Below are 53,157 nucleotides of genomic sequence, written 5' to 3' on the forward strand. Positions count from 1 at the left end.
CCGCCCGCGACATGCGCATGCGGCTCGAAACCACGAAGGCCCGGCTCGTCGAGACCAGCGAACGGCCCTCGGGCGAGCTGAAGGTGACGACGACGGTCGGTCTCGGCTCCATCTGGCTCGCCCAGCGCATCGCCGAGTTCCTCGATCTCTATCCCGATGTCCGGGTCGAGCTGATCCTGTCCAACGAGGAGCTCGACCTCGCCATGCGCGAGGCGGACGTGGCCATCCGGTTGCGCCGGCCGGCCCAACCCGACCTGATCCAGCGACGGCTCTTCACCGTGCATTTCCACGTCTATGCCTCGGCGGATTACCTGAAGCGGTTCGGCGAGCCCAAGACCCTCGAGGATCTGGACGAACACCGGATCGTCTCCTTCGGGGGCGACCAGCCTTCCTATCTGATGGCCGTCCACTGGCTGTCGACCGCCGGCCGCGAGGGCCGCGAGCCGCGCCAGTACCACTACGTCGTCAACAACATCACGGCGCTCAAACTGGCCGTCGAGACGGGCGCGGGCATCGCGGTGCTGCCGGATTATGCGGTCGTCGGCAATCCGGACCTGATCCAGATTCTGCGGGACGTGGAAATGCCCTCCCTCGACAGCTATCTCGTCTATGCCGAGGAGATGCGCTCGGTCGCCCGCGTCCAGGCCTTCCGGGACTTCCTGATCTCCAAGGCGCAGCGCTGGACGTTCTAAAACATCGGACCCGCTGCGGGTCCACTTTTGGTCCGAGTCTCCGGCCGCCGAATCCCCGGTCAAGCTTGATGGTTTCGGAATCGTGTCCTTCCCGTGACAAAGCCATGCACCTGGCGCAGCCCTTTTATGAGGCATGCTGCATTGCAAATAAGCGCCATGCGCCCGATATCACCAGTGGCTGATTTCAACGCGGCACCGCTTTCTTCCTCCCGGCGCTGCCGTGTCGGCCGTTCCCTCTGGAAGGTTTTGACTTTTGTCGGACCTCTACTTTAGCCGGGCCCTGTGCCCGGCTTTTTTCTTGTCACGCCCGGAGGATCCGCTCAGCGGGCCTGGGATTGCTCCACTTCCTCCTTGAGCGCCCGGCGCAGGACCTTGCCCACATTGGTCTTCGGCAGGGTCTGCCTGAATTCGATGCGGCGAGGCACCTTGTAGCCCGTCAGGTTTTCGCGGCAGAACTGGCGCAGCTCCTCGACGGTGAGCGCCTGATCCCGGCGGACCACATAGGCCACCACGACCTCGCCCGAATGCTCGTCCGGCAGGCCGATGACAGCCGCTTCCATGACGCCTGGATGCTTGACGATCACGTCTTCCACTTCGTTCGGATAGACGTTGAATCCGGACACCAGCACCATGTCCTTCATCCGGTCGACGATCTTGACCTGGCCGTCGGGCAGGATCACCGCCACGTCGCCGGTCCGGAACCAGCCGTCCGGGGTCATGACCTTGGCGGTCTCGTCGGGCCGCTGCCAGTAGCCCGCCATGACTTGCGGGCCCTTCACGCAGAGCTCGCCCCGTTCTCCGGGAGGCATGACCGTCCCGTCGTTCGCGCGCACGGACACGTCGGTCGACGGCAGCGGGTAGCCGATGGTTCCGGTGAACGCCTCGATGTCGAGCCGGTTGGCGCAGACCACGGGCGAGGTCTCGGACAGGCCATAGCCCTCCACGATGGGCTGGCCCGTCACCTCCTTCCACTTTTTCGCCACCGCCTCCTGGGTGGCCATGCCGCCGGAGACCGCGAAGACCATCTGGGAGAAATCGACCTTCTCGATGCCGGGCGCGTTGGCCAGCGCGTTGTAGAGGGTGTTGAGGCCCGACATCAGCGTGATGCGGCTCTTCTGCAGCGTCTTGACGAAGCCCGGGATGTCGCGCGGATTGGCGATGAGAAGCTGGCAGCCGCCGATCCGGGTCATCAGCATGGCGCAGACCGTCAGGGCGAAGATGTGATAGAGCGGCAGGGCCGTGACCATCACGTGATCCTCCCGGTCGCCGAAGAACGGCCGCATCCAGGCCTCGCACTGGAGCACGTTGGCCGCGACGTTGCGGTGGAGCAGGGTCGCGCCCTTGGCGACGCCGGTCGTGCCGCCCGTATATTGCAGGAAGGCGATGTCGTCGGGCGAGACCGCAATGGGCTCGGCCTTCCGCCTGGCGCCCTCGGCCACGACCGATCGGAAGGCCACGGCCCGCGGCAGGCTGAAGGGCTTCACGGCCTTCTTCACATGGCGCGAGACCAGGTTGACGATGGCGCCCTTCAGACCCAGCAGGTCGCCCGGCGTGACGAGCACGACCCGGTCCAGGGCGAGGTCCGGCAGGGCCTCCTCGACGGTGGCGGCGAAGTTCTCGAGAACGAACAGGAACCGGGCGCCGGAATCCTTGATCTGGTACGTCAGCTCCCGCGGGGTGTAGAGCGGGTTGACGTTGACCACCGTGCCGCCGGCGAGCAGCACCCCGAACAGGATCGCCGGGAAGGCCATCACGTTCGGCAGCATGATGGCGACCCGGTCGCCCTTCCTCAGCCCCTGCCCCTGCAGCCAGGACGCGACCGCATCGGCCTGGCGCCCCAGGGCCGCGTAGGTCATGCGCGTGCCGAAGCTCTCGACGGCGGCCCGGTTCGGGTAATCGGCCACAGCCCCGAGAAACATGTCGTTGAGAGTGCCGACACGGGCCTCGTCGATGGTCTTGGGAACCTGCGCGGGATAGGAGGCGAGCCAGGGGCGGGCGGCGGAAGGATCCGAAGCGCCTGCCGTGGCCGGCGCCGGGGTCGTGGCATTCATCATCGTCTCCGCTTCGCGGCAGGTTGGCTTCATGGGAGATGGCGTCTCCGTCAAAGCTTAACTTGGCGCGGGCAAGTCCATTTGTCGACGGGAGTAGTTTAGACCTGAACGATCGTCTAGAGACTCGGACCCAAAAGTGGACACCACTTTTGGGTCCGAGTCTCCCACTGTTGGCCCGGGCCTCGCACGGGAGACGCGGATCCGCACTGCCGGCCCCGTGCGCGCCCGTCTGGTCTCAATGCGCCTTCTGCAGCACCATCTCGGCCGGGCGGCCGCTCAGTTCCGCCATGTGGTCGAACCGGGTCGAGAAGGATCCGACCCCAGCCGTCGCGGAGCGCAGCTCGACGATGAGGTCGCCGATCTCCGATTCCGGAATCGTGGCGCTGAGCACCTGCCAGCCCGACCAGCCGGGCCGCTCGTCGTAGCCCAGGATCTGCCCGCGCCGCCCGGTCACCAGGGCGGTCGCCTTGGACAGGGCCTCGGACGGGATCGTGATCTCGACCGACAGCACCGGCTCCAGCAGCACGGGCTTCGCCTTGGGGAGCGCCTCGGCCAGGGCGAGCCGGGCGGCGGCCTGGAAGGCGGCGTCGGAGGAATCCACCGTGTGGTAGGAGCCGTCGGTGAGGGTCACCGCGAGATCCACCACCGGGAAGCCGAGGGGCCCGGCCCTGAGCGCGTCCCGAACCCCGGTCTCCACGGACGGGATGTACTGGCGCGGCACCACGCCGCCGGTGATCTGGTCCTGGAACGCGAACCCCTCCCCGCGCGGCAGCGGCTTGATTTCGATCATCACGTCGCCGAACTGGCCGTGCCCGCCGGTCTGCTTGCGGTGGCGCCCGCGGGCGGAGGCCGGCAGCTTGATCGTCTCGCAATAGGCGACCCTCGGCTTGGCGGTCTCGACCCCGACCTGGAACCGGGAGGCGAGCTTTTCCACCGCCACGCGCAGGTGCATCTCGCCCTGGCCGTGGAGCCGGATCTCGCCCATCTCGGGCCGGTTCTCGACGGCGAGCGACGGGTCCTCCTCGGTGATCTTGGCGAGCGCGCTCGACAGGCGCACGTCGTCCTTGCGGTCCTTCACCTTGAGGGCCAGCACGTAGACCGGCTCGGGCGGCACCGGCGACACGATGGCCTCCGGGCGCGCCTTGCCGGCCGCGAAGGCGTCCCCGGTGGCGATCCCTTCCAGGCGGCCGAACCCGACCGTCTCGCCGGCGGCGGCCTCGGCTTTGCGGTTCATGGCGGAGCCGACCAGGGTGGCGAGGCTGCCGATCCGCGCCTCCGCGCCCCGGGACCCGACCACAGTGTCGCCCTCGCGGAACGCGCCGCGCATGATCCGGGCGAGGGTGAGCTTCCCGCCCTGGCCCATATGCAGGGTCTTCATGGCCTGGGCGAGCGGCGCTCCCTCGTCGGACAGGCCGAGGCGCGCCCGGGTCTGCGCCAGGCCGGGCGCCTCGTGGCGCAGCGCCTTGAGCAGCCGCGTGATGCCGTTGCCGCGCTCCGCCGAGCCGATCAGGGCCGGCACCACGTGCCGTTCCCTCAGCTCCTTCGACAGGTCGTCGAAGATCTGGTCGCGCGGAGGCTCGATCTCGGAGATCAGCTCCTCCATGAGTTCGTCGTCGTAATCGGCCAGGCGTTCCAGCATGGCGAAGCGCGCTTCCTTCTCGCGCGGCAGCTCGCCCTCGGGCAGGTCGACGATCTCGCTCGGCGCATGCTCGCGGTAGATGAAGGCGCGCTCCAGGGCGAGGTCGATGAAACCGATCGCGATGCCATCCTTCCAAAGCGGGATCTGGCGCAGGAGCAGCGGCGTGCGCGAAGCCTGCTGGAGCAGCGCCAGGGTCTCGCGGATGCGCTGGGTGGCCGTGTCGATCTTGTTGATGAACAGGAAGCGCGGGATGTCCGCCTCCTCCAGCTCCCGAAGGATGATCTCGAGGGCCGGGATCTTGCGTTCGTCCGCCTCGCAGACGACGACCGCCGCGTCGCAGACCGGCGTCACGTTGCGCATCTCGTGCAGGAATTCCGTCGAGCCGGGGCAATCCACGAAAGTCATGCTCTCGCCGAGGAACTCGACCGTGGCCACGTTGGGCTCGATGCTCATGGCGTGGGCGCGGGCTTCCGCGCTCGCATCGCCGACGCTGTCCCCGTTGGACACGCGGCCCGCCCGCGAGATCGCACCGGTGCGCTCCAGGATCGCTTCCAGGAGCGTGGTCTTGCCGCTCTGAAACGGGCCGACGATTGCGATGCATCGCGGGCCCGAACCTAGTCTGCCGTTGGGTGCCATAGGGTTCATCCTCCCTGCCCCCACTTCGGACATTCTCTTCCGACGCTCTCTTCACGGACGCTTTACCGTGAATGCTCTGCCTCGGATGGTGAGTTGGCAAGAGGTCTTTTGAGGGCGCCGGGCGGGCGGAACGGGCCGCTCCGTCACCCTCCCGGCCACTGGACCCATCTCATGGCCGGCCTTGTGCCGGCCATCCCGATCCGGTGAAGCGCGGCGCTCGTCCGGCTGGGATCACCGGCCCCGGGCCGGGAACGACAGGAGAGCCTCCCTACCGGGCCCGGCGCAGCTCGAAATCGGCCACGCCGAGGGCGAGGTTGACGCCGGTCTGGCCGCCGACCGAGAGGGGCTGGAGCGAGATGCTCCGGTTGGAGCCGCCCACCAGCACGTTCGCCTGCGCCCCGGCCCCGACCGTGGCCTCGGCGGCCCCGCCCACATAGCTGCCGGCGAGCGACCCGGGCGCCACGCTGCCCCGGGAGAGCACCGCCCAGGTGAGGATGCCTCCGCGCGTCGCCCCGATGTCGAGCCCGAACCGGCGGATCGACCCCACATAGCGCTCGTTGGGCCCGCGCCGCGGGTTGAAGGTGCACAGGGTGGTCTTTTGCGACGTGACGATGAGCCCGATCCCGCCCGACACACTGCAGGACAGGATTCCGGCCCGCCCGCGGTTCTGGGCCTGAGCCTCCGTGGCCCCGAGGGATGCGAGCACGGCGAGAGCGGCAACGGAGAGAGCGGCGCGACGCATGGACAAATCTCCCAGGCTTGATGAAGCTTAGCGATTAACGGCGCAGGGGCGGCGCCCGTTCCATGGACCGGCCGGCGATCCCGGACGAGGTGACGGGGAACCCGGCCCGTCGCGCCCCTGCCCCCCGCGCTCCTGCCCGTCTCGAGCCTGGATCCGCCCGCGTCGCCCGACCCTCGACGTCATGGCCGGCCTTGTGCCGGCCATCTCGATCGGAAGGGTGCGGCGCCTCTCGCATCGGGATCACCGGGACAAGCCCGGTGATGACGTGGAGAGGTGGTCTGGGCCGGTGATGACGTGGAGGATGGTGTTGGCCGGTAAAGACGTGACGACGTGAGGGAGCGAGTGCCCGTCAGCCGTCCTGATGCTCGCCGCGCCGCACGACGCGCATGGCCGTGATCGTGACGGGACCCGCGCGCAGGAGGTTCATGGCCGACACGATCATCTCGGCGAGGCGCTCGGGCGTGACGCTGTCGCCCGCGATGTCGAGGAGGAAGTCCTTCGCCTCCACATGGCCGCCATTGGTGAAGTCGACGCGGGCATCGAACTTCACCCGGTGCGTGGAGGCGGGATCGGCCTGGTAGGGCTGTGCCGCAGGATCGGGATGGAAGGTCCGTGGCAGGTTCATCGGCGCAGTCCTCGACGGTCGTTCGTCATACGCTCACCTCGTCAACCGCATTGCCGGCCGCTCTTGCGACGTCGCCGGGCTTGTTCCGATGATCTCGATACGAACCATCGCCGCGCTTCACCTTATCGAGATGGCCGGGACGAGCCCGGCCATGACGGGAGAGGGTGTCGTCGACGGCCCGGACCACCCTCGACGTCATCACCGGCCCTGTGCCGGTGATCCCGATCGTTGGGAACGCCCCGCTCCACAGCATCGGGATGACCGGCCGGCCTGACGCCTTGGGGATCGGTGTGCTTCAGCGCAACGATCCGCAGAAGCGCTGGATGCGGTGGCAGGCATCCTCCAGCGCCGCGTTGGACGTGGCGTAGGAGATGCGGAAGTTGGGGCCGAGGCCGAAGGCGGAGCCGTGCACGGCCGCGACGCCTTCGGCTTCCAGCAGCTCGGACACGAAGTCCTCGTCGGTCTCCAGCACCTTGCCCGACGGGGCGGTCTTGCCCATCGCTTCGGCACAGGACGGATAGACGTAGAACGCGCCCTCCGGCATCGGGCACTTCAGGTATTTCGACTGGTTGAGCATGGACACCACGAGGTCGCGGCGCTCCTGGAACGCGCGCTTGAACACCGCGAGGTGATCCTGCGGGCCGTCGAGGGCCTCCACGGCGGCCCATTGTGAGATCGAGGCGGCGCCCGACGTCTGCTGGCCCTGCACGAAGTCCATGGCGTTGATCAGGTGCTGCGGGCCGGCCGCGTAGCCGATGCGCCAGCCGGTCATGGCATAGGCCTTCGACACGCCGTTCATGGTGAGCGTGCGCTCGTAGAGGTTCGGCTCGACCTGGGCGGGCGTGACGAACTCGAAATCGCCGTAGGTCAGGTGCTCGTACATGTCGTCGGTGAGCACCCACACGTGCGGATGGCGCATGAGCACGTCGGTGATCGCCTTCATCTCGGCCCGGGTATAGGCCGCGCCGGTCGGGTTCGACGGGGAGTTGAGGATGATCCACTTGGTCTTCGGCGTGATGGCGCGCTCGAGCGGCTCGGGCTGGAGCTTGAAGCCGTGCTCCATGGTGCAGTCGACGAAGACCGGCTTGCCGCCGCACAGGCCCACCATCTCCGGGTACGACACCCAGTAGGGCGCCGGGATGATGACCTCGTCGCCCGGGTTCAGGGTGGCGAGGAGCGCGTTGTAGATCACCTGCTTGCCGCCCGTGGACACGATGGTCTGCGAGGGCTTGTAGTCGAGGCCGTTCTCGCGCTTGAACTTGCGGGCGATGGCCTCGCGCAGGGGCACGATGCCGGAGACCGGCGTGTACTTGGTCTCGCCCCGGCGGATCGCCGCGATGGCCGCTTCCTTGATGTTGTCCGGCGTGTCGAAATCCGGCTCGCCGACGGAAAGGCTGATCACGTCCCGCCCCTGGGCTTTCAGATCCCGCGCTTTCTGCGTGATGACGATGGTGGCAGACGGCTTGATGCGGGAAAGGGCATCAGACAAAAAGCCCATGGGAATCCTCCGATCGGGGCGTTAGATAAGGACCGTGACGGCGGCGGACCCTAATGCATCGGACCCAAAAGTGGAATCCACTTTTAGGAACCAACCCGATGCATTATTCCTGAATGAGAGCATCGTTGATGCGGAAAAACGGATCCACTTTTCCGCACGATGCTCTAAAGCGGCCAAGCCGCCCAAGCAAGCAAAACAGCAAGCAGGACCGGCCTGTCCCGGGCCGGTTTTCGAGGAGCCGCCTTTTCCGATGTCCAGATCCGTCACCCGCCGCCTCGCGCTCGGCCTCATGGCCGGCGCCGCCCTTGTGGCCAGCGCCGCCGTCTCCGCCCAGGATTTCCCGACCCGCGTCATCAAGATGGTGGTGCCCTACCCGGCCGGTGGGCCGACCGACGTGATCGCCCGCATCGTGGCCGAGGAGATGGGCCGCGATCTCGGCCAGAACGTGATCGTCGAGAACCTCGCCGGCGCCTCGGGGGCGGTCGGCACCCGGGCGGTCGCCAAGGCGGAGCCCGACGGCTACACCATCGTGTTCGGCAACAACCAGACCCACGGCAATAACATGTTCCTGCTGAAGGAGCCGGGCTACGACGCCGTGAAGGACTTCGCGCCGCTCGCGGGCGCCGGCGCGTTCGAGCACGTCTTCGTGGTCCGGAACGACCTGCCGGCGAAGTCCATCCCGGAGCTGATCGCGCTCGCCAAGCAGGATCCCGGCAAGCTGAACTACGGCTCGACGGGCGTGGGCTCCGGCTCGCACCTGGCCACCGAGTTGTTCATGACCCGCACGGGCACCAAGATGACCCACGTGCCGTTCCGGGGCGCCGCCCCGCTGGTGACGGAGATCATGGCGGGCCGCATCGACGTGTCGAACTCGACCCTGCCCAGCGTCCTGTCCCAGTTCCAGGCCGGCCAGATGCGCGCCATCGGCATCGCGAGCCCGCAGCGCAACCCGCAGGCGCCCGACGTTCCGACCCTGCGCGAGCAGGGCATCACCGATGCGGACGCGGAATCCTGGGCCGCCTTCTTCGCCCCGGTGAACACCCCCAAGCCGGTCCTCGACAAGCTGTCGGGCACGATCATCGCGATCCTCAACAAGCCCGACGTCAAGGAGCGCATCACCAAGCTCGGCTTCACCCTGAACGTGCGCGACCCGGAGGCGTTCAGGCCCTATCTCGCCAAGGAGATCCAGACCTGGGCCGAGATCATCAGGGCGGCCGGCATCAAGGCCGAGTGAGGGTCTCCGGCGTCGCCCCCGGCCTGGGATGCCCCCCACCCCGTCATGGCCGGGCCTGTCCCGGCCATCCCGATGCGAAGGGCGCGGGGTTCCACGCAATCGAGATCACCGGGACGAGCCCGGTGATGACATCGAGGGAGGAGCAACACCCATGCAGCGTCACCAGGGCCGCCTGATCGACCACATTCACCTGCGCGTCTCGGACCTCGAGGCGAGCCGGCGCTTCTACCGGGCCGTCCTGCAGGCCGTCGGGCGCGCGTTCACCTCGGAGAGCCCGGAGCATTTCGCCTGCGACGAATTGTGGGTCGACCGGGCGGACGGACCGGTCTCGCGGGTCCATCTCGCGTTCCAGGCCCGGGACCGGGAGGCGGTCCACGCCTTCCATGCGGCGGCCCTGGCGGCGGGCGGCCGCGACAACGGCGGGCCGGGAGAACGCTCCTATCACCCAGGCTATTATGCCGCTTTTGTCCTCGACCCCGACGGCCACAATATCGAGGCGGTGCATCACGGGCCGGCCGAGCGCTCTGCGGAATCCGTGATCGTCACGCCGAAACCGTAAGCTCGCTCTGCCACAATCGTTAATAATTAGTTAACGCCGACACTTAGCCGAGAAACCGGATGCGACACTTTCGGACAGGCCTGGAACTTTCTTGAATCGCACAGGTTTTTCTCCCGCAGCCTCGTTTGGCTGCTGGGGATTGGACCAATGAAAACTTTCCGGTCAAGAAACGCCTATCACGTTTCCTCCCGGGTCCACCGTCTGGACCCGCGTCAGGAGAGCCGCTGCTCGCTCGCTCTGGTCATGCTGCTGGGCCTCGCGACGCTCTCCGTGATGGCCACCACCCAGAGCCTGTCGGCCCAAGACCCGAAGACCGTCCACGTCTATTCTCCGCGATAACGCGTGAGTGAACGGCGTCACGGTTGACGGCCCGTCCCAGGAGTTTAGCTCTCCGGCATCGTGACCGACGGAGAGAATCCCAGATGCTGAGCCCCCGAACCGCCCTGGCCTGCGCCCTCGCGCTCGGCGCCTCCTTCTCCGCCCTCTCCTCTGCGCTCGCCCAGGACACTCAGCGCTTTCGCACCGACAAGGTCGAGGTGATCGTCGAGACGGTCGCGCGCAATCTCGAGAACCCCTGGGGCCTCGCCTTCCTTCCCGACAACCGCATGCTGGTGACGGAACGGTCCGGCCGCCTGCGCATCGTCGATGGAGAAGGCACCCTGTCCGAGCCGATCACGGGCCTTCCCCGACTGTCCGTCCGTGGCCAGGGTGGCCTGCTGGACGTGGCGCTCGATCCCGCCTTCGCCCAGAACCGCCTGGTCTATCTGAGCTTCGCCGAGGATCGCCGCGAGGGCCGCAACGGCACGAGCGTGGCGCGCGGACGCCTCAGCCAGGACGGCACGGCGCTGGAGGGCACCGAGGTGATCTTCCGCCAGGAGCCGTCCTATGCCGGCACCCACCATTTCGGATCGCGCCTGGTCTTCGGCCGGGACGGCAACCTCTTCGTGACGCTCGGCGAGCGCAACGACCTGCGCGATCAGGCCCAGAGCCTCAACAACCACCTGGGCAAGATCGTCCGCATCAAGCCCGCCGGCGGCGCGGCGCCCGACAACCCGTTCCTGGCCCGCGAGGATGCCCGCCCGGAGATCTGGTCGTCAGGCCATCGCAACGTGCAGTCGGCGGCCCTTCACCCGGCGACGGGCGACCTCTGGACCGTCGAGCACGGCGCGCGCGGCGGCGACGAGGTCAACATCCCGCAGAAGGGCCGGAACTACGGCTGGCCGGTGATCTCCTACGGGGTGCATTACTCGGGCCAGAGGATCGGCGAAGGCACGCGCAAGACCGGCCTGGAGCAGCCGGTCTATTATTGGGACCCGTCCATCGCGCCCTCCGGCATGGCCTTCTACACGAGCGACCAGTTCCCGGCCTGGCGCGGCAGCATCCTGGTCGGGGCGCTGGCCGGCAAGCTCGTCTCGCGCCTCGAGACCAACGGCAACCGGGTCACCGGCGAGGAGCGCATGCTGCAGCAGCTCGGCGAGCGCATCCGAGACGTGCGCCAGGGCCCGGACGGCTTCGTCTATCTCCTGACGGATTCCCGCAACGGCCGCATCCTGCGCATGAAGCCCGCGACCTGAGCGGCCGGGCGACGAAGCCCACGAATCCCGCCGCGCCGCGGCCCGAGCACCGAATTCTGTGCCAGAACCCTTCGTTCAGAGAGTAGCCCAAGGGAAGAGTTGCTTGCTAAGCAGGATCGTTCGCGCGCGGCTGGGGGGCTGCGTGTTCTGATCTCCTGGGGCTGTCCATGCTTTTGTCCGTGCTGTCCGTCGTCCGTCCGACGAGCGCCGATATTCTGACGCGGGTGTCGACCGCGGCCGATGGCACGGAGAGGCCGGGCAGCAGCTCCAACGCCCAGTTCAGCCCGGACGGACGCTCGGTGGTCTTCAGGTCCGACGCTGCCCTGGTCGCCGGCGACGACAATCACACGTCCGACATCTACATCAAGGATCTGATCACCGGCGCGATCACGCGCGTCACGGCGGCCGGCGCCACGCAGGCCAACGGATTCAGCAACTATGCCCGGTTCAGCCCGGACGGCCGCTTCGTGATCTTCGAGAGCTTCGCCGACAATCTGGTGGCCAACGACAGGAACGGGCGAACCGACATTTTCAAGAAGGACCTGACCACTGGGGTGATCACGCGCCTCTCGGTTGCGCCGAACGAACTCGAAGCGAACAACGGCAGCTATGACGCGCGGTTCAGCCCGGACGGCCGCTTCGTGATCTTCGAGAGCGACGCGTCCAATCTCGTATCCGGTCCCGACAACCAGGCATCCGACATCTTCCGCCGGGAGCTGAGCACCGGTAAGGTCGAGTGCCTGTCCATGGCCAACGGACATTTCGGAAACTTCGACAGTTACGCCGCGCAGTTCAGTCCGGACGGGCACCCCGTCATCTTCACCAGCGAGGCGAACAATCTGGTGTCCGGCGACGGCAACAATAGGTCCGACATCTTCCTCAGGGACTCGACCGGAGGCATCACCCTCCTGTCCAGAGCGGCGGACGGAACACAGGCGAACAACGGGAGCTCCAATGCCCAGTTCAGCCCGGACGGACACTTCATCGTGTTCGAAAGCTATGCCACCAACCTGACCGCCAATGAGACGGACACCGAAGACGGGTACCTGAATGTCTTCGTCAAGGACATCCAAGATCCGAACGGCGCTGTCAATTGCGTGTCCAAGGCTCAAGACGGAACGAAGGCCAACGGCGACAGCTACAACGCCCGGATCAGCCCGGACGGACACCACGTCGTGTTCACCAGCGAGGCCTCGAACCTGGTCGCCGGCGACACCAACGGCAAACCCGACATCTTTCTCAAGAACCTGGACACCAAGGAAATCACGCGCCTCTCTATCGCGGCCGATGGATCGGGCACCACTCTCGACAGCTACAATGCCCAGTTCAGCCCCGACGGGCGCTTCGTGACCTTCCAGAGCGACGATCCCGACCTTGTCGCCGGCGACCGCAACAATGCCAGCGACATCTTCGTCGTCGACCTGCTCTACAAGGTCAACGCCGCTGCCATTGCCGAGGGCCGCTTCCTTGAGGCCACGCTCGGCGTCGGCGCCGCGTCGCACGTGAGCATCGCCTGGGGCGACGGCACCACCTCCACGGCCACGCCCGTCGCCGGCCAGGTCAGCCTCGCCCATGCCTATGCGACCACCGGCGCCAAGGATGCGGTCGTCACCCTGGTCGAGGGCGCGCTCACCTGGAACGTGGCGCATCATGTGGATGTCGCGGCTGGGGCGATGGTGCGCAACACCGCCGTGTTCGACACGCTCTCCGGCGGCGCCGGCCACGACACTCTCACCGGCGACGCCTTCGCCAACATCCTCAACGGCGGCGCCGGCAACGACCGCCTCGACGGCGGCGCCAGCGCCGACATGCTCAGCGGCGGCGCGGGCGACGACACCTATGTCACCGACGGGCTCGACACCATCGTCGAGGCGGCGGGCGGGGGCACCGACACGGTGATCGCCAGCAGCAGCTTCTCGCTCGCGGCATTCGCCGAGGTCGAGAACCTTTCCGCCGCCGAGGGCACGGCCGGGCTCGCGCTCACCGGCAACGGGCTCGCCAACATGCTCACCGGCAATGCCGGGGCCAACCGGCTCTCCGGCGGGGCGGGCGCGGATGTGCTGAACGGCGGGCTCGGCCAGGACAGCCTGACGGGCGGCGCGGGAAAAGACGTGTTCGCCTTCGACGACCGCGACACGGGCGCGGCGAAGAGCCGGGCCGATGTCGTGACCGACTTCTCGGGCCGGCAGGGCGACCGCCTCGACCTGCGGGCGGTCGACGCCAACACGAAGCGCGCGGGCGACCAGGCCTTCAGCTTCATCGGCACGAAGGCGTTCAGCAAAGCCGGCCAGGTGCGCACCGAGACGGTAAAGGGCGCCACCTACGTGCTTCTCAACACCGACAGCGACAAGGCCGCCGAGGCGGTGATCAAGCTCAAGGGCGCCCTCGACCTGCACAAGGGCTGGTTCGTGCTCTAAGGCCGGCCTCGATCACCCTCCCCCGTCATGGCCCTCTCCGCCCTTCCTGACACCCTCCGCCTGCCACCCTCCCGCGTCATGGCCGGGCTTGTCCCGGCCATCCCGATCGGAAGAGCGCGGCGCTTCACCGTATCGGGATCACCGGGACGAGCCCGGTGATGACGTGGGAGGATGGTGAGAGCGGGTGATGACATGGCGGGTGGCGTGACCCGGTGATGATACCCTCCCCACGTCATGGCCGGCCTTGTGCCGGCCATCCCGATTGTCCGAAGCGTGGCGCTCTTCCGACCGGGATCACCGGCACAAGGCCGGTGATGACGTGGAGAAGGTGGTCAGGGCCGGTGACAACACCCTCCCCCGTCATGGCATTCTCCGCTCTTCCTGCCACCCTCTCCTGTCATGGCCGGCCCTGTGCCGGCCATCCCGATCCGGTGAGGCGCGGCGCTTGTCCATAGCGGGATCACCGGGACAGGCCCGGTGATGACGGCGGGGACGGAGACGGGCTCCGTCAGCGTCCCTGGAAGATGAAGAAGGCCCCCGAGGCGATGAGGGCGAAGCCGATGAGGTGGTTCCAGCCGAGCGGCTCCTTCAGGTAGAGCACCGAGAAGACCGCGAAGACCGCCAGGGTGATGACCTCCTGCATGGTCTTGAGCTCAGCCGCCGAATAGACCGCCGAGCCGATCCGGTTGGCTGGAACGGCGAACCAGTACTCGACGAAGGCGATGGCCCAGCTGGCCATGACGGCGATCCAGAGGGGCGACGTCTTGAACTTCAAATGTCCGTACCAGGCGAAAGTCATGAAGACGTTCGATGCGATCAGCATCAGGACGGGCGTCGTATGGGGGCTCATGGGAGTTCCGGATTAGCGATCGGGCTTGGGCGCACTGCCCTAAAGCATCGGACCCAAAAGTGGACTTGCACTTTTGGGATCGATCCGATGCTTTCTTCTTGAATGAGAGCATCGGTCAGGACGGAAAACCGGGGCCACTTTTCCGTCCGATGCTCTAGTCGTCTCAGCGGGGCTGTCAAGCCGTGCAAAGCCGATGGCGCCGCCCGGAATCGCCGGCGATCGGAAGGCTCAGCGCCGCATCGTCAGCAGGCCGCGATTCGTCCGACCTGCTGCAACGGAGTGTCCCTGCAGGCTTCCTTGAGCCGGCCCAGCACCTGCTCGCCTCCGGCGATCTGGGGGTTGGACGGGGTGAAGCCTTCGCGCCGCTCGCGCTCGGTCACGAGGGAGCGGGCCCGGTCGAAGGCGACGTCCAGGCGGCGCTCGCCGCGCAGGGCGCGGTTGAAGAAGGCATCGCCGAAATAGGTCCAGGTTGCCCCATCGCGGCAGCCGAAGGACGGCCGGTCGGCGGCGGCGGCCGTGATCACGAGGGTGCGGGGATCGGCCAGCTCCCGGGCGAAGATGCCCGAATAGCAGGCCGAGACGATCAGCACCCGGTTCTGCGCCCGGGTCCGGTCGAGGAGCTGCCGCACGTCGCCCGGCGTGACGAGGCGGGCGTCGCGCCCGGTCACCAGCCCGATGCCGTCCGGGCCGCCATGGGAGGTGATCACGAGCACCACGACGTCCTCGGCCGGATCGAGCACCTGCCCGGCGGCGGCTGCGGCCGCCATGAGGGTTTGCGGCGTCGCCCCGGCCCGGCGCTTCGTGTTGGACCGGACGACGGAGCGTCCCTTGGCGTCGAACAGCGCCTCGAGGATGCGCGCCGCGCCCCGGGCCTCGCTGTCGAACACGCTCTGCGGACCCCACAGCCCGAAGGACAGGACATAGACGTCCGTCCGGCCCGGACGCTGCGGCGCGAGGCCGGCCGTCTGCCCGAGGGACGGCATGGCCCCGCCAAGGGCGACGAGAAGCCCGAGCATGCAGGAAGCGATCAACCGACGCATGAAACCACCCCAGATCTCCCACAGCTTAGGCGCAACATCCTTTCAGCGCCAGAGCATCGGACCCTAAGTGGACCCACTTTCGGGATCGGATCCGATGCTCAACCCCTTGAGGGGCGCACCGTTCGACGCGAAGAACCGGGTCCACTTCTCGCACGGTGCGCTCGAGCATCGGACCCAAAAGTGGAATCCACTTTTGGGATCAATCCGATGCTCAACCTCTTGAGCGGCGCACCGTTCGACGCGAAAAACCGGGTCCACTGTTCGCACGGTGCGCCAGAGGGGCCGATCCGGCTGAACCGAATGCCCTCTTCCGGGTTTCCCTGTCAGTTCCGTCAAGATTCGTCCCCGGATTCATCACAACGAGGGTTTTATGGATATCGCGCTCGACAAGGTTTGCGAACTCATTCTCCGGGTCAGGGCCATCGACGTGAAGGAAGGCATCACGGATCCGGCGTCGGGTTCGAACCCGATCGACGACGGCAGCATCGATTCCCTCACCTCCTCGCCGGACGACGCCACCGAGGACGAGCTGCGCGACGTGATCGCGGGCCTCAACGACGACGAGCGCGCCGACCTCATCGCCCTCGTGTATATCGGCCGCGGCGACATGGAGCCCGAGGAATGGGGCGCCGCCGTCCGGCTCGCCCGGGAGCGCGAGGAAGCGAGCTCGCTTTCCACGGCCGACTGGCTCATCGGCATCCCGAACCTCGCCGACCTTCTGGACGAGGGCCTCAACGCCATGGGGCGCAGCTGCGCCTGAAGGGGCCCCGCATCACCTTTCCGCGAGGCCGTCCGGCCAGGCCCCCGGACGGGACATTTCCCTGTGGATCGGCATCGCCCGAACAGCGACGACGCCCTAATTGTGACATGGATCGGGCTAATACTTCGGCCTAATCCCAAAGGAGGATCGCATGACTCCGCGCCTGCCCCCGGAGAACCCGGACGACGATGAGCAGAGCGAACTGCTCCAGGCCGTGCACAGGGCCCTGAACGATCTCGCGCCGATCACCGACCCGGTGGAGAACCTGCCCCTCGCCGAGGCGAAGCCCGACGAGCCTGCGGTCCCGTCGCCGGACGAGACCGAGGTCGAGATCGACCGCATCGAAGCCTATCTGAGGGGTCCGACGGCGTTCACCGCCTGACCCTGCCCCGCCTGCCCTGCGTCCAGCCCTCACGCAGGGCGATGGCCCTGGAGGCAACCCCTTCCGCCTCCTGTCCAAAGAGCCCCTTTCCCCAAGCCCGACTGTCCCATCGTCTGCCGCATCGGCATGATGCGCGACGTCGTCCCTACGGCAGGATAGACCCGACTGCGCAGCGGCCCAGGCGTGAGGTCCGGCCGTCCTGCGGGACGGCCCCATGGCGCCTGGAATAGCGTCTTACCTTAGGATATTGTTCTAAAATACAATTGCGCCAGAAGTCTTCCCGCGATGGTTGTGCTACGTTATCAAGAAACGTAGACGATGCGATCTCCCGCGATACCTTCCGACGCCGTCGATGCCTTCATCACCCGATGGACCGCCTCGGACGGCGGTGCCGAACGGGCCAATTACCAGATGTTCCTGTCGGAACTCTGCGACATCATCGGCGTCCCGCGCCCCGAGCCGTCCGGCCAAGCGCGAGAGCGGAACGACTACGTGTTCGAGCGCGCCGTCCGCCCCCGCGACAGCGACGCAGCGACGGCGCCCAAGCGCATCGATCTCTACAGGAAGAACGCCTTCATCCTCGAGGCCAAGCAGTCGCGGCTGCCCGATGGACGAAAGGTCGAACGAGGCGAACTCGCCCCCGTGTCGGACGCTCTGCCCGACATGGGCCGGCGCAGCATCAGCCGCGGCTGGGACGTCATGATGAAGAACGCGCGCCGGCAGGCGGAATCCTATGTGCTCCTGCTCGACGCGGATCACCCCGCCCCGCCCTTCATCATCGTCTGCGACGTGGGCCATTGCCTGGAGCTCTACGCGGATTTCACCGGCACCGGCCGGGCCTACAGCCACTTCCCGGACCGAAACAGCTTTCGCATCTATCTCCACGACCTGCGTGAGGAGAAGACGCGCGCTCTTCTCGCGCGCGTGTGGCAGGAGCCGCGTGCGCTCGATCCGTCGAAGGAGGCGGCCCGCGTCACCCGCGACATCGCCAGGCGCCTTGCAGGGGTGAGCAGGGCGCTGGAGGAGCGCGGATGCGACGCGCAGGACGTGGCGCATTTCCTCATGCGCTGCCTCTTCACCATGTTCGCCGAGGACGTGTCGCTCCTCCCGCCCGACAGCTTCAAGGCGCTGCTGCAGAAGAGCGTCGACGATCCGGCGCATTTCCCGCACCGGCTCAAGGCGCTCTGGCAGCAGATGGACAAGGGCGACGAGTTCAGCCACGTGGTCGAGACCCGCGTGCGCCATTTCAACGGCGGCCTGTTCAGGGACATCACGGTGTTCCCGCTCGGCCGCGAAGAGATCGGCGAGTTGCTGTCCGCCGCGAACTATTCCTGGACCGAAGTCGATCCGGCGATCTTCGGCACGCTGCTGGAACAGGCTCTCGACAAGCGGGAGCGCAAAAAGCTCGGCGCCCATTACACGCCGCGCGCCTATGTGCAGCGCCTCGTGGATGCGACCGTCATGGAGCCCCTGCGCGAGGACTGGCAGAACGCCCTGCGCAAGGCCGAGCATGCCAAGGAGACGGGCGACGAGACGGCGGCGATCGCCATCGTGCGTGCGTTTCACCGCCAGCTCTGCGCCACGCGCGTGCTCGATCCCGCCTGCGGCACGGGCAATTTCCTCTACGTGTCGCTGGAGCTGATGAAGATGCTCGAAGGCGAGGTCCTGGAGACCCTGGCGCAGCTCGGCGAGCCCGAGAGCATGGGCCTCGACCGCGAGACCGTCGACCCGCATCAGTTCCTCGGCCTGGAACTCAACCCGCGCGCCGCCGCCATCGCCGAGCTCGTCGTGTGGATCGGCTATCTGCAGCAGCATTACCGCAACCGCACCGGCCACCCGTCCGAGCCGATCCTGCGCGCCTTCGAGAACATCAATTTTGGCCGGCGCCAGGGCTACGACGCCGTGCTCACCTGGGACGGCTATCCCGTACCGCAGGTGGCGGAGAAGGACGGTAAACGCGTCGAGACCTATCCCAACGCGCGCCGGCCCGCATGGCCGGACGCGGAGTTCATCGTGGGCAATCCGCCGTTCATCGGCGGCAAGGATCTGCGCGCCCGTCTGGGTGACGCCTACACGGAAGCGCTTTGGTCCGCGCACGGGCACATGAACGGCTCGGCCGATTTCGTCATGTCCTGGTGGGACCGCGCGGCGGACTTCCTCACCGCGAAGAACTCACCCCTTCGCCGCTTCGGCTTCGTCACCACCAACTCGATCACGCAGGAATTCTCCCGCCGCGTGATGAAGAAGCGCATGGAGGGCAGGATTCCGGTGTCGCTCGTCATGGCGATCCCGGATCATCCCTGGACGAAGGCGGCGGCGGATGCGGCAGCGGTGCGCATCGCCATGACGGTGGCGGAGAAGGGCGAGCGGGATGGTGTGTTGTGCGAGGTTGTCAGCGAGCATGGGCTCGATACGGATGAGCCTGTGGTTGAACTCACGAGGCGCATAGGACGGATCAATTCGGATTTGACGGTGGGGGTGGATATCGGCTCGGTTGCACCGCTTCTCGCCAATGGAGTTCTCTGTTCACGTGGAGTCGCACTTCACGGAGCAGGATTTATTTTGACGGAACTAGAAGCCGAGCACCTTGGACTCGGCAAACGTTCAGGCCTTGACAAACATATTCGACCCTATCGAAATGGACGTGACCTCATGGCGGTGTCACGTGGTGTTCTTGTCATTGATCTTGATGGATTAAGTGCACAAGAAGTTCGCATGCGGCATCCAGAAGTCTATCAGCATCTTCTTGCGAGAGTGAAGCCTGAGAGAGATCAAAACAATGAGGAATATCGAAGAACTCACTGGTGGCTTTTCGGCCGCCGCAACACCGATTTGCGGTCTGGACTCATAGTCCTAGTTCGCTACATTGCGACTGTTGAAACAGCCAAGCATCGCGTACTTCAATTCCTCGACAACACCATTCTTCCTGACAACAAGCTTGTTGCAATTGCAATTGAAGACGCATTCGCACTAGGCGTTTTGAGTTCAAGTCCGCACATCTTATGGTCTCTCCACGCTGGCGGTTGGCTTGGCGTTGGCAATGACTCCGTTTATGTCAAGTCCAAAGTCTTCGACCCCTTCCCTTTCCCCGATCCACCCCAGTCCCTCAAGGCAGACATCCGCGCTGCCGCGGAGGAACTCGACGCGTTCCGGAAAAGCCGTCAGGCCGAGCATCCGAAGCTCACGCTGACGCAGATGTACAACGTGCTGGACAAGCTGAAGGCGATGGAGGCGGCGTCACCCTCTCCGTCATGGCCGGGCTCGTCCCGGCCATCCCGATCGGAGGAGCGCGGCGCCTCGAGCCATCGGGATCCCCGGCACGGGGCCGGGGATGACGGCGGGAGGGTCGTGCTCACGCCCGATGAGGAGCGGATCAAAGACGAGGGGCTGATCCTCGTCCTGAAGGAGCTGCACGAGCGCCTCGACCGGTTGGTGTTCCAGGCATATGGCTGGCCTGACGATCTCTCCGACGAGGAGATCCTGGAACGGCTCGTCGCGCTCAACGCCGAGCGGGCCAGGGAGGAGGCGTCGGGCCTCGTGCGCTGGCTCAGGCCCGATTACCAGATCCCGCGCTTCGCCAAGGGCGCGGCTGCCGCGAAGACCGGCGAACTCGACCTCGGGACGAACGTGGTGGCCATCGACCGCTCCTTGCCCGATTTCCCCAAGGACCGGCACGAGGATTCGCTCGCCGTCGAGCACGCGCTTCTCGCCGCCGGGTGCCCCATGGATGCGGCCGCGCTGGCGCGCGGCTTCAGGCGCGGCGGCAAGCGCATCGAGCCGCGGATCGAACAGGCGCTCACCACCCTGGTCCGCTACGGACGCATCACGATGACGGACGACGGCCGCTACCTCGCCCGCAGGGCGGCGTGACACCCTCGACCTGAAGGCAAAAAGGGCCGCCCGGGGGCGGCCCTTGTCCTCGATCCTGTCGTTCGCGCAGGCTCACAGCTTCCCGAGCTTGAGGAACTGCGTCTCGCCGGAGGAATTGTCGACGCCGTCGTTGTCGGTGACGATGTAGGCGTTGCCCGCGGCGTCGACCGCGAAGCCCTCGACCTTGTCGAGCACGTAGCCCCGGGCGGCCTTCAGGTCGGGCTGGAGATCGCGCACCAGCGTCTTCTGGACGAGCGGCAGCTCGCCGCCGAGCGCCGCGGGCTTCATGTCCGCGAGGGACACCGCGTAGAGCTTCTTCACCGCCGCCTTCTCGGCGATCTGGTTGTCGCGCTCGATGACGATGACGCGCTCGCCCGCGGCCGTGATCTCGGACAGGCCGATCCAGCCGGCCTGCGTGGCGTCGAGCGGATAGCGCACGGCCTTCCAGCTCCTGTCGGACGGCCTGTAGGCCAGGAGCTTCACGGCGTTCCTGCCGTCGTCCGCCCATTCGCGCTGCACCGCGAGCCACACGGTCTCGTCCGCGCCCGACCCCGTCACCGTGACGCCCTCGAAGCCGTAGTTCTTCGCGCCCTTCTCGAGTTCCGCCGGAACGGTGATCTCCTCCTGGATCGCCCCCTTGGCGTCGACCCGGACGAGGAGGTTCTTCACGCCCTTCTCCAGGTTGCCCTCGGAGGCGAGCCAGAAGCCGTCGCGGGCCAGCGCGATGCCCTCGAGGTCGAGCTTCTCGGCGGCGGCTCCGCCGCGGGTCACGAGGGTCTCGGCGGTGATGAGCGCGGGCTTCTTTGTGGCGTCGATGGTGAGGATGCGCGGAGCCGCGCCATAGACGCTGTCGGTGACCGCATAGAGCCTGCCGGCCTGCGACTTGTCCGCCGCAAGGCCCGAGAGCGCGCCCCAGCCGATGGGCAGGCCGCCGGGGTTCTTCGCGGAGCGGATCGTCGGATAGGCGGGCGCCGCGCGCTCGGCGCGCTGGTAGATCATCACGTGCGGGGCGGCCCCGCCGTCCCCGTGCAGGTCGGTCTCGCTGGTGGCCACGAACAGGTTGCGCGACGGGATGGCGAGCAGCCCCTCCGGCCCGATGCCGGTCGGCAGAACCTGCACGAGCTCCGGCGCGGCGCCCGTATCGCGATAGACGCCGACGACCGAGGCGCGCTCGGAGCCCACGAAGATCAGCATGTCGTTGCCGAAGCGGCCGGTCTCGACGCCTTCGATCTCGACGCCCTTCTTGTTGCGCTTGTCCGGGTAATGGCTGAGCGAGACGATCTCGTGCTCCAGGCTCGCGCCGGATTCGTAAGCCACGCTGCCGTCGCGGTTGAAGATGGTGAAGCTGCGCGATCCGCCCTTCCAATCGCCCTCGTTCGCCGTCACGAATCGGTTGGCGTCGATCCAGTGCACCGCGTCGGGCTCGCGCTCGACCTTCTCCATGGAGCCGGTGAGCTCGATCCTGCCGTCCTTCCTGGTGTCGATGGCCTTGAGGTCCACGGTGCCGGCGGAGACATGCGCCTCGACCGTGCCGGTCTTCCCGTCCACCACCGCGATGTGGTTGTTCTCCTGCAGGGTCACGACGACCTTGCCCTGGTCGGACACATCCACGTATTCCGGCTCCGGATCCTCGCCGGCAACAGCCGCGAGGCCGGTCAGGCTCACGGTCCTCAGGGCCGCGCAATCGACCTGATCGCCGTTGAGCGAAGCGACCACCAGCGAACCGGCGGGCAACTGCGGCAGCGCACCCTCGTTGACCTCCTCGTTGCGCTCGTTCTCGATCGCGACGGCGAGCACGCCCGCATTGGCGGCGACCGAGTCGGGCTGGCCCGGGAGCGGGCATTCGGCCGCGATCGTCCGGTCGGCGAGGCTGACGGCGACCAGCTTGCCGCTCGGGCTGGTGAAGCTCTCGGAGGTGTTGACGGCCACGTAGGCCCGCCCGCCCACGACCTTCACCGAGGTCGGCTCGCCGCCCAGCGCCAGGGTGCCGCCGGCCTTCGGGTTCGCCGGATCGGCGATGTCGATGAAGCCGAGCTCCTTGCGCGGGCTGTCCGTATAGACCAGCAGGCGGCCGTCCTCGCTCGCCGAAATGATCTCGGCGACCGTGTCGCCTTTCTGGTCCTGGTCCTTCGCCAGGTTCGCCGTGATGGGGAAGCTGGCGATGCGGTCGAAATACTCCGCCGCGGAGGCGCTGAGCGCCGTGCCGGAGAGGAGAGCGGCCGCCAGCGAGGCGGCGACGAAGGAACGGTGCATGGGATCTCCCGCGAGACGGTCAAGGTTAGCCGGATCCTCATGCGCCCGGCCCATGACAGGCGGATGACAGGCGGATGACAGGCGGAACGGCGGGACAACCTGAGCCGTTGTGCACCGAATCCTCGCGTCGGACGTTGTCGAGACCGGAACCGCGCGATAGCTGTGCCTCGACGGGCCGCGGTCACGCTCGCCCCATTTTCGACAGGAGCCCTCATGAGCATCGGGCTGATCGCCCTGCTGGACGACGTTGCGGCCTTGGCCAAGGTCGCGGCCGCCTCCCTCGACGACGTGGCCGCCCAGGCGGCCAAGGCCGGCGCCAAGGCGGCCGGCGTGGTGATCGACGACGCCGCCGTGACGCCCCGCTACGTGACGGGCTTTTCCGCCGCGCGGGAGCTGCCCATCGTCGGCAAGATCGCCCTGGGGTCCCTCAAGAACAAGCTCATCTACCTGCTTCCGGCCGCCCTCCTCCTCAGCCTGTTCGCCCCCTGGGCGATCACGCCGCTGCTCATGATCGGCGGCGCCTATCTCTGCTACGAGGGCTCGGAGAAGGTGTTCGAGGCGCTGTCGCCGCACGGCGCCCACGAGCACGAGGCCGCGGTTGGCGCCGCCACCCATGCGGCCCGCAATCTCGAGGACGAGAAGGTCAGCAGCGCGATCAAGACCGACTTCATCCTCTCGGCCGAGATCATGGCGATCACGCTTGCGAGCCTGCCGGCCGGATCGACCTGGATGCAGGCGGTCGTGCTCGCCGTGGTGGGCATCGGCATCACGGCCCTGGTCTATGGCGGCGTCGCCCTGATCGTGAAGGCGGACGATGCCGGCGTGGCGCTCGCCCGCACCGACCGCCCGGTCTCGCGCCTCCTGCGGCGCGGACCCGAGGGCACGCCGCTTCATACCGACCGCCTGCTCGCTCCCGTGACGACCACGTTCGGACGCGGCCTGGTGAAGGGCATGCCGGTCCTGCTGAAGGGTCTTGCCATCATCGGCACCGCCGCCATGATCTGGGTCGGCGGCGGGATCATCGTCCACGGCCTCGAAGGCTACGGCTTCGCCGGCCTCGGCCACGCCATCCACGCACTGGCAGTGGCGGCCGGCCATGCGGTCCCGGCACTCGGGGGCCTGGTGGAGTGGCTCGTCTCGGCCGCGGCCTCCGGCCTGTTCGGCCTGGTGCTCGGCGCCGTGCTGATCCCGCTGGTCCACTTCGTCGCCGTGCCGCTCGCGAGGGCCGTGAGGGGCGGCAGCCGGAAGGCCGAGAAGCCTACGGTGTAACCGCCTCTCCTCTTCCAGTCCTCGGCCCTTGCCGCGGCGTCCGATGCGCTCGGCGCTTCAGACGATCGGGATCACCGGCACAAGGCCGGTGATGACGTGGTGTGTGTGTGACCCGGTGCGAACACCCTCCCCACGTCATGGCCGGGCTTGTCCCGGCCATCTCGATCGGAAAAGCGCGGCGCCTCGAACGATCGGGATCACCGGGACAGGCCCGGTGATGACGATGCCGTGCGGTTCTGGCTGAGCGTCCATGAAGCGGTGACGAAGATGGAACGAACCGATTCGTAACAGCATGGGTCACGCATGCCGCTCTTCCATTCCCCGGCCGTTCGTACCATATTCGTTCTATGGCCAAATCACCCAAGAAGCCCAAGCTTTCCACCGGGAAGGCGTCCAAGCCTGAGCTCAAGCCGCTGGATCCCTATCTGGCCGATCTCCTCAATCCGGCGGTCAACCGGGAGCGGGAGGCGGCCGAGGGGTTCGCCGAGCGGGCCCAGGAGACCTTCATCCACGGCGACATCGCGGATGTCGACCCGGCGCTCGCCAAGAAGCTCGGCCTGAAGGGGCCCGACGACGGGCCGGACGTGGCCGAGGAGCTGGGCGAGCTATCCCCGGGCTCCGGCGTATCGGCCACGGTCGACGCCCTGTCGAAGCTCCTGACCGAGGGCGATCCGCGCTTCAAGAACGGCAAGGCCTGGGTGCCGCACCGCCCGCCCCGCCCCGAGAAATCGGAAGGCGGCATCCCGTTCAAGATCAAGTCCGACTTCACCCCCTCGGGCGACCAGCCGACCGCGATCGCCGAGCTGGTGGACGGCGTGCGCCGGGCCGAGCGCGACCAGGTGCTGCTCGGCGTCACGGGCTCGGGCAAGACCTTCACCATGGCCAAGGTGATCGAGGAGACGCAGCGCCCCGCCCTCATCCTGGCGCCGAACAAGACGCTGGCCGCGCAGCTCTACGGGGAGTTCAAGTCGTTTTTCCCGGACAACGCGGTCGAGTATTTCGTCTCGTATTACGACTATTACCAGCCCGAGGCCTATGTGCCGCGCTCGGACACCTTCATCGAGAAGGAAAGCTCCATCAACGAGCAGATCGACCGGATGCGCCACTCGGCGACCCGCGCGCTGCTCGAGCGTGACGACGTGATCATCGTGGCGTCCGTGTCGTGCATCTACGGCATCGGGTCGGTCGAGACCTATACGGCCATGACCTTCTCCGTGAAGGTGGGCGAGCGCATCGAGCAGCGCCAGCTCATCGCGGATCTCGTGGCCTTGCAGTACAAGCGCATCCAGAGCGACTTCGCCCGCGGCACCTTCCGGGTGCGCGGCGACGTGATCGAGCTCTTCCCCGCCCACTTGGAAGACCGGGCCTGGCGCATCGGCCTCTTCGGCGACGAGATCGAGTCGATCGTCGAGTTCGATCCGCTCACCGGCAAGAAGACCAACGACCTGCAATTCGTGAAGGTCTACGCCAACTCGCACTACGTGACCCCGCGCCCGACCCTGCAGCAGGCCGTGAAGGGCATCCAGGACGAGCTGCAGCACCGCCTGCAGGAACTCGCCCGCATGGGCCGCCTGCTCGAGGCGCAGCGGCTCGAGCAGCGCACCCAGTTCGACCTCGAGATGATCGAGGCCACGGGCGTGTGCAACGGCATCGAGAACTATTCGCGCTATCTCACCGGCCGCAAGCCCGGCGAGCCGCCCCCGACCCTGTTCGAGTACCTGCCCGACAACGCCCTCGTGTTCACCGACGAGAGCCACGTGACCGTGCCGCAGATCGGCGGCATGTATCGCGGCGACTTCCGCCGCAAGGCGACGCTGGCCGAATACGGCTTCCGCCTGCCGTCCTGCCTCGACAACCGTCCGCTGCGCTTCGAGGAATGGGACGCCATGCGGCCGCAATCGATCCACGTATCGGCGACGCCCGCCAAGTGGGAGATGGAGCAGACCGGCGGCATCTTCGTCGAGCAGGTCATCCGCCCGACGGGCCTCGTCGACCCGGTGGTGGAGATCCGGCCCGCGCGAAGCCAGGTCGACGACCTGGTGCACGAGGTGAAGGAGCTCTCCGCTCAAGGATACCGCACCCTCGTGACCACGCTCACCAAGCGCATGGCCGAGGACCTCACCGAGTACATGCACGAGAACGGCATCCGCGTGCGCTACATGCACTCGGACATCGACACGCTGGAGCGCATCGAGATCATCCGCGACCTGCGTCTCGGCGCCTTCGACGTGCTCATCGGCATCAACCTCCTGCGCGAGGGCCTCGACATTCCCGAATGCGCGCTCGTCGCCATTCTCGACGCCGACAAGGAAGGCTTCCTGCGCTCCGAGACCTCGCTGGTGCAGACCATCGGCCGCGCCGCCCGCAACGTGGAGGGCAAGGCGATCCTCTACGCGGACAAGATCACCGGCTCCATGGAGCGCGCCATCGCGGAGACCAACCGCCGCCGCGAGAAGCAGCTCGCCTACAACGCCGAGCACGGCATCACGCCGCAATCGGTGAAGAAGAACATCGCGGACATCCTGGAGAGCGTCTACGAGCGCGACCACGTGTCGGTCGACACGGGCCTCGCCGACAAGACGGTCGGCCACAACCTCAAGGCCGTCATCGCCGACATGGAGAAACGCATGCGCGAGGCTGCGGCGAACCTGGAGTTCGAGGAGGCGGCTCGCCTGCGCGACGAGCTCAAGCGCCTGCAGGCGACCGAGCTCGCCATCAGCGACGACCCGATGGCGCGCCAGAGCGATGTGGAGCGGGAAGCCGGTCGGTACGGCGGCTCGCGCAAATACGGCCGCAGCGCCAACCTGCCGCCGAAGGGCCTGCCGCCCTCGCCCGAGGGCGCCACGGCGGGCGACGAGGAGACCGACGCCTACGGGCCGACCGGCAAGGGGCGGTCCGACGAGGGCACCCGGGTCCGCAAGCCCGGCCTCGACGAGATGGGCCCGGGTACGGACCGGGAGGTCCCGCTCAACTACCGGGAACGCCCGGCCGCTCGCTCGACGCAAGGGTTCGCGGGGCAGAAGCCGAAATACAAGGGACGCAAGGGGCGGTAAGGCGACGCGCCTTGCGCATCGTGCGGACGAAAGCGGGCCGCACGATGCGTCACGTCAAGGAATGTGCATTGGACCCAGAAGTGGGTCCGCTTTTCACGTCCGATGCTCTATCCCGGCATGGCGTCCAGGATGCCGGTCACCACGGACCCGATGCTGGCGGCCAGGATGGCCGCCGTGGCGGCCACCTTCGGCACCAGAAGGCCAGCCCGGCGCGCATCCGCGTACCAGCCGCCCGCGATCGTGCGCCACTGCCAGTAGGGCGAGAGGGTCCAGGCCGGCGGATAGGGCCGCCGCTCGCGGCGGCACACGTCCCAGACGATCCGGTCGTTGACCCGGTAGAACGCCACCGACGCGGCCCCGAACAGCACGAACCAGACCAGACCCCTGACCATCACCCGAGGCTCCGCGCCCATCCGTCCCGGGACAACGCCGCCATGCCGGCGTTCGTGGCGGCGCCCGGACGACAGGGCCCGCCCCTCACCGCCACGCCACCTCGTAGGCGGCGACCGGCTGCGCGAAACCCTTCAGGCTCCGGCTCCCGAGATCCACGAGGCGCAGGCGGGTGGGAAGCGACCCGGTGACCGCCCCGGACACCACGATGGTGTCGGGCTCGGCGCTCTGGCACAGACGGGCCGCCATCTGGACGGTCGCGCCGAACAGGTCGTTGTGGTCGGCCACCGGCTCGCCCGCATCGAGGCCGATGCGCACCCGGAGCTTCTCCCGGCTCGCCAGGTTGAAGGCCTCGAAGGCCCGCTGGATGGCGCGCGCCGCATCCACGGCGGCGGTGGCGTCCGCGAAGGCCGCCATGATCCCGTCGCCCGTGTGCTTGACCTCGCGCCCGCCGTTGTCGTGCAGGGCCCGGCGGACCATGGCGTCGTGCGCCCGCACCATCTCGACCGCGCGGGTGTCGCCCAGGCGCTCGGTCATGGCTGTGGACTCGACGATGTCGGTGAACATGATGGTGCGCAGGGCCGGATCGATCTCCGCCCTGGAGGCTCCTGCCGGCTGCGGATCGGAGATGCGGCCGAGAAACGCCTCGACGGCCGAGAGATCGACCTCGATCACGTCGCGGGCGATGTTGCCATGGGCCTCGTCGTGCACCCGCGCGGCCGTCTCGATGTCGGGCGCGTCGATGAGGCAGAACGCGGTGCCGCGGGTCTCGTCGAACCAGTAGGTCAGGAACCGCACCCCGTAGCGCCCCTGGACGTCCAGGTCCTTGCGATGGGCTTCGGCGATGTCGACGGCGGTCAGGCCCTTCAGGTCGTGCCGGTCCAGGAATATGGGCATCGGGTCCTCTCTGACTCCTCCCGCTTCCGTTCGTGTCCCTTTTGCTTCCGTAACGTAATGTACAGGGTTTGGCACGAGGCCGGAATGCTCCTCTGCCGGGGCCGGCGCGACGCTGCACCCCGCATGCCAGGCGCAGACGCCATTCGCACCCTCCCCCGTCACGGCCGGTCTCGTCCGGCCATCCCGCTCCCACATCCTCTCCCGTCATGGCAGGCCTTGTGCCGGCCATGACGGTCCGGTGAGGCGCGGCGTCCTGAAAATCGAGATCACCGGGACAAGCCCGGTGGTGACGTGAGAATCGCACACCCGATCGTGCGCCCCTCCCCCTCATGGCCGGACCCGCGAGGACGAGGCAAGTCATTCAACCAAACGGTTGACTATCCTGATCGACACAGCTATATTCAACCACATGGTTGAATTACAGACATCTCAGCTCGACACCGTCTTCCACGCCCTGGGCGACGCGACCCGGCGTCGGATGCTGCGGGACCTCGCCGGGAGCGAGCGCACGGTGAGTCAGCTCGCCGAGCCGTTCTCGATCTCCCTCGCGGCCGCCTCGAAGCACATCAAGGTGCTGGAGCATGCCGGCCTCCTGCGGCGCGAGATCCGCGGCCGCACCCATGTCTGCCGCCTCGACCCCGGGCCGCTGGCCAGCGCCCACGCGTGGCTCGGCATCTACGAACGCTTCTGGACCGACCGTCTGGACGTGCTGGAACGGCTCCTCCGCGAGGAGGATGCCCGGACATCCGAAACCCCCGAAGGAGACGACATATGAGCGACCTTGCGACCACGGATCTTGCGGAACGCAGCCCCTACGGGGTGCTGACCGACCCGGCCACCCTGACGATCCAGCGCCTGCTGCCCGGGCCCATCGAGCGGGTCTGGGATTACCTCACCCAGAGCGACCTGCGCCGGCAATGGCTCGCGGCGGGCGAGATGGAGCTGAAGGTCGGCGCCCCGGTCGAGTTCGTCTGGCGCAACCACGAGCTCACCGACCCGCCCGGCGAGCGCCCGCCGGGCTTTGCCGAGGAGCACCGGATGGAGAGCCGGATCACCGAGCTCGACCCGCCCCACCGGCTCGCCATCACCTGGGGGTCCACCGGCGGCGTCTCCTTCGAGCTCGAGCGCAGGGGCTCCGAGGTGCTGCTCACCCTGGTCCACCGCCGGGTGTCCGACCGGGCGACCCTGCTCAACGTCAGCTCCGGCTGGCACGCCCATCTCGACATCCTGGCCGCGCGCATGGCCGGCCGGGAGCCGGAGCCCTTCTGGCAGAACTGGAGCCGGCTGAAGGAGGACTACGCCCGGCGGCTCCCCGCATAAAGGGCCCGCCCCTCGCGTCATCACGGGCTCGTCCCACCTCTCCCCGTCATCACCGGCCTTGTGCCAGTGATCCCGATCGGAAAGGCACGGAGCATCACGGGGTCGGGATGGCCGGCACAAGGCCGGCCATGACGTGAAGGGGCGGCGCCAAGAGCGCTCCCCTACCCGCCCAGCACCCGCGAGAGCGTGAAGGCCGCGAGAAACCCCGCCACGGTGATCAGCCCGGCATATTCGTGGGCGGTCTCGAAGGCTTCCGGCACCATGGTGTCGGCCAGCATGGCCAGGATCGCCCCGGCCGCCACGGCGGTGACGAACGCGATGGTGGCCGGCCCCGTCTCGGCGAAGACCGCGTAGCCGAGGAGCGCCGCGATCCCCGAGGCGAGCGCGATGCCGCCCCAGATGCCGAAGATGTAGGCCCTGGAGCGCCCGGCCCGGCGCATGCCGGCGGCGCTCGACAGCCCCTCGGGCAGGTTCGACAGGAAAACCGCCGCCACGGCCACGAGGCTCACCCCCTGGCCGGCGAGCAGGCTCACGCCGATCACGATGGATTCCGGGATGCCGTCGAGGAGCGCGCCGAGCGCGATGGCGAGCCCGCTGCCCTCCTGGTCGTGCGAGGGCTGGCGCGCATCCGGGGCGGTGCCGGAGCGCTTGCGGTGCTTGGCGCCGCGCCGCGTCACGACGATGTTCGCCCCCGTATAGACGGCTGCGCCGGCGAGAAATCCCAGCGACGTCGACGCGATGCCGCCCGTGCGGTACGCCTCGTCCATGAGGTCGAAGGACAGCGCCGAGATCAGCACCCCGGCCCCGAACGCCATCACGGCCGCGATGACCCGCTGCGGCAGCTTGACGAAGGTCCCGATCAGCGCCCCGAGCACGAGAGCGGACCCGCTGAGCAGACCCCACAGACCGGCCTGGATGACCATAGGCATGAAACGTTCTCCGGTGGATGGGGAGAACGTGATGGGGGGCGGTAGGGTTCGGGGCTGCGTCGGGCGAGGCTTGCATGGAACGAGGCATGGAAGAAACGATGGAACCGGTCGGCGGGCGCGTCGCCCGCCCGTGCGCTTCCATGCATCACGGCAGCTGGTCGGTGAGGACCCGCTCGACCCAGGCGCCCGCCTCCTCCTGCGTGGCGAACAGGGGCGCGCCGCCGATGTCGCATTTGCCGAAGCCGGCCTCCAGGTGCCAGAGGCCCTTGTGCTCGGGTTCGTGGGCGTCGCCGTCGAGGCGCACGATCACGGCGGCGAGCTGGCCGCCGGCCAGGACGAGCCGGCCCTCGCTGTCATGGCCGTCGATCAGGACGTCGATGGGTTGATACGAGATGTCGAGGGGCATGGCGCTCCCCCTGGTTGCCGGCGGGGGCCCGAATCTCCCTCAGCCGCCGGCGCCCGGACGTCCTTGCCGGCGATGGGCCATTGTAGGCCCTTCGGGAGCGGCCCGCCAGAGCGTTTCCGCCCGGCCGCCGGACCGTCCGCCCCGCGGCCCTCACAAAAAATTCGAAGAATGTCTCGGGTGTGAAGCGCTTCACAGCGACGTTCCGCAACGTCAGGCAAAGTCCCATCATCGCCAACGGAGAGAGCATCTCAGGCGGTCTTGAGAGCAACGCTTAACGAAGAGGAACATACCCATGGAAAACTACCAGTTCTCCGACAACGACATCTTCCAGGACGCCTACAACACCGCTTTCGGCGGCAGCGCCACCTCGGCGCAGGTCGGCAACATCGTCGACGCCGACACCCTGCTCGACAGCAGCCACGACTATTTCGGCGGCGTCAACATGCAGGATTCCTACAACACCATCGACCAGGTGGCGACGAACACCGCCGTGTTCGGCAACGCGACCTCGGCCCAGGTCGCCAGCATCAACGACAGCGACACGCTCGTCGACAACAGCCACCCGCACTACTTCTGATCCTGAGCCTGCCGGAGCGCCACGGCCCGAGGGCCTGGCGCTCCTTTTCGGCTTTTCCCCGGTCCGCCCTCGCGCCGCCATGAAGCGCCGCCCCCGGCCCCGCACCGCGACGACCCGGCCGCCATCTCCCGCTTCCGACGACGCAAAAGGGCGGCCCTCGCGGCCGCCCTCTTCACGTCGCAGCCGGAATCCGAAGCGTCAGAGCCGTCCCATCAGCAGCAGGATGATGAGGATGAGCAGGACCACGCCGAGGAGACCGCTCGGGCCGTAGCCCCAGCCCCGGCTGTAGGGCCAGGCCGGAACGGCCCCGATGAGAAGCAGGATGACGAGAATGAGCAGGATGGTGCTGATTGCCATGGAAATACTCCCTCTACACGGACCCGCCGCGCAATGGCGGCGTTCATCCAGGGAAACTTGGCCGTAAGAGAAAAAGTTCCCGCCTCTTTTGCCTGTGGATGGCCCCGACGGGGTAGGTTCCGGGGCGGAACGATCACCCTGGCTTGACGTTAGCTCCACGGCGATGGGGTGCCGCCGTCAGCGCGTCCCCTGCGGGAGGTCGCCGCTTCGATGGACCAGGACAGCCCGATGCAGAAAAAGAACCCGAACGCGATGCCCCACGACATTCCAGAACCAATCCCTGGCCTCCGAAAATCCGATTCCCCCGCCCTGAGCCCCTCGGTCCAGGCCCAGATCGGCCAGCGCCTGCGCCAGTTCTACGATGCCCTGGCGCTGGGCGAGCAGCCGGTGCCGGACCGGTTCATCGAGATCATCAACCGGCTCGACGGCGCGAAGGGAGAGAAGCAGCAGTCATGAGTATCGACATCGATTTGCGCGACTCCATGCTCAAGGCGACGCCGAACCTGCGCGCCTTCGCCATTTCCCTCACCAACAACGTGGACCGCGCCGACGACCTCGTGCAGGAAACCCTGATGCGGGCGATCGCCAACATCGATCGCTTCCAGCCCGGCACGAACATGCAGGCCTGGCTCTTCACCATCCTGCGCAACCTGTTCCATTCCGAATACCGCAAGCGCCGCCGCGAGGTGGAGGATGCGGACGGCAAGTACGCGGCCGCCCTCTCGGTTCAGCCGGACCAGATGCCCCATCTCGATTTCGAGGATCTGCAGAAGGCGCTCGCCCGTCTGCCCCACGACCAGCGCGAGGCGCTGCTGCTGGTGGGCGCCTCGGGCTTCTCCTACGAGCAGGCGGCAGAGATCTGCGGCTGCGCGGTCGGCACCATCAAGAGCCGGGTCAACCGCGCCCGCAACCGGCTGGCCGAGCTGATGCACTTCACCGACATGGAGGAGGATCTCGGCCCCGACCGCGTCACCCTGTCGGTGATGCACGCCGTCGCGTGACGGGCCTTGGACCGTCGGGGCTTTCTTGATCGACAGGCGCGCCCAGAGGGGCGCCTGCTGTTTTAGCGCATCGGAAGAGAGCATCGGATGAATCCCAAAAGTGGTGCCCACTTTTGGGTCCGAGGCTCTAGCGACGCCGGAACTGCTGGTTGCCGCGCTGCGGCGGACGCGGACCGGAAGAGGCACCCGAATCCTTGTGACGGAAGATGAGCCGGCCCTTCTCCAGGTCGTAGGGCGACATCTCGACGGTCACGCGGTCGCCGGCCAGGGTCTTGATGCGGTTCTTCTTCATCTTGCCGGCCGTATAGGCGATGACCTCGTGCCCGTTGTCGAGCTGCACGCGGTAGCGCGCGTCGGGCAGAATCTCGGTCACAAGTCCTTCAAAGGTGATCAGTTCTTCCTTTGCCATGCAAAGCCTTCCTCATAACAAAAAAGCCGCCCCTGAATCGGAACGGCCATATGCAAGAGGACGTGCAGGCACGTCCTCCGGCATCAAACCTTACGCGTTCTGCAGGTTCACTGCAGAGGTGCGGCCGGTGCGCTGGTCGGTCTGAAGCTCGTAAGAGATCTTCTGGCCTTCGCGCAAGCCGCGCATGCCGGCGCGCTCGAGAGCGGTCGCATGAACGAACACATCCTTGCCGCCGTTGTCGGGCTGGATGAAACCATAACCCTTGGTTTCATTGTACCACTTCACGGTTCCCTGTTCCATGGGAAATCCTTTTTCACTGTCGATTGCACGTGGATGAGGGCCCCAAGGCCAGTCACCCGCTAGTCGATAGATGGTAGAGAAGGAACGTGCGCCCGGCAGTGCCAAAGCGGGAAGCCCAGTCGTCCGGCCAAATGTCGATGGGCAGTACCTAAGGCACGGATGGGGCAATTACAAGGCAAAGGCTCTTTTCGCGCCGGACCGCAATTCGGTTGGAATTCCGGCTATTTCCGGGCCGATCTAGCGGCTCCCCCGGATGCCGGCCAGGATGTCCCGCAGGGCGTCCTCGCCGGCCGGCGTGAAGACGATCTCCCGGCCGTCCGCCTTGACGAGGCCGCGTCCGTCGAGTTCGTCCACGGCCCCGTCGCTCGCCCGGTGGCCGGTGCCGTCCTTCTGGACCACGCTGCGGACCCGCTGGCCGCTCGACAGTTCGTGATAGGCCGCGAAGGCGAAGACCGCCAGCGCCTCGTCGCTCAATCCGGACAGATCGGCCATCGTTCAACCTCGGTTCGTCGGGACATCCCGTTCCGGTCAATGCAAACCCGGCGCGACCGTTCAACCGCCGCGGTCAAAAAACCGCGACGAGCGGCGATCCGGGTTTCCAGGAACTCTCGCCAGGAACACTCGCCAGGAACACTCGCCAGGAACACTCGCCAGGAACACTCGCCCGCGCCTTCACGTTGGTGGCTCGAAACCACCAGCCGGTGGCCTCGGGCCACCCAGGACGAGGAGCGCTCCCATGGCCAACGACCGCCGTTACAGCAATCCGGATTTCGACCAGCGCGACCGCGAGGACGACGGCTACATCGCCCGCCGCGGCTTCGGCAACCGCCGCGCGGGATACGACAGCGGCCCCCGTTCCGGCCAGGATGACGGCTGGCGGCTGGAGCGGGACGTCCGCGAGCGCGATTACGGGGATTCCGCCGGCTACGGCACCGGCGGATCGGCCCTCGACTGGCACGACGTGGTGGGCGACGATCGCATCGGCTCCGAGCGCCGGGTCTTCGGCTCCGACCGCCGCCGCGACCCGGATCAGTTCGGGCAGGACCGCTACGGCCGCGACCGCACCGGCCAGGATCGGTATCGTTCCGAGAGCTTCGGGCGCGGCTCGCGCGACTACAACGAGGATCGCGGCCTCCTCGAGCGGGCCGGCGACGAGCTCCGGTCCTGGTTCGGGGACGAGGATGCGGAGCGCCGCCGCGACAGGGACATGCGCGAGGCCGGCCAGCATCGCGGCCGCGGGCCGAAAGGCTATCAGCGCTCCGATGCCCGCATCCTGGAGGATGTGAACGACCGGCTCACCGAAGATCCGCATCTGGATGCCTCCGAGATCGAGGTGCGGGTGGAGAACCGGGAGGTCACCCTCACGGGCACGGTGAACAGCCGCTTCGAGAAGCGCCACGCGGAGGACCTGGCGGAGTCGATCTCCGGGGTATCCCACGTGCAGAACAACCTGCGCATCCAGCAGCAGGCGGATGCGGGCATCGCCGGCACCATGATGTCGGGCGCGGGCGCCGCGGGCGCCGGCAGCACCGGCCTTCCGGAGACCGCAGGCGCCGGGACGGTCGGCACGACCCGCCGGCGCACCGGCGGGTCCTCGGGCGGCGGCACCTGACGCCGAGGCTCATACCGCCGGTTTACCAGGATGCGCTTCTTCCCTTGGGGGCGAGGCGCATCTGTCGTACCAAGGCCTTTGCCTTTCCCTCGAAGCAGGTGCTCCCCATATGGGGACGGGAAAGACGAGGACGCTCATGGCAGGTATTTCCGTCACGCTCGAAGGCGACAACATTCAGCTGGCATTCCAGAAGGGCGAGCAATCGACCGCCGTGGTCATGGACCCCCATGCCGCCCGCTCCTTGGTCAGGGCCGTGAGCCAGCTGCTCGCCGCCATCGGCGAGACCGGCGAGGACAGTGAGGAGATGCCGGAAGAAATGGTCGACGTGACGTCCCAGACCATCGATATCGGCATGGACGAGAACGGCATGGCCGTGGTGGCCCTCCAGGCCGGCATGATGCCCCCCTTCCTGCTGCGCCTGAAGGACGACGAAGCCCGCCACATCGCCCAGAGCCTGCTCGAGATCCTCAATTCTCCGCGAGATGTCAGGGTCTCGCACGGCGATCATTGACCCCGATCCGGTCGGGCCGGGATCCTCGTCCCCTCACGAAAGCGCAGGACCGGGGCCGGTCCGCGCGGCACCTGAGCCTTTCCGGCATTCAGCTCGGCCGGTAAGGAACTTCATTACGGCCATTCTGTTGTCGAACGCGGGGCATTCTCGGCCGCGCTTGGACAAGGCCATGGCAGTTCACGATCCCGATCTCGTTTCCGGCGCTCACCCGGGCGTTCCCATGATGGACGCCAAGGCGGAGCCGACCCTCAAATATCCAGAATCCGAAGCGTTCTATGCCGAAGCGCTTCGGGAACTGAACCACCTCGGACTGCCCTTCCTGCTGGCGGGCACCTATGCGCTGTCCGCCTATACGGGCATCACCCGTCCGACCAAGGATCTCGACATCTTCTGCAAGGCCGGCGACTACACGCGCGTCCTGTCCCACTTCAAGAGCATCGGCTACTCCGTCGAGATCGAGGACGACCGCTGGCTCGGCAAGGTCTTCAAGGGCCAGTACTTCTTCGACGTGATCTTCGCCTCGTCGAACGGCACGATGCCGATCGGCGACCAGTGGTTCGAGCGCGCCCGCCAGATCGAGGTCTTCGGCTCGCCCGTGCGCATCGTCGGGCCGACCGAACTCGTCTGGTCGAAATGCTTCATCCAGCTGCGCCACCGCTACGACGGCGCCGACGTGGCGCACACGATCCTGAAGGCGCACGACCAGATCGACTGGCACGCCCTGCTCGCCTACATGGAAGTGCATTGGGAAGTGCTGCTCATGCACCTTCTCAACTTCCGCTGGATCTACCCGTCCGAGCGCGACAAGGTTCCGCGCTGGGTCATGGACGAGCTTCTCGACAGGCTCGCCAAGCAGCTCGATCTTCCGCCGCCGCAGATGAAGGTCTGCCGCGGGCGGATGTTCTCCCGCATCGATTACGAGATCGATGTCAAGCAATGGGGCTTCGCCGATGTGGGCGGCGAAGGTGAATGGCGGAATGAGTGACGAACCAAAGCAGGCCATGAAGGTCGCCGCCATGGGCGACCTTCACGTTCGTGAAGACAATGCCGAATCCTACCGCGAGCTCTTCGGGGAGATCTCCCGGGAGGCGGACGTGCTGGTGCTCGCCGGCGATCTGACCGATCTCGGCAAGCCCAAGGAGGCGGAGCTTCTGGCGCAGGATCTGAAAGCCTGCTCGATCCCGGTCGTCGGCGTGCTCGGCAACCACGATTACGAATGCGGCGCGCACGAGGAAGTGGCCCAGATCCTGCGCGATGCGGGCATGAAGCTGCTCGACGGACAATCGATCGAGATCGACGGCGTCGGCTTCGTGGGTGTCAAGGGTTTCGCCGGCGGCTTCGGGCGGCGCATGCTGGGCTATTTCGGCGAGCCGGCCATGAAGCAGTTCGTCAACGAGACCATGAACGAGACCCTGCGGCTCGAGAACGCCATGCGCCACGTCCGCGCCAAGCGCTCCATGGTCATCCTCCACTACGCCCCCATCGCCGAAACGATCGAAAGCGAGCCGCTGGAGATCTATCCGTTCCTGGGCTCGTCGCGGCTGGCCGAGACCATCGACCGCTTCAAGGTCAACGCCATCGTGCACGGACACGCCCATCGCGGCCGCTTCGAGGGCCGCACGCCCGGCGGGCAGCCGGTCTACAATGTCGCCAAGCACATCGAGAAGCCGACCGGACGGCCCTACGCGATCATCGAGATCTGAGCCGGCGGCGCCGAGCCCGCCGGCTCGTGGCGGATCAGGGTCGTTCGCCTCAGAACCGCGTGCCGGGATCGGTCGGGTTGCCCGGAAGGTAATCCGGCTCGGAGCCGGGCCCCTTCGGATCGGTGATGCCCGGATCGTTGACCGGATAGGGCGTCCGGGGTCCGGTCGGACCGATATCCGGCTCCTCGTCGGGCACGGAGCCCGGCGGCACCTCGCTCGGAATGTTGCCGCCCGGCACGGGATCGTTCGTCGGCATACCCGGATTGACCATCGCGTCTTCCTCTTTTGTGGGAATCATTGATCGGGTCAACAGGGCCGCGGCGTCAGGGTTCCGCGTCGCCGCATGTCGGAACCCCTCTCCTGTCCGTCCGTTCTCCGTGTGATTTCCCCTCAACGACGGAGACAACCATGCCTGACATCAAACAGGCCAAGATCCTCATCATGGCCACGGACGGCTTCGAGGAATCGGAGCTGACGGTCCCGCAGGACAAACTGTCGGACGCGGGCGCGACGGTCGAAGTCGCCGCTCCGAAATCGCGCATGAAGTCCGGCAAGATCTACGGCTGGGACAAGACGGATTGGGGCAAGACGGTATCGGTGGACAAGGACATCGACGACGTGAACCCGGCCGATTACGACGCGCTCGTCCTTCCGGGCGGCCAGATCAACCCCGACAAGCTGCGCGTCGAGCCGAAGGCGCTCGAGATCATCCGGGCGTTCTATTCCTCGGGCAAGACGGTTGCCGCCATCTGCCATGCGCCCTGGCTGCTCATCGAGGCCGGCGTGATCAAGGGCAGGCAATGCACGTCGTATCACTCCATCAAGACCGACGTGATCAATGCGGGCGGACAATGGCGCGACGAGACCGTGGTGACCGACAAGGGCCTCGTCACCAGCCGCAACCCGGGCGACCTCGACGCCTTCGTGAGCAAGATCATCGAGGAGGTGCGCGAGGGCTCCCATGCCGGCCGCCGCCAGGCCGCCGAGTAACCGGCGCCTTCCGCCGCCGACCTCTCGAGACCGCTCCACGGGTTCACCGGCACAAGGCCGATGATGACGTGGTGGGTTGTGTGAGGCGATGCGAACACCCTCTCCCCGTCATGGCCGGCCTTGTGCCGGCCATCCCGATGCGGTGAAGCGCCGCGCCTCGAACAATCGGGATCACCGGCACAAGGCCGGTGATGACGTGGTGGTGGCTTGGACGGCCCGGTGATGACGGGGTGGTGGATCGGCCGAGCGATCAAGACAGGGTCCCGAACGGTGCGCCACTCAAGGGGTCGAGCATCGGAATCGATCGCGAAAGTGGGACCACTTTTCACTGGCGTGGCCCTTCGGGTCGCTCACGCGGCCCTCCGGGTCACGTCCGATGCTCTAGGCCTGCTGGATCGCCGAGATCTTCCAGGGACCGCCCTGGTCGCGACGGAACGTCCAGAGCTCCGTCGCCTCCTCGACCCGGCTCGGATCGCCTTCAACCACCCGGCCGGTGGCCCGGTCGGCCATCACGTCGGTGATGCCGAAGCGCATGGCCACGGTGGCGTAGTCGGTCGGACCCTCGCGCCAAGCCTCCGACAGGTCGCCCTGGTTGAGGCGCACGTTGGAGAGCTTGTTCACGACGCCGCGGGCTGCGTTGTCGTTGAGCTCTTCCTGGATGTACCCCGCCATCTCGGGAGTGGCGAGCTGCCACAGCTTGGCGACGTCCTCCCGCGAATAGGCGTCCTGCATCTCGACGAGGCCCCGCTCGAAGGCCGCGTAATCCTTCTCGCCGATGCCGATCTCGTCACGCACGCCCGGACGGGCCTGTTGCGGCCGGCCGCCGAGAGCGCCGCCAAGGGCACCGCCGAGACCGCCGGCGAGCCCGCCGCCCAAGCCATTACCCAAGCCATTACCCAAGCCATTACCCGAGCCGCCCCCCATGGGCCGCCCGCCGGTCGGCGGCACGCTGCCGCCCATGGACCGGGCATAGCCCTGGCCGCCGTTCGGGCCGGGGCCCGCATAGGCCGGCTGCTGGCGCCGGCGGAACCACTTCATGGCGAAGGAGACCACCAGGACCACGAGGCCGATCTGGAGCAGAAGGCCCAGGATCGACGCGAGACCGCCGAGGCCGCCGAAGAAGCCGTGGCCGAACAGCATGCCCAGCAGGCCCGCGCCGAACAGGCCCGCCATCAGGCCGGTGCCGAAGCCGAAGCGGCGCGGCTGCGCCACGTTCGGAGCCGGGGCGCCGGGACGGGCCATGGTCGGGCCCTGGTTCGGGATCTGCGAGCGCTGGATCGGAGCCGCGGCGTCCGGCGCCGTGCGGGTCGCCGGCGGGGCCGTATAGGTGCGTGCGCCGCGCGATCCGAAGCTGCCGCTCCCGCGCCCGACACGAGCCTCCGCCGCGCTACCGGCGAGGACCAGGGCAGCCGCCAGGGCGACCATCACTCGGCTGCGGCGAGAAGCAAAATTCATCATCGTCTTCGTTACATCCCTTCGGAGCACGATGCTCCCGGGGATAATGTGGTGATGCGCCCGGGGTTGCGGAAGGGCATGGCCGTTCGATTTCGGCCAAGCCATGAGGCGTCCGTCCGTGGCTTCCCCCGGCCTCCCATCGGCTCTTCCACGTCATCACCGGGCTCGTCCCGGTGATCCCGCTTCTGTGAGGCGCGGCGCTTCACCTTATCGGGATGGCCGGCACAAGGCCGGCCATGACGTGGGAGGGTGGCAGGAAGGGTGGAGGATGGCCGGCCATGACGGGTGACGATGCCGGAGCCGGGGAGCGTCCGACGGCGCACGCGCCGTCAATGACCCTGCTTCTGCTTCAGCCGGTCGATCCGCTTCGAGGCTTCGGCCTTGTCGAGATCCGGATCGAAGGCCTTCGGGTCGTGCGCCTGCTCGGACAGGGTCTTCAGGTAGGACGCCTGAGCGCCCGTCATCGGTTCGTCGCCGGACACCCATTCATCCGGATCCTTGATCTGGTTGTCGGACGGGTCGGGATTGACCTTCGGGTTGGCTGCCTCTGCGGAAGGCTTATGGTTAACGGCAGGACGGGTCGTGGCTTTACCGTGCGATGACATGCGGGACTCCTATTGTTCGCTTTTTGTTCTAGAACATGAACACGCCCGCAGAGCCTTGGTTCCTCAAGGAAAGGCGGATTACTCCCGCAGATTATTCCCCGTTATCCACAGATTTCACCCTCGACATGCCGCCAAGCTTATGTTCCTGCTTCGTTCCGATGACGGAGAGCAGGTCACGCCCATGCGCAAACCGACGGGCCTGGAGCGGCTCTATGTGGATTTCGATTCCTTCTTCGCGAGCGCCGAGCAGCATCTTCGGCCGCATCTGCGCGGCCGGCCGATCGGGGTGATCCCGGTCGATTCGGAGCATACGGGCCTCATCGCCGTCAGCCGCGAGGCGAAGGCCCAGGGCGTGAAACGCGGCACCTTCGTGCACGAGGCCCGCAGGCAATGTCCCGACCTCGTTCTCGTGACCGCGCGGCACGACGCCTATGTGGCGCTGCACCACGCCATCGTTCGGGCCATCGAGACGGTCGTTCCGGTCAAGGCGGTGTGCTCGATCGACGAGATGCTCTGCGCCCTCATGCCCGCGGAGTGGCCGCAGGCCCTCGGCATCGGGGAGCGCGTCAAGGAGGCCGTGGCCCGCGACATCGGCCCTACCCTCACCTGCTCGGTGGGCCTCGGCCCGAACGATCTCCTGGCCAAGATCGCGGCCGAAATGGAGAAGCCCGACGGCCTCGTGGCGCTTCACCCGGACGACCTGCCGGGCCGCCTGCTCGCCCTGGACCTGACGGATGTCCCGGGCATCGCCCGGGGCAACGCCGCGCGCCTGGCCCGTGCGGGCGTCGGCGACATGGCGGCGCTCTGGCGGCTCCAGCCCAAGGAACTGCGCCGCCTCTGGGGCAGCGTGGAGGGGGAGCGGCTCTGGATGGGGCTGCACGGCTACACGGTGGAGCGCCCCGAGACCCGGCGGCGGATGTTCGGCCATGGGCGCGTCCTGCCGGCGGAGTGGCGCTCCCTGGACGGCGCCCATGCGGCGGCCCGGGTTCTGCTGGCCAAGGCCTCGGCCCGGATGCGCCGGGCCGGGTTCTCGGCCCGGGCGCTCGCCCTGTGGCTCACCGACCGGACCAGCGCGGGCTGGCACGGGGAGGAACGCTTCCGGCCGACCCGGGACGATCCATCCCTTCTGGCGTCCTTGAGCCGCCTCTTTCTCCTGGCGGAACGGGAGGAGATGAACCGCAGCCGCAGCGTGCACGTTGCCCTGCACGACCTGGTGCCCGTGGCGGATATCGAGGAGGATCTGTTCGGCCACACGCCCGAGGCGCAGCTCAAGCGCCGCATGGAGCACCTGTCGGCCTTGGCCGACCAGCTCAACGTGACCCACCGCAGGACGCTGCTGCATTGGGGGCCCTGGGTGACGATCCCGGGCGGGTACGCCGGGGCGAAGATCGCCTTCAACCGCATTCCCGACGCGGAGGATTTTTGAAGCGCGCCGGAAACATGAATGCCCGGCGCAAGGCCGGGCATCGCGTGACGGTTCATGGGAGGCGAGGAACCCTCAGGCCGCCTTGCTCCTGGGCTGAACCTCGGCCGAGTAATCCTCCATCAGCACCCTGGTCATGTTGCCGGGCTGGAACCGGTAGGAACCGATCTCGGACACCGGCGTCACTTCCGCGGCCGTTCCGGTGATGAAGCACTCGTTGAAGCTGGACAGCTCCTCCGGCATGATCCGGCGCTCCTCGACCCCGAAGCCGCGGCGCTTGGCGAGGTCGATCACCGTGCGGCGGGTGATGCCGTCGAGGAAGCAGTCGGCGATCGGCGTGTGGACCACACCGTCGCGGATGAAGAACACGTTGGCGCCGGTGCACTCGGCGACACGGCCCTGCCAGTCGAGCATGAGCGCGTCGGCATAGCCCTTCCGCTCCGCCTTGTGCTTGGAGATCGTGCAGATCATGTAGAGGCCGGCGGCCTTCGCGGCCGACGGGGCCGTGGCCGGATCGGGACGGCGATATTCCGCCATGTCGATGCGGATGCCCTTCATCTTCTGGGCCGGGTCGAAATAGCTCGGCCATTCCCAGGACGCGATGGCGAGGTGGATCCTGTTGTCCTGCGCGGCGACTCCCATCATCTCCGAGCCGCGCCAGGCGACCGGCCGCAGATAGGCGTCCCTCTGCCCGTTCTTCTCCAGCACGAGGCGCTTGGCCGCATCGATCTCGGCCACCGTGTAGGGGATCTCGAAATCGAGGATCTGGGCCGATTTCTTCAGGCGCTCGGAATGCTCGGTCGACTTGAAGATCTCGCCGCCATAGGCGCGCTCGCCTTCGAACACGGAGGATCCGTAGTGGAGCCCGTGCGACAGGACATGGAGCTGGGCATCCTTCCAGGGTACGATCTGCCCGTCGTACCAGATCCATCCATCACGTTGATCGAAGGGGGTCGCGGACATCGTTCTTCTCCTTGAATGCCGACCTTGGTGGCAACCGGGGCCGTGTAATTTCCGGTTCGCTTCCCGGCGATTTCAATATCATTCATTTCGCGGAAGCGGCTTGACGAGTAACAATCGTCCTGAGATATGTCAACAAGGCTGACATAAAAATTGGGAACAGACGGTGCCAGACGCAATTCCGGCTTTGAAAGCGCAGCAATCCGGCAAGGAAACGGGCAAGGACATCCTGTCCGAACAGCCGGCCTACGACCTCATCGAGCTGTTCTTCTTCGCTTATCGCGACTTCGTCAGCGACCCCGACCGGATCCTGGACGAATACGGCTTCGGGCGCGCCCATCACCGGGTTCTCCACTTCGTCAGCCGGCAGCCCGGCCTGACGATCGCGGAACTCCTGGACATCCTGCGGATCACGAAGCAGAGCCTCAACCGGGTCCTGAAAGAGCTCATCGAGAAGGGTTTCATCGAAAGCCGGATGGGCACCTCGGACCGACGCCAGCGGCTGCTCTTCGCCACCCCCCAGGGCCACGATCTGGCCTTGAAGCTCGCCAAGCTGCAGACCCGCCGCATCATGCGGGCCCTGTCCGAGATGGAGCCCGAGGGGAAGGAAGCGGTCAGCCGCTATCTCCTGCGCCTCATCGATCCGGACGACAGGACCCATGTGAAGCAGCTCGTATTCGGCTCGGGCAAAACCTGATAAGCAGGGCCCGACAAAGCAGCTCGAAGCCCGATGGATGCACGCATCGACATTCCCGACCACGCCCCGCACGTCCTCGTGGTGGACGACGACCGCCGCCTGCGCGACCTCCTGACCCGCTTCCTCACGGAGAACGGCTATCGGGTGACCGCGGCGGCCAGCGCCGAGGAGGCGCGGGCCAAGGCGGGGAACTTCGTCTTCGATGCCCTCGTGCTCGATGTGATGATGCCGGGTGAAACCGGGTTCGACTATGCCCGCAGCCTGCGCGAGCACTCCCAGGTGCCCATTCTGATGCTCACGGCGCGGGCCGACGCCTCCGATCGGGTCACGGGCCTCGAGATCGGCGCTGACGATTATCTCCCCAAGCCCTTCGAGCCGCGCGAGCTCCTCCTGCGTCTCGGCAACATCCTCAAGCGCACCCGTCCCGGGCCGGGCGCGGCGGCCGCCGATGTCCCGGAGGTCATTCATTTCGGCCCCTTCTCGTACCGCTTCGACCGCGGCGAGCTGCGGCGCGGCGACGAGGTGGTGCGCATCACCGAGCGCGAGCGCGAGATCCTGACCATCCTCGGCAGCCATGCGGGAGACAACGTGCCGCGCGAGGCCCTCGCGGGTAACGGAATCGCGGCCAATGAGCGTACGGTGGATGTTCAGATCAACAGGCTGCGCCGCAAGATCGAGATCGATCCCGCCAATCCGATCTTCCTCCAGACCGTGCGGGGGATCGGCTATCGCCTCGTGATCGATCGATGAAGATCGGGGCGACCCTGCGCTATTCTCCCCTCGACCATGCCGCGCGCTGGTTCGGCCGCTTCCTGCCGAAGGGGCTCTACGCCCGCGCGCTCATCATCATCATCGCGCCCGTCATCCTGCTGCAATCCGTCGTCGCCTACGTGTTCATGGAGCGGCATTATCAGCTCGTCACGCGACGCCTGTCCTCGGCCGTGACGGCGGATATCGCGGCGCTCATCGACATCTACGAGAGCTATCCGCAGGACAAGGATGCCAGCACCCTGTCCCGGATCGCGTCGGAGCGCCTGCAGCTCGATGTCGACATCCTGCGCAACACCGACCTGCCGCCGCCCGGACCCAAGCCGTTCTTCGACATTCTCGACGAGACCCTGACCGACGAGCTGCGGCGCCAGATCGACCGTCCGTACTGGATCGATACGGTCGGGCGCTCGAGCTATGTGGAAGTCCGCGTCAAGCTCGATCAGAGCAACGTCATGCGCATCCTCGCCCGGCGCAGCCAGGCCTACGCGTCGAACTCCCACATCTTCCTCGTCTGGATGGGCGGCTCGTCCTTCGTGCTCCTCGGCATCGCCATTCTGTTCCTGCGCAACCAGATCAGGCCGATCCTGCGGCTTGCGGAAGCCGCCGAGGCCCTGGGCAAGGGCCGCGAGATCGAGTTCCGTCCGCGCGGGGCCCGCGAGGTGCGCCAGGCCGGGCACGCCTTCCTGGAGATGAAGCGGCGCATCGAGCGCAACATCGAGCAGCGCACGACGATGCTGAACGGGGTCAGCCACGATCTGCGCACGATCCTCACGCGCTTCAAGCTCTCGCTCGTCTTTCTCGGCGAGACCCCGGAGATCGAGGATCTCAAGCGCGACGTGGACGAGATGAGCCGCATGCTCGAGGGGTACCTGGCCTTCGCGCGCGGTGACGGCGGCGACGCGGGCGAGCAGGCGGTCGAAACGGATCTGCGCCAGCTCCTGGAAGAGGTGCAGTCGGACGCCGAGCGGCAGGGCCACGTGACCGAGCTCGACATCATCGGCGACCCGATGATCACGGTGCGGCCCGACGCGTTCCGCCGCCTTCTCTTCAACCTGGTCTCCAACGCCGCGCGGCACGGGGACCGGATCGAGATCACGGCCAATCACGAAACGCGCTGGCTCGTTCTGCACGTCGACGACGACGGGCCGGGCATTCCGTCCACCCTGCGCGAGGAGGTCTTCAAGCCCTTCGTGCGCCTGGACGAAGCGCGCAACCAGGACGAGGGCGGGTCGGGCCTCGGCCTCGCCATCGCGCGCGACGTCGCCCGTTCCCATGGCGGCGACATCGTGCTGGGAGAAAGCCCCCTCGGAGGCCTGCGCGCGACGGTGCGGCTGCCGGCGTAGGCTCTTCGAAGCATGGCGTCGTCACCGGCCTTGTGCCGGTGATCCCGATGATGCGAGGCGCCGCGTTCTGCCGATCGGGATGGCCGGCACAAGGCCGGCCATGACAAGGGTGAGCCTGAGTGAGCGATCCTGACCTTGTGGTCTCGGGCCCGTCAATACAGGCGTCCCCCCACGGGCACGTCGCGGTCCGGGCGGATCAGCATCACGTTCCCGTCGGCATCGGGCACGCCGAGGGTCAGCACCTCCGACATGAACGGGCCGATCTGGCGCGGCGGGAAGTTCACCACCGCCATCACCAGCGACCCCACCAGATCCTCCGGCGCATGGTTCACCGTGATCTGGGCCGAGGAGCGCCTGGTGCCGATCTCCGGCCCGAAATCGATGGTGAGCTTGAACGCCGGCTTGCGCGCCTGGGGAAACGGCTCGACGGTCACGATCCGGCCCACGCGGATGTCGACCTTCAGGAAATCGTCGAACGTGATGGGCGCGGCTGCGGGACTCGCCTGATCCATGGTTGCCCCCTGTGATTCCTTGTCAGATCGCCGCCGCGGGACTCTGCGCATCGCCGTTGGGGTCGCTCGCGCGGCGTGTCTCCGAACGGTTCGGCCGGCGCCCCTGCATCAGCGCCCGCCCGACCGCGCGCAGGGGCGCGCTCAGGCGGCGCAGGTCCTCGGCGCCCTCCAGGATGCGCTCGCCCCGGCGCAGTTCGCGGTCGAGGCGCGCCATGGTCCGGGCCAGGGTCGGATCATCGTCCTCGAGCCACGTGCGCATGGTGTTGGCATAGACGAGGACCGCCCCCTGGAGCTTCAGCGTTCCGAGCGGCCCTTCCGTGTTGATGCCGGCGGCCGCCAGCATGAAGCGCTGGGAGTTGAGCGCCACCTGGTTGAGCGCGGCCAGCGAGGCAGGATCGTATTGCAGATCCTGGACAATCCGGCGCAGAGCCTGCCTGTAGGGCTCCAGGGCATCGAAGCGGCGCATCAGCACATCGAAGATCCGCTCGCGCGCGGGTTCCCCCGCCAGGTCCTCCGTTGTCCCCTCCAGCACCTGCCGGTCGATCTGGCGGGAGAGCGCGCCGAGTACGGCGCCCTTCGAGGGAAAGAGATCGCGGAACTCGGCCAGCGACACGCCGGCGGCCTTCGCGACGTCGTTGATTTCGATCTCCTGCCAGGAGCGTCGGGCGGCGAGGTCCATGAGCGCCTCGACGATGGCCTTGCGCTTGTCCGTGGGTCCGTCAGCGGTCACGATCGATCTCCTGAAAATATGCCGTTGACGGTTATCTAGGGACGGATCGGAGGAAGCCCAAGTCTCAAGTGGCCCGAGACTGAACGGGCCCGAGGCTAGCCGGCGAGTTCCTCCGCCCGCCGCTTGGCGGCCGCCACCGCCTCGCGCATGAGCGCCTTCAGGCCGTCCGGGTCGCGCATGAGCACCTCGAGCGCGGCCGCCGTGGTGCCGCCGGGCGAGGTGACGTTCTGGCGGAGCGTCGCGGGGCTCGACTCGCTCTGGAACAGGAGTTCTCCTGCGCCCGTGACCGTTGCCCGCGCGAGGCGCTGCGCCAGGTCCGGCGGAAGTCCGGCGGCCGTTCCGGCCTCGGCCAGGCATTCGACCAGGTGGAACACGTAGGCCGGGCCCGAACCCGACACCGCCGTGACCGCATCGATCAGGTCCTCGGACGGCAGCCACTCGACGATGCCGTTGCTGCTCAGCAGCGCATGGGCCATCAGGCGCTGCGCCTCGCTCACCACGTCGTTCGCGGCGGCGCCGGTCGCTCCGCGCCCGATGCTGGCGGGAAGGTTCGGCATGGCGCGCACGATCGCGCCGGCGGCCGGAAGCCTGGCGCGCAGATCGCCGATGGTCTTGCCCGCGAGGATGGACACGATGAGGGTCTGAGGGCCGAGATATCCGTTCAGGCCGGGAGCCGCGTCATCGAGCATCTGCGGCTTGATCGCCAGGACCAGCACATCCGCGGGAGCGGGACTGGCCGGATTGAGCGCGATGCCGTTCGCTTGGCAGAACCGCGCCATCTCGTCGGACGGGCGCGGATCCAGAACGGTCACGCCCTCGGGCTTCATGCCGACCTTGAGCCAGCCTTCGAGCATGGAGCCGCCCATTTTGCCGGCGCCGGCGAGAATGAGGGACGTCGGCAGATGCGAGGGGTTCGGCGACATGAGCTCAACCTGACGGAAGGGATGCGGAAGGCCGCACTCTATTCACGGGCGCCCTGCCCTGTCGAGCTAGGTTCAGGCTTCGCCCTCGGTTTCGAACAGGACGGAATCGAGTGCCTCGCGGGCCGACTTGCCGGCCCAGATGACGAACTGGAACGCCTGGAAGTACCGCTCGCAGGCTTCGACGGCGACCCGGAGCATGGTCTCGCATTGTCCGTCCGTGGGATCGGCCCCGCCGGCCAGCAGAAGCGCATGACGGAACATCACCACGTTCTCCGTGCTCCACAGGTCGAAATGCCCGACCCAGAGCTGTTCGTTGACCGAGGCGATGAGCTGGAGCACCTCCTGGCGCCGCCGCTCGGGAACCTTGAGATCGAACGCGCAGGCCATGTGCATGGCCTCCACGTCCTCGATCCACGTGAAGGCGATGTCGTAATCCGCCCAGCGGCCGGCCACCGAGATGGACATCTCGTCGGCTTCGGCCCGGTCGAAGATCCAGTGCCGCAGGGAAGCGAGGCGCTCGACCACATCGAGAGGATGTTCCGAACGATCGATTTCAAGATGAATCTGCGACATGTCGATCCTGGACGCTTGACTGCCCGATGATGGTAAACACATCGGGCAACACCATTGCGTTGATTCGAAGACTACTCGAAAGAAGTACTCGGAATACCTTCGATATTCCGATCTTCCGCCGTGATCGCCTCGAATCAGCTTATGAATCGACAGTCTTAGATTTCGGCCCTCGTCACAATGCGCCGGATTCACCTGTCCACAACAGGAGGCCCGCGTCGGGCGCAGATCGGATTCCCGCTTCGATCAAGGGGTCGCGGGATTGACGCCGGCCGTGGAGGCCAGCTTCGCCTCGAGGTCCTTGACCCGGGCTTCCAGCCGCACGTTCTCCTCGCGGGCCGCCACCACCATCTCGCGCAGAACCTCGACCTCCTCGCGGGTGGCCACATCCATATCCTTGATCAGGCGCTCGAACTGGCTGCGGACCACGGTCTCGACCTCCCGCCGGACGCCCTGCGCCGCGCCCGCGGCATCGGTGGCGAAGCGGGCGAGTTCATCGAAGATCCGGTTGGACGATTGGGTCATGGGTTCACATCCACAGCGTTCGGCGAGCCCGCAGGCCCTGATCCGTCACACATGGGCGCATTCGCCGCAAACTGCAACAGGGTTGACGATGCGGGCCCTGCGGGTCCAATGGCAACCGTTCGATCAAGGGCCGACCATGCCTCTCTCCTTTCCCATCATCGATCCCGTGGCGATCTCCATCGGTCCCTTCGCGATCCGCTGGTACGCGCTGGCCTATGTGGCCGGCCTCCTGGGCGGCTGGTTCTATGCCAAGCGCCTGGCCGCGAAGGCCGACCTCTGGAGCGGCCTCAAGCAGCCGAAGCCGATCGACGTGGACGACCTCATCGTCTGGGTGGCGCTGGGCGTCGTGCTGGGCGGGCGCATCGGCTACGTGCTGTTCTACAATCTCGCCTCCTACCTGTCCCACCCGCTGGAGATCTTCGCCATCTGGCGCGGCGGCATGTCGTTCCATGGCGGCTTCCTCGGAGCGGTGCTCGCCATCGTGCTCTTTGCCCGCTCCCGGGGCCTCAATCCGCTGGCCCTGCTCGACATGGCCGCGGTGGTCACCCCCATCGGGCTGTTCTTCGGGCGCATCGCCAACTTCATCAACGGCGAGCTCTGGGGCCGCCCCGCGCCCGATTTCCCGTATGCGGTGGTCTTCCCTCATGCGGGACCGGAGCCCCGGCACCCGAGCCAGCTCTACGAGGCGTTCGGCGAGGGCCTCGTCCTCTTCGTCGTCATGGCGGTCGCGGCCCGCGCCTTCGGCTTCCGCCGACCGGGGCTTCTCGGCGGCATCTTCGTGCTGGGCTATGCGGTCGCGCGCATCGTCTGCGAGTTCTTCCGCGAGCCGGACGCGCAGCTCGGCTTCCTCTTCGGATCCTCGGTGCAGGCATTGAGCGGCGGCATCACCATGGGCATGCTGCTGTCGGTTCCCATGGCGCTCGTCGGCGCGGGCTTCATCGTCATGGCGGTGCGCGGCTCGACCCGCCCGGGCGAAGCGGTTGAGGCCGCGTGAGCCCGCTGCGGGACAGGCTGCGCGAGACGATCGCCCTCGAGGGGCCGATCACGGTCGAGCGCTACATGAGCCTGTGCCTGGGGCACTATTACGCCACCCGCGACCCGCTCGGCGCTGCCGGCGACTTCACCACGGCTCCCGAGATCAGCCAGATGTTCGGCGAACTGATCGGCCTGTGGATGCTGGAGGTCTGGAACGGCATGGGACGTCCCGCTGCCTGCCGGCTCGTCGAGCTGGGACCGGGCCGCGGCACCCTGATGGCCGATCTGCTGCGGTCGACGAGGCTCCTGCCCGACTTCAAGGCGGCCGCCACCGTGCATCTCGTCGAGACCAGCCCTTCCTTGAGAGGCAGGCAGCAGGCGGCTCTCGCCTCGTCGGGCTTCTCCGTCGCCTGGCACGACCGGGTCGAGGACGTCCCCCCGGGCCCCACCCTGCTGGTCGCCAACGAGTTCTTCGACGCCCTGCCGGTGCGTCAGTTCGTGGCGACCGAGCGCGGCTGGTGCGAGCGGCTCGTGGGCCTCGACGGCGAGCGCCTGATCTTCGGCCTGCGCCCGGAGCCGGAGCCCGCCCTCGGCAAGCCCCTGAAGCCCGGCGACATCCTCGAATGGCCGGGAGCCTCCATCGATGTCATGGGCGAACTCGCCCGACGGCTCGAGCGGGGTCCGGGCGCCGCCCTGATCGTCGATTACGGCTATTGGGGTCCGGCCTTCGGCGATACCCTGCAGGCCCTCAGGAAGCACAAGCCCGTCGATCCATTGGAAGACCCCGGCGAAGCGGATCTCACGACCCATGTGGATTTCCACCGCCTCGCCCAGGCGGCCGTGGCCGGCAAGGCCCGGGCCCATGGCCCCGGCATCCAGGGCGGCTTCCTCCGGAGCCTCGGCATCCAGGCCCGCGCCGCCACCCTGAAGGCCCGCGCCACGCCCGCCCAGGCGGCGGACATCGACCGGGCGCTGGCGCGCCTGACGGAGCAGGGCCCGACCGGCATGGGTGATCTGTTTAAGGTTTTGGCCGTTACACATGAGGGGATCGAGGCCGTCCCCGGATTGCCCGCCCTCTCCCCCTCCTCCTGAGATCGAGCCATGTTGATCCAAGCGCCCGCCCTCGAGTCCCAGCCGAATGTCCGCCATGCCTTCTTCACCCGCCAGGGCGGCGTCTCGGAGGGGATCTACGCGTCCCTCAACGGCGGCATCGGGTCGTCGGACGAGCCCGCCAGGGTGCGGGAGAATCGTCGCCGCATGGCGGAGGCCGTCGGTGTGGGGCCGGATGCTCTGATCAGCGTCCATCAGGTCCATTCGCCCGATGCGGTCATCGTGGAGGCGCCCTGGCCGGGCGAGCGGCCCCGGGCGGACGCCATGGTGACGGCGACGCCCGGCCTCGCCCTCGGCATCACCACGGCGGATTGCGGGCCGGTGCTGTTCGCCGACGGGGAGGAGCGGGTGATCGGGGCCGCCCATGCGGGCTGGCGCGGCGCCGTGACCGGGGTGCTCGAAGCCACGGTCGCGGCCATGGAGACGCTCGGGGCCAGGCGCGAAAGGATCGTGGCCGTCCTCGGCCCGACGATCAGCCAGAAGGCCTACGAGGTCGGCCCGGACTTCATCGAGCGCTTCGCCGGGGAGGCGCCGGGCCACGAGCGCTTCTTCCGTGAGGCCGAGAGGACCGGTCACGCCATGTTCGACCTTCCGGGCTTCATCGGCGCACGGCTGGAAGCGGCCGGGATTGCGGCCTTCACGGATCTCGGCCTGTGCACCTATTCCGACGAGGATCGGTTCTTCAGCTACCGTCGCACCACCCACCGCCGGGAGCCGGATTACGGCCGGCTGATCTCGGCGATCGCGCTCACTCCCTGATCCCGGCGACGTCCGGCGTCTCCCAGGCCAGATGCTGACCGCCGTCGACGGCGATCATCTGGCCGGTGACGCTGCGGGCCGCGGCCAGATAGAGCACCGCATCGGCGATCTCGTCCGGGGTGCCGCCGTGTCCGAGCGGGACAGCCTCGCTCTGCTTGGCGAAGTCCTCGTCGCCCTGGCGGACGTTCGACAGGGTCGGACCGGGACCGATGGCGTTGACGCGGATGCGCGGCGCCAGGGCCTGCGCCATGGTCCGGGTGGCGGTGAACAGGGCCGCCTTGGTCAGCGTGTAGGAAAAGAACTGCGGCGTGAGCTTCCAGACCCGCTGGTCGACGATGTTGACGATGCATCCATGCCCTTCGGCCGGCACCTGGCGGGCGAAGTCGCGGGCGAGGAAGGCCGGGGCGCGCAGGTTGACGGCGAAGTGCCGGTCCCATCGATCCTGCGAGAGCGTCTCGACCTCGTCCGGCTCGAATTCGGACGCATTGTTGACGAGGAGCGTCAGCGGTCCCAGAGCCCGCGCCGCCTCAGGGACCAGACGCTCGACGGCATCCGCGTCCGCGAGGTCCGCCCGAACGACCGCAGCCTGCCCCCCCTGATCCCGGATGCGGGCCGCCATCGCGTCCGCCTCGTCGGTCGAGCGCCGGCAATGGATCGCCACCGCGTATCCCTCGGCGGCGAGGCGTTCGACGATTCGACGGCCGATGCGTTGCGCACCGCCGGTCACGAGAGCGGCCTTAGGCATGATTGACCCCTTGAAATGTGATGACATCACGACAGATCTGAGCAGTGGCCAAGAAAATGCCACTTTTTCGCTTCGCGGTCGAACCAACGGCCAAGCTGCGCGTTATGGACTCCGGCGATGACACAAGGGGAAACTCACACATTGCCGCCACAATCCTGCCACGGTGGTTCTTGGCCGCTGTGGTTGTCAGGTCACAGCCCTCGACCGGTTGTCGCTCTATAAACCGACAGTGCTTGGCGTGACCCAACAAAAATTGGGTCGAGCCCGCATGACATCGATTAGGAAAGAGAAACCATGAAGAAGATTCTTCTCGCCAGCGTCGCTCTCTTCGGCTTTGCCGGAGCCGCTTCCGCTGCGGACCTCCCGGTTCGCTCCGCTCCCCCGGCTCCGATCGTTGCTGCTGTTCCGGTGTTCACCTGGACGGGCTTCTACGTGGGTGTGAACGCCGGCTACGGCTGGAACACGAACGACTCGATCACGGTCGGCGGCCTGCGCTTCGACCTGGATG

Annotated in this window: 54 protein-coding genes and 1 pseudogene (1 of these 55 cut by a window edge); 29 read left to right on the top strand and 26 right to left on the bottom strand. The window is 67.2% G+C overall.

The features are described from left to right. Window positions 1-692: the 3' portion of a LysR family transcriptional regulator gene (locus OCW50_RS05085; protein ID WP_114945399.1), read on the top strand. The gene continues 199 nt to the left of window position 1, outside the view; 692 of the gene's 891 nt are visible here — the last part of the coding sequence; the start codon falls outside the window, past its left edge; the stop codon is at window positions 690-692. Between the two features lie 320 nt (window positions 693-1,012). Here the strand turns inward: OCW50_RS05085 and OCW50_RS05090 are convergent, their stop codons facing one another. The 5 genes from OCW50_RS05090 to OCW50_RS05110 all read right to left on the bottom strand — a co-directional run bounded on the left by OCW50_RS05090 (window position 1,013) and on the right by OCW50_RS05110 (window position 7,883). Next, window positions 1,013-2,743: an AMP-binding protein gene (locus tag OCW50_RS05090; protein ID WP_262296658.1), complete on the bottom strand. Its 1,731-nt coding sequence runs from the start codon at window positions 2,741-2,743 to the stop codon at window positions 1,013-1,015. Window positions 2,744-2,978: 235 nt separating this feature from the next. Further along, entirely contained in the window at window positions 2,979-5,018 is a 2,040-nt protein-coding gene (locus tag OCW50_RS05095) for an elongation factor G (protein WP_262296659.1), read from the bottom strand. Window positions 5,019-5,286: 268 nt separating this feature from the next. Beyond that, window positions 5,287-5,760, bottom strand: a complete 474-nt coding sequence (locus OCW50_RS05100; protein ID WP_262273249.1) for a DUF992 domain-containing protein — start codon at window positions 5,758-5,760, stop codon at window positions 5,287-5,289. A 349-nt stretch (window positions 5,761-6,109) separates the two neighbouring features. Further along, window positions 6,110-6,385: a hypothetical protein gene (locus OCW50_RS05105; protein ID WP_262296660.1), complete on the bottom strand. Its 276-nt coding sequence runs from the start codon at window positions 6,383-6,385 to the stop codon at window positions 6,110-6,112. Between the two features lie 295 nt (window positions 6,386-6,680). Then, window positions 6,681-7,883, bottom strand: coding sequence for a pyridoxal phosphate-dependent aminotransferase (locus tag OCW50_RS05110; protein ID WP_262273245.1), 1,203 nt, complete (start codon window positions 7,881-7,883; stop codon window positions 6,681-6,683). A gap of 250 nt (window positions 7,884-8,133) precedes the next feature. Here OCW50_RS05110 and OCW50_RS05115 point away from each other — a divergent pair, with 250 nt between their 5' ends. From OCW50_RS05115 to OCW50_RS05135, 5 genes are all read left to right on the top strand, one after another. Next, on the top strand, window positions 8,134-9,117 hold the full coding sequence (locus OCW50_RS05115) for a Bug family tripartite tricarboxylate transporter substrate binding protein (protein WP_262273244.1): 984 nt from the start codon (window positions 8,134-8,136) through the stop codon (window positions 9,115-9,117). Between the two features lie 151 nt (window positions 9,118-9,268). Then, entirely contained in the window at window positions 9,269-9,676 is a 408-nt protein-coding gene (locus tag OCW50_RS05120; protein ID WP_262296661.1) for a VOC family protein, read from the top strand. Window positions 9,677-9,823: 147 nt separating this feature from the next. Further along, on the top strand, window positions 9,824-10,015 hold the full coding sequence (locus OCW50_RS05125; RefSeq protein WP_262273242.1) for a hypothetical protein: 192 nt from the start codon (window positions 9,824-9,826) through the stop codon (window positions 10,013-10,015). 83 nt (window positions 10,016-10,098) lie between these two features. Next, window positions 10,099-11,250 carry a PQQ-dependent sugar dehydrogenase gene (locus OCW50_RS05130; RefSeq protein ID WP_262296662.1) on the top strand — a complete coding sequence of 384 codons (1,152 nt, stop codon included), beginning with the start codon at window positions 10,099-10,101 and terminating at the stop codon, window positions 11,248-11,250. A gap of 167 nt (window positions 11,251-11,417) precedes the next feature. Next, window positions 11,418-13,667, top strand: coding sequence for a hypothetical protein (locus OCW50_RS05135; RefSeq protein WP_262296663.1), 2,250 nt, complete (start codon window positions 11,418-11,420; stop codon window positions 13,665-13,667). Window positions 13,668-14,175: 508 nt separating this feature from the next. On the opposite strand, the gene OCW50_RS05140 is transcribed toward OCW50_RS05135, so the two are convergent. Together OCW50_RS05140 and OCW50_RS05145 are read right to left on the bottom strand one after the other, a co-directional pair. Beyond that, entirely contained in the window at window positions 14,176-14,517 is a 342-nt protein-coding gene (locus OCW50_RS05140) for a DMT family protein (RefSeq protein ID WP_262296664.1), read from the bottom strand. Window positions 14,518-14,759: 242 nt separating this feature from the next. Continuing rightward, window positions 14,760-15,557 (bottom strand): C13 family peptidase, encoded by a 798-nt coding sequence (locus OCW50_RS05145; RefSeq protein WP_262296665.1) that lies wholly within the window; start codon window positions 15,555-15,557, stop codon window positions 14,760-14,762. Between the two features lie 370 nt (window positions 15,558-15,927). Here OCW50_RS05145 and OCW50_RS05150 point away from each other — a divergent pair, with 370 nt between their 5' ends. The 3 genes from OCW50_RS05150 to OCW50_RS05160 all read left to right on the top strand — a co-directional run bounded on the left by OCW50_RS05150 (window position 15,928) and on the right by OCW50_RS05160 (window position 20,569). Beyond that, window positions 15,928-16,317: a DUF3775 domain-containing protein gene (locus tag OCW50_RS05150; protein WP_213561528.1), complete on the top strand. Its 390-nt coding sequence runs from the start codon at window positions 15,928-15,930 to the stop codon at window positions 16,315-16,317. A gap of 151 nt (window positions 16,318-16,468) precedes the next feature. Continuing rightward, on the top strand, window positions 16,469-16,699 hold the full coding sequence (locus tag OCW50_RS05155; protein WP_262296666.1) for a hypothetical protein: 231 nt from the start codon (window positions 16,469-16,471) through the stop codon (window positions 16,697-16,699). A 318-nt stretch (window positions 16,700-17,017) separates the two neighbouring features. Beyond that, window positions 17,018-20,569 carry a class I SAM-dependent DNA methyltransferase gene (locus OCW50_RS05160; protein WP_262296667.1) on the top strand — a complete coding sequence of 1,184 codons (3,552 nt, stop codon included), beginning with the start codon at window positions 17,018-17,020 and terminating at the stop codon, window positions 20,567-20,569. Window positions 20,570-20,641: 72 nt separating this feature from the next. On the opposite strand, the gene OCW50_RS05165 is transcribed toward OCW50_RS05160, so the two are convergent. Then, window positions 20,642-22,822: an esterase-like activity of phytase family protein gene (locus OCW50_RS05165; protein ID WP_262296668.1), complete on the bottom strand. Its 2,181-nt coding sequence runs from the start codon at window positions 22,820-22,822 to the stop codon at window positions 20,642-20,644. A 213-nt stretch (window positions 22,823-23,035) separates the two neighbouring features. On the opposite strand from OCW50_RS05165, the gene OCW50_RS05170 reads away from it, so the two are divergent. Continuing rightward, window positions 23,036-24,091, top strand: coding sequence for a DUF808 domain-containing protein (locus tag OCW50_RS05170; protein ID WP_262296669.1), 1,056 nt, complete (start codon window positions 23,036-23,038; stop codon window positions 24,089-24,091). Between the two features lie 347 nt (window positions 24,092-24,438). Then, window positions 24,439-27,144, top strand: a complete 2,706-nt coding sequence (gene uvrB / locus OCW50_RS05175; protein WP_262296670.1) for an excinuclease ABC subunit UvrB — start codon at window positions 24,439-24,441, stop codon at window positions 27,142-27,144. Between the two features lie 107 nt (window positions 27,145-27,251). Here uvrB and OCW50_RS05180 read toward each other — a convergent pair whose 3' ends face one another. Together OCW50_RS05180 and OCW50_RS05185 are read right to left on the bottom strand one after the other, a co-directional pair. Beyond that, window positions 27,252-27,536: a hypothetical protein gene (locus OCW50_RS05180; RefSeq protein WP_262296671.1), complete on the bottom strand. Its 285-nt coding sequence runs from the start codon at window positions 27,534-27,536 to the stop codon at window positions 27,252-27,254. An 85-nt stretch (window positions 27,537-27,621) separates the two neighbouring features. Next, entirely contained in the window at window positions 27,622-28,431 is an 810-nt protein-coding gene (locus tag OCW50_RS05185; RefSeq protein ID WP_262296672.1) for a nickel-binding protein, read from the bottom strand. 409 nt (window positions 28,432-28,840) lie between these two features. Between OCW50_RS05185 and OCW50_RS05190 the strand changes: the two genes are divergently transcribed. Continuing rightward, a complete protein-coding gene (locus tag OCW50_RS05190; protein ID WP_262296673.1) occupies window positions 28,841-29,206 on the top strand; it encodes an ArsR/SmtB family transcription factor in 366 nt (121 codons plus the stop codon). After that, window positions 29,203-29,751, top strand: a complete 549-nt coding sequence (locus tag OCW50_RS05195; RefSeq protein WP_262296674.1) for an SRPBCC family protein — start codon at window positions 29,203-29,205, stop codon at window positions 29,749-29,751. Before OCW50_RS05190 ends, OCW50_RS05195 begins: the two co-directional genes overlap by 4 nt. A gap of 161 nt (window positions 29,752-29,912) precedes the next feature. Here OCW50_RS05195 and OCW50_RS05200 read toward each other — a convergent pair whose 3' ends face one another. Then, window positions 29,913-30,680 carry a ZIP family metal transporter gene (locus OCW50_RS05200; RefSeq protein ID WP_262296675.1) on the bottom strand — a complete coding sequence of 256 codons (768 nt, stop codon included), beginning with the start codon at window positions 30,678-30,680 and terminating at the stop codon, window positions 29,913-29,915. A gap of 145 nt (window positions 30,681-30,825) precedes the next feature. Then, window positions 30,826-31,086, bottom strand: coding sequence for a hypothetical protein (locus OCW50_RS05205; RefSeq protein ID WP_262272614.1), 261 nt, complete (start codon window positions 31,084-31,086; stop codon window positions 30,826-30,828). Between the two features lie 292 nt (window positions 31,087-31,378). Between OCW50_RS05205 and OCW50_RS05210 the strand changes: the two genes are divergently transcribed. Beyond that, window positions 31,379-31,663, top strand: coding sequence for a hypothetical protein (locus OCW50_RS05210; protein ID WP_262296676.1), 285 nt, complete (start codon window positions 31,379-31,381; stop codon window positions 31,661-31,663). Window positions 31,664-31,861: 198 nt separating this feature from the next. Here OCW50_RS05210 and OCW50_RS05215 read toward each other — a convergent pair whose 3' ends face one another. Further along, window positions 31,862-32,020: a DUF3309 family protein gene (locus OCW50_RS05215; protein ID WP_173946171.1), complete on the bottom strand. Its 159-nt coding sequence runs from the start codon at window positions 32,018-32,020 to the stop codon at window positions 31,862-31,864. Window positions 32,021-32,248: 228 nt separating this feature from the next. On the opposite strand from OCW50_RS05215, the gene OCW50_RS05220 reads away from it, so the two are divergent. Next, window positions 32,249-32,476, top strand: a complete 228-nt coding sequence (locus tag OCW50_RS05220; protein WP_262296677.1) for a NepR family anti-sigma factor — start codon at window positions 32,249-32,251, stop codon at window positions 32,474-32,476. Next, on the top strand, window positions 32,473-33,021 hold the full coding sequence (locus OCW50_RS05225) for a sigma-70 family RNA polymerase sigma factor (RefSeq protein ID WP_009494618.1): 549 nt from the start codon (window positions 32,473-32,475) through the stop codon (window positions 33,019-33,021). Before OCW50_RS05220 ends, OCW50_RS05225 begins: the two co-directional genes overlap by 4 nt. Window positions 33,022-33,148: 127 nt before the next feature. On the opposite strand, the gene infA is transcribed toward OCW50_RS05225, so the two are convergent. From infA to OCW50_RS05240, 3 genes are all read right to left on the bottom strand, one after another. Then, window positions 33,149-33,430 carry a translation initiation factor IF-1 gene (gene infA / locus OCW50_RS05230; protein WP_009494617.1) on the bottom strand — a complete coding sequence of 94 codons (282 nt, stop codon included), beginning with the start codon at window positions 33,428-33,430 and terminating at the stop codon, window positions 33,149-33,151. 90 nt (window positions 33,431-33,520) lie between these two features. Continuing rightward, a complete protein-coding gene (locus tag OCW50_RS05235; RefSeq protein WP_047188264.1) occupies window positions 33,521-33,730 on the bottom strand; it encodes a cold-shock protein in 210 nt (69 codons plus the stop codon). 237 nt (window positions 33,731-33,967) lie between these two features. Then, window positions 33,968-34,222 (bottom strand): hypothetical protein, encoded by a 255-nt coding sequence (locus OCW50_RS05240; RefSeq protein WP_262296678.1) that lies wholly within the window; start codon window positions 34,220-34,222, stop codon window positions 33,968-33,970. Window positions 34,223-34,466: 244 nt separating this feature from the next. On the opposite strand from OCW50_RS05240, the gene OCW50_RS05245 reads away from it, so the two are divergent. From OCW50_RS05245 to OCW50_RS05260, 4 genes are all read left to right on the top strand, one after another. Further along, the gene (locus OCW50_RS05245) at window positions 34,467-35,342 is read left to right on the top strand and encodes a BON domain-containing protein (protein WP_262296679.1); all 876 of its coding nucleotides are present in this window, start codon (window positions 34,467-34,469) and stop codon (window positions 35,340-35,342) included. Window positions 35,343-35,478: 136 nt separating this feature from the next. Further along, a complete protein-coding gene (locus OCW50_RS05250) occupies window positions 35,479-35,853 on the top strand; it encodes a hypothetical protein (protein WP_262272609.1) in 375 nt (124 codons plus the stop codon). Between the two features lie 169 nt (window positions 35,854-36,022). Further along, window positions 36,023-36,838, top strand: a complete 816-nt coding sequence (locus OCW50_RS05255; RefSeq protein ID WP_262272608.1) for a nucleotidyltransferase family protein — start codon at window positions 36,023-36,025, stop codon at window positions 36,836-36,838. Continuing rightward, window positions 36,831-37,556: a metallophosphoesterase family protein gene (locus OCW50_RS05260; RefSeq protein ID WP_262272607.1), complete on the top strand. Its 726-nt coding sequence runs from the start codon at window positions 36,831-36,833 to the stop codon at window positions 37,554-37,556. Before OCW50_RS05255 ends, OCW50_RS05260 begins: the two co-directional genes overlap by 8 nt. A 49-nt stretch (window positions 37,557-37,605) precedes the next feature. Here the strand turns inward: OCW50_RS05260 and OCW50_RS05265 are convergent, their stop codons facing one another. Continuing rightward, window positions 37,606-37,827, bottom strand: coding sequence for a hypothetical protein (locus OCW50_RS05265; RefSeq protein WP_262272606.1), 222 nt, complete (start codon window positions 37,825-37,827; stop codon window positions 37,606-37,608). Between the two features lie 137 nt (window positions 37,828-37,964). Here OCW50_RS05265 and OCW50_RS05270 point away from each other — a divergent pair, with 137 nt between their 5' ends. Continuing rightward, the gene (locus OCW50_RS05270) at window positions 37,965-38,546 is read left to right on the top strand and encodes a type 1 glutamine amidotransferase domain-containing protein (RefSeq protein ID WP_262296680.1); all 582 of its coding nucleotides are present in this window, start codon (window positions 37,965-37,967) and stop codon (window positions 38,544-38,546) included. Window positions 38,547-38,927: 381 nt separating this feature from the next. On the opposite strand, the gene OCW50_RS05275 is transcribed toward OCW50_RS05270, so the two are convergent. Together OCW50_RS05275 and OCW50_RS05280 are read right to left on the bottom strand one after the other, a co-directional pair. Continuing rightward, complete coding sequence (locus OCW50_RS05275) at window positions 38,928-40,004, bottom strand: Tim44 domain-containing protein (protein ID WP_262296681.1); 1,077 nt, start codon at window positions 40,002-40,004, stop codon at window positions 38,928-38,930. Window positions 40,005-40,330: 326 nt separating this feature from the next. Next, a complete protein-coding gene (locus OCW50_RS05280) occupies window positions 40,331-40,606 on the bottom strand; it encodes a DUF3072 domain-containing protein (RefSeq protein WP_262272603.1) in 276 nt (91 codons plus the stop codon). A gap of 181 nt (window positions 40,607-40,787) precedes the next feature. On the opposite strand from OCW50_RS05280, the gene OCW50_RS05285 reads away from it, so the two are divergent. Next, on the top strand, window positions 40,788-42,032 hold the full coding sequence (locus OCW50_RS05285; protein WP_262296682.1) for a Y-family DNA polymerase: 1,245 nt from the start codon (window positions 40,788-40,790) through the stop codon (window positions 42,030-42,032). Window positions 42,033-42,104: 72 nt separating this feature from the next. Here the strand turns inward: OCW50_RS05285 and OCW50_RS05290 are convergent, their stop codons facing one another. Further along, complete coding sequence (locus tag OCW50_RS05290; RefSeq protein ID WP_262296683.1) at window positions 42,105-42,992, bottom strand: branched-chain amino acid aminotransferase; 888 nt, start codon at window positions 42,990-42,992, stop codon at window positions 42,105-42,107. Window positions 42,993-43,155: 163 nt separating this feature from the next. Between OCW50_RS05290 and OCW50_RS05295 the strand changes: the two genes are divergently transcribed. From OCW50_RS05295 to OCW50_RS05305, 3 genes are read left to right on the top strand one after another with little or no spacing between them, the layout of a single operon-like run. Beyond that, entirely contained in the window at window positions 43,156-43,686 is a 531-nt protein-coding gene (locus OCW50_RS05295) for a MarR family winged helix-turn-helix transcriptional regulator (RefSeq protein ID WP_373371307.1), read from the top strand. A 33-nt stretch (window positions 43,687-43,719) separates the two neighbouring features. Continuing rightward, a complete protein-coding gene (locus OCW50_RS05300) occupies window positions 43,720-44,436 on the top strand; it encodes a response regulator (protein WP_262296684.1) in 717 nt (238 codons plus the stop codon). Beyond that, window positions 44,433-45,800, top strand: a complete 1,368-nt coding sequence (locus tag OCW50_RS05305) for an ATP-binding protein (RefSeq protein ID WP_262272598.1) — start codon at window positions 44,433-44,435, stop codon at window positions 45,798-45,800. The genes OCW50_RS05300 and OCW50_RS05305 overlap by 4 nt, the downstream gene beginning before the upstream one ends. A gap of 152 nt (window positions 45,801-45,952) precedes the next feature. On the opposite strand, the gene OCW50_RS05310 is transcribed toward OCW50_RS05305, so the two are convergent. The 5 genes from OCW50_RS05310 to OCW50_RS05330 all read right to left on the bottom strand — a co-directional run bounded on the left by OCW50_RS05310 (window position 45,953) and on the right by OCW50_RS05330 (window position 49,060). Next, window positions 45,953-46,312 (bottom strand): tRNA-binding protein, encoded by a 360-nt coding sequence (locus OCW50_RS05310; protein WP_262296685.1) that lies wholly within the window; start codon window positions 46,310-46,312, stop codon window positions 45,953-45,955. 22 nt (window positions 46,313-46,334) lie between these two features. After that, the gene (locus OCW50_RS05315; RefSeq protein ID WP_262296708.1) at window positions 46,335-46,991 is read right to left on the bottom strand and encodes a TetR/AcrR family transcriptional regulator; all 657 of its coding nucleotides are present in this window, start codon (window positions 46,989-46,991) and stop codon (window positions 46,335-46,337) included. A 146-nt stretch (window positions 46,992-47,137) separates the two neighbouring features. Then, a complete protein-coding gene (gene proC / locus OCW50_RS05320) occupies window positions 47,138-47,965 on the bottom strand; it encodes a pyrroline-5-carboxylate reductase (RefSeq protein WP_262296686.1) in 828 nt (275 codons plus the stop codon). A 72-nt stretch (window positions 47,966-48,037) separates the two neighbouring features. After that, window positions 48,038-48,538 carry a type III secretion system chaperone family protein gene (locus tag OCW50_RS05325; RefSeq protein WP_262296687.1) on the bottom strand — a complete coding sequence of 167 codons (501 nt, stop codon included), beginning with the start codon at window positions 48,536-48,538 and terminating at the stop codon, window positions 48,038-48,040. 243 nt (window positions 48,539-48,781) lie between these two features. Beyond that, entirely contained in the window at window positions 48,782-49,060 is a 279-nt protein-coding gene (locus OCW50_RS05330) for an accessory factor UbiK family protein (protein WP_262296688.1), read from the bottom strand. A gap of 136 nt (window positions 49,061-49,196) precedes the next feature. On the opposite strand from OCW50_RS05330, the gene lgt reads away from it, so the two are divergent. From lgt to pgeF, 3 genes are read left to right on the top strand one after another with little or no spacing between them, the layout of a single operon-like run. Further along, window positions 49,197-50,054 carry a prolipoprotein diacylglyceryl transferase gene (gene lgt / locus OCW50_RS05335; RefSeq protein WP_262296689.1) on the top strand — a complete coding sequence of 286 codons (858 nt, stop codon included), beginning with the start codon at window positions 49,197-49,199 and terminating at the stop codon, window positions 50,052-50,054. Further along, the gene (locus OCW50_RS05340; protein ID WP_373371308.1) at window positions 50,051-51,127 is read left to right on the top strand and encodes a class I SAM-dependent methyltransferase; all 1,077 of its coding nucleotides are present in this window, start codon (window positions 50,051-50,053) and stop codon (window positions 51,125-51,127) included. The genes lgt and OCW50_RS05340 overlap by 4 nt, the downstream gene beginning before the upstream one ends. A 9-nt stretch (window positions 51,128-51,136) precedes the next feature. Next, window positions 51,137-51,904: a peptidoglycan editing factor PgeF gene (pgeF, locus tag OCW50_RS05345; RefSeq protein ID WP_262296690.1), complete on the top strand. Its 768-nt coding sequence runs from the start codon at window positions 51,137-51,139 to the stop codon at window positions 51,902-51,904. Here the strand turns inward: pgeF and OCW50_RS05350 are convergent. Continuing rightward, a complete protein-coding gene (locus OCW50_RS05350; protein ID WP_262296691.1) occupies window positions 51,894-52,649 on the bottom strand; it encodes an SDR family oxidoreductase in 756 nt (251 codons plus the stop codon). The genes pgeF and OCW50_RS05350 overlap by 11 nt on opposite strands. Before the next feature lie 294 nt (window positions 52,650-52,943). Here OCW50_RS05350 and OCW50_RS05355 point away from each other — a divergent pair. After that, a pseudogene (locus OCW50_RS05355) lies at window positions 52,944-53,157 on the top strand (hypothetical protein); the annotation flags it as partial.

This window comes from Microvirga sesbaniae, from assembly GCF_025460805.1.
Lineage (GTDB): Bacteria > Pseudomonadota > Alphaproteobacteria > Rhizobiales > Beijerinckiaceae > Microvirga > Microvirga sesbaniae.

Coding starts and splice junctions, on each gene's coding strand:
- OCW50_RS05090 (WP_262296658.1), bottom strand. CDS start 2,743: ATGAATGCCACGACCCCGGCGCCGGCCACGGCAGGCGCTTCGGATCCT.
- OCW50_RS05095 (WP_262296659.1), bottom strand. CDS start 5,018: ATGGCACCCAACGGCAGACTAGGTTCGGGCCCGCGATGCATCGCAATC.
- OCW50_RS05100 (WP_262273249.1), bottom strand. CDS start 5,760: ATGCGTCGCGCCGCTCTCTCCGTTGCCGCTCTCGCCGTGCTCGCATCC.
- OCW50_RS05105 (WP_262296660.1), bottom strand. CDS start 6,385: ATGAACCTGCCACGGACCTTCCATCCCGATCCTGCGGCACAGCCCTAC.
- OCW50_RS05110 (WP_262273245.1), bottom strand. CDS start 7,883: ATGGGCTTTTTGTCTGATGCCCTTTCCCGCATCAAGCCGTCTGCCACC.
- OCW50_RS05115 (WP_262273244.1), top strand. CDS start 8,134: ATGTCCAGATCCGTCACCCGCCGCCTCGCGCTCGGCCTCATGGCCGGC.
- OCW50_RS05120 (WP_262296661.1), top strand. CDS start 9,269: ATGCAGCGTCACCAGGGCCGCCTGATCGACCACATTCACCTGCGCGTC.
- OCW50_RS05125 (WP_262273242.1), top strand. CDS start 9,824: ATGAAAACTTTCCGGTCAAGAAACGCCTATCACGTTTCCTCCCGGGTC.
- OCW50_RS05130 (WP_262296662.1), top strand. CDS start 10,099: ATGCTGAGCCCCCGAACCGCCCTGGCCTGCGCCCTCGCGCTCGGCGCC.
- OCW50_RS05135 (WP_262296663.1), top strand. CDS start 11,418: ATGCTTTTGTCCGTGCTGTCCGTCGTCCGTCCGACGAGCGCCGATATT.
- OCW50_RS05140 (WP_262296664.1), bottom strand. CDS start 14,517: ATGAGCCCCCATACGACGCCCGTCCTGATGCTGATCGCATCGAACGTC.
- OCW50_RS05145 (WP_262296665.1), bottom strand. CDS start 15,557: ATGCGTCGGTTGATCGCTTCCTGCATGCTCGGGCTTCTCGTCGCCCTT.
- OCW50_RS05150 (WP_213561528.1), top strand. CDS start 15,928: ATGGATATCGCGCTCGACAAGGTTTGCGAACTCATTCTCCGGGTCAGG.
- OCW50_RS05155 (WP_262296666.1), top strand. CDS start 16,469: ATGACTCCGCGCCTGCCCCCGGAGAACCCGGACGACGATGAGCAGAGC.
- OCW50_RS05160 (WP_262296667.1), top strand. CDS start 17,018: ATGCGATCTCCCGCGATACCTTCCGACGCCGTCGATGCCTTCATCACC.
- OCW50_RS05165 (WP_262296668.1), bottom strand. CDS start 22,822: ATGCACCGTTCCTTCGTCGCCGCCTCGCTGGCGGCCGCTCTCCTCTCC.
- OCW50_RS05170 (WP_262296669.1), top strand. CDS start 23,036: ATGAGCATCGGGCTGATCGCCCTGCTGGACGACGTTGCGGCCTTGGCC.
- uvrB (WP_262296670.1), top strand. CDS start 24,439: ATGGCCAAATCACCCAAGAAGCCCAAGCTTTCCACCGGGAAGGCGTCC.
- OCW50_RS05180 (WP_262296671.1), bottom strand. CDS start 27,536: ATGGTCAGGGGTCTGGTCTGGTTCGTGCTGTTCGGGGCCGCGTCGGTG.
- OCW50_RS05185 (WP_262296672.1), bottom strand. CDS start 28,431: ATGCCCATATTCCTGGACCGGCACGACCTGAAGGGCCTGACCGCCGTC.
- OCW50_RS05190 (WP_262296673.1), top strand. CDS start 28,841: ATGGTTGAATTACAGACATCTCAGCTCGACACCGTCTTCCACGCCCTG.
- OCW50_RS05195 (WP_262296674.1), top strand. CDS start 29,203: ATGAGCGACCTTGCGACCACGGATCTTGCGGAACGCAGCCCCTACGGG.
- OCW50_RS05200 (WP_262296675.1), bottom strand. CDS start 30,680: ATGCCTATGGTCATCCAGGCCGGTCTGTGGGGTCTGCTCAGCGGGTCC.
- OCW50_RS05205 (WP_262272614.1), bottom strand. CDS start 31,086: ATGCCCCTCGACATCTCGTATCAACCCATCGACGTCCTGATCGACGGC.
- OCW50_RS05210 (WP_262296676.1), top strand. CDS start 31,379: ATGGAAAACTACCAGTTCTCCGACAACGACATCTTCCAGGACGCCTAC.
- OCW50_RS05215 (WP_173946171.1), bottom strand. CDS start 32,020: ATGGCAATCAGCACCATCCTGCTCATTCTCGTCATCCTGCTTCTCATC.
- OCW50_RS05220 (WP_262296677.1), top strand. CDS start 32,249: ATGCAGAAAAAGAACCCGAACGCGATGCCCCACGACATTCCAGAACCA.
- OCW50_RS05225 (WP_009494618.1), top strand. CDS start 32,473: ATGAGTATCGACATCGATTTGCGCGACTCCATGCTCAAGGCGACGCCG.
- infA (WP_009494617.1), bottom strand. CDS start 33,430: ATGGCAAAGGAAGAACTGATCACCTTTGAAGGACTTGTGACCGAGATT.
- OCW50_RS05235 (WP_047188264.1), bottom strand. CDS start 33,730: ATGGAACAGGGAACCGTGAAGTGGTACAATGAAACCAAGGGTTATGGT.
- OCW50_RS05240 (WP_262296678.1), bottom strand. CDS start 34,222: ATGGCCGATCTGTCCGGATTGAGCGACGAGGCGCTGGCGGTCTTCGCC.
- OCW50_RS05245 (WP_262296679.1), top strand. CDS start 34,467: ATGGCCAACGACCGCCGTTACAGCAATCCGGATTTCGACCAGCGCGAC.
- OCW50_RS05250 (WP_262272609.1), top strand. CDS start 35,479: ATGGCAGGTATTTCCGTCACGCTCGAAGGCGACAACATTCAGCTGGCA.
- OCW50_RS05255 (WP_262272608.1), top strand. CDS start 36,023: ATGGCAGTTCACGATCCCGATCTCGTTTCCGGCGCTCACCCGGGCGTT.
- OCW50_RS05260 (WP_262272607.1), top strand. CDS start 36,831: ATGAGTGACGAACCAAAGCAGGCCATGAAGGTCGCCGCCATGGGCGAC.
- OCW50_RS05265 (WP_262272606.1), bottom strand. CDS start 37,827: ATGGTCAATCCGGGTATGCCGACGAACGATCCCGTGCCGGGCGGCAAC.
- OCW50_RS05270 (WP_262296680.1), top strand. CDS start 37,965: ATGCCTGACATCAAACAGGCCAAGATCCTCATCATGGCCACGGACGGC.
- OCW50_RS05275 (WP_262296681.1), bottom strand. CDS start 40,004: ATGATGAATTTTGCTTCTCGCCGCAGCCGAGTGATGGTCGCCCTGGCG.
- OCW50_RS05280 (WP_262272603.1), bottom strand. CDS start 40,606: ATGTCATCGCACGGTAAAGCCACGACCCGTCCTGCCGTTAACCATAAG.
- OCW50_RS05285 (WP_262296682.1), top strand. CDS start 40,788: ATGCGCAAACCGACGGGCCTGGAGCGGCTCTATGTGGATTTCGATTCC.
- OCW50_RS05290 (WP_262296683.1), bottom strand. CDS start 42,992: ATGTCCGCGACCCCCTTCGATCAACGTGATGGATGGATCTGGTACGAC.
- OCW50_RS05300 (WP_262296684.1), top strand. CDS start 43,720: ATGGATGCACGCATCGACATTCCCGACCACGCCCCGCACGTCCTCGTG.
- OCW50_RS05305 (WP_262272598.1), top strand. CDS start 44,433: ATGAAGATCGGGGCGACCCTGCGCTATTCTCCCCTCGACCATGCCGCG.
- OCW50_RS05310 (WP_262296685.1), bottom strand. CDS start 46,312: ATGGATCAGGCGAGTCCCGCAGCCGCGCCCATCACGTTCGACGATTTC.
- OCW50_RS05315 (WP_262296708.1), bottom strand. CDS start 46,991: ATGGACCTCGCCGCCCGACGCTCCTGGCAGGAGATCGAAATCAACGAC.
- proC (WP_262296686.1), bottom strand. CDS start 47,965: ATGTCGCCGAACCCCTCGCATCTGCCGACGTCCCTCATTCTCGCCGGC.
- OCW50_RS05325 (WP_262296687.1), bottom strand. CDS start 48,538: ATGTCGCAGATTCATCTTGAAATCGATCGTTCGGAACATCCTCTCGAT.
- OCW50_RS05330 (WP_262296688.1), bottom strand. CDS start 49,060: ATGACCCAATCGTCCAACCGGATCTTCGATGAACTCGCCCGCTTCGCC.
- lgt (WP_262296689.1), top strand. CDS start 49,197: ATGCCTCTCTCCTTTCCCATCATCGATCCCGTGGCGATCTCCATCGGT.
- pgeF (WP_262296690.1), top strand. CDS start 51,137: ATGTTGATCCAAGCGCCCGCCCTCGAGTCCCAGCCGAATGTCCGCCAT.
- OCW50_RS05350 (WP_262296691.1), bottom strand. CDS start 52,649: ATGCCTAAGGCCGCTCTCGTGACCGGCGGTGCGCAACGCATCGGCCGT.